General features: G+C 44.6%; 50 protein-coding genes and 3 tRNA genes (1 of these 53 running past the window's edge). 30 read left to right on the top strand and 23 right to left on the bottom strand.

Going from position 1 to position 57,671, the window contains the following annotated elements; genetic code table 11:
- The 3 genes from AC0J2X_RS13955 to AC0J2X_RS13945 all read left to right on the top strand — a co-directional run.
- Positions 1–2,395, top strand: the 3' portion of a protein-coding gene (locus AC0J2X_RS13955; RefSeq protein ID WP_049588794.1) for an efflux RND transporter permease subunit. The gene continues 653 nt to the left of window position 1, outside the view; only the last 2,395 of its 3,048 coding nucleotides appear in the window; its start codon lies beyond the left edge, outside the window; its stop codon occupies positions 2,393–2,395.
- Positions 2,396–2,637: 242 nt separating this feature from the next.
- A complete protein-coding gene (locus AC0J2X_RS13950) occupies positions 2,638–3,705 on the top strand; it encodes an MBL fold metallo-hydrolase (protein ID WP_239301645.1) in 1,068 nt (355 codons plus the stop codon).
- 194 nt (positions 3,706–3,899) lie between these two features.
- Positions 3,900–5,834 (top strand): EAL domain-containing protein, encoded by a 1,935-nt coding sequence (locus AC0J2X_RS13945; protein ID WP_472996129.1) that lies wholly within the window; start codon positions 3,900–3,902, stop codon positions 5,832–5,834.
- Positions 5,835–5,993: 159 nt separating this feature from the next.
- On the opposite strand, the gene AC0J2X_RS13940 is transcribed toward AC0J2X_RS13945, so the two are convergent.
- The 4 genes from AC0J2X_RS13940 to AC0J2X_RS13925 form a co-directional block, all read right to left on the bottom strand.
- The gene (locus tag AC0J2X_RS13940) at positions 5,994–7,712 is read right to left on the bottom strand and encodes a sensor domain-containing protein (RefSeq protein WP_472996128.1); all 1,719 of its coding nucleotides are present in this window, start codon (positions 7,710–7,712) and stop codon (positions 5,994–5,996) included.
- A 197-nt stretch (positions 7,713–7,909) separates the two neighbouring features.
- Positions 7,910–7,986: transfer RNA gene (locus tag AC0J2X_RS13935), tRNA-Val, on the bottom strand.
- Between the two features lie 158 nt (positions 7,987–8,144).
- Positions 8,145–9,221 carry a patatin-like phospholipase domain-containing protein gene (locus tag AC0J2X_RS13930; RefSeq protein WP_472996127.1) on the bottom strand — a complete coding sequence of 359 codons (1,077 nt, stop codon included), beginning with the start codon at positions 9,219–9,221 and terminating at the stop codon, positions 8,145–8,147.
- 196 nt (positions 9,222–9,417) lie between these two features.
- The gene (locus AC0J2X_RS13925) at positions 9,418–9,846 is read right to left on the bottom strand and encodes a MarR family winged helix-turn-helix transcriptional regulator (RefSeq protein ID WP_472996126.1); all 429 of its coding nucleotides are present in this window, start codon (positions 9,844–9,846) and stop codon (positions 9,418–9,420) included.
- A gap of 396 nt (positions 9,847–10,242) precedes the next feature.
- Here AC0J2X_RS13925 and hmgA point away from each other — a divergent pair, with 396 nt between their 5' ends.
- Both hmgA and hppD read left to right on the top strand, forming a co-directional pair.
- On the top strand, positions 10,243–11,538 hold the full coding sequence (gene hmgA, locus AC0J2X_RS13920) for a homogentisate 1,2-dioxygenase (RefSeq protein WP_472996125.1): 1,296 nt from the start codon (positions 10,243–10,245) through the stop codon (positions 11,536–11,538).
- A gap of 292 nt (positions 11,539–11,830) precedes the next feature.
- On the top strand, positions 11,831–12,904 hold the full coding sequence (hppD, locus tag AC0J2X_RS13915; protein ID WP_014949049.1) for a 4-hydroxyphenylpyruvate dioxygenase: 1,074 nt from the start codon (positions 11,831–11,833) through the stop codon (positions 12,902–12,904).
- A 37-nt stretch (positions 12,905–12,941) separates the two neighbouring features.
- On the opposite strand, the gene AC0J2X_RS13910 is transcribed toward hppD, so the two are convergent.
- Entirely contained in the window at positions 12,942–13,307 is a 366-nt protein-coding gene (locus AC0J2X_RS13910; RefSeq protein WP_014976174.1) for a VOC family protein, read from the bottom strand.
- A gap of 633 nt (positions 13,308–13,940) precedes the next feature.
- On the opposite strand from AC0J2X_RS13910, the gene AC0J2X_RS13905 reads away from it, so the two are divergent.
- The 7 genes from AC0J2X_RS13905 (at position 13,941) to AC0J2X_RS13875 (ending at position 18,940) form a co-directional block, all read left to right on the top strand.
- Positions 13,941–14,330 carry an ACT domain-containing protein gene (locus AC0J2X_RS13905; protein WP_472996124.1) on the top strand — a complete coding sequence of 130 codons (390 nt, stop codon included), beginning with the start codon at positions 13,941–13,943 and terminating at the stop codon, positions 14,328–14,330.
- Between the two features lie 4 nt (positions 14,331–14,334).
- Positions 14,335–14,835 (top strand): PTS sugar transporter subunit IIA, encoded by a 501-nt coding sequence (locus AC0J2X_RS13900; RefSeq protein WP_014949046.1) that lies wholly within the window; start codon positions 14,335–14,337, stop codon positions 14,833–14,835.
- 257 nt (positions 14,836–15,092) lie between these two features.
- Positions 15,093–15,440 carry an ArsC family reductase gene (locus AC0J2X_RS13895; RefSeq protein WP_014949045.1) on the top strand — a complete coding sequence of 116 codons (348 nt, stop codon included), beginning with the start codon at positions 15,093–15,095 and terminating at the stop codon, positions 15,438–15,440.
- On the top strand, positions 15,434–16,570 hold the full coding sequence (gene dapE / locus AC0J2X_RS13890) for a succinyl-diaminopimelate desuccinylase (protein ID WP_269348224.1): 1,137 nt from the start codon (positions 15,434–15,436) through the stop codon (positions 16,568–16,570). Before AC0J2X_RS13895 ends, dapE begins: the two co-directional genes overlap by 7 nt.
- Before the next feature lie 9 nt (positions 16,571–16,579).
- The gene (locus tag AC0J2X_RS13885) at positions 16,580–17,266 is read left to right on the top strand and encodes a M15 family metallopeptidase (protein ID WP_348671095.1); all 687 of its coding nucleotides are present in this window, start codon (positions 16,580–16,582) and stop codon (positions 17,264–17,266) included.
- A 14-nt stretch (positions 17,267–17,280) separates the two neighbouring features.
- Entirely contained in the window at positions 17,281–17,490 is a 210-nt protein-coding gene (locus tag AC0J2X_RS13880; protein ID WP_014949042.1) for a DUF2897 family protein, read from the top strand.
- Between the two features lie 190 nt (positions 17,491–17,680).
- Positions 17,681–18,940 (top strand): dicarboxylate/amino acid:cation symporter, encoded by a 1,260-nt coding sequence (locus AC0J2X_RS13875; RefSeq protein WP_081333974.1) that lies wholly within the window; start codon positions 17,681–17,683, stop codon positions 18,938–18,940.
- 155 nt (positions 18,941–19,095) lie between these two features.
- Here the strand turns inward: AC0J2X_RS13875 and AC0J2X_RS13870 are convergent, their stop codons facing one another.
- The 7 genes from AC0J2X_RS13870 to AC0J2X_RS13840 form a co-directional block, all read right to left on the bottom strand.
- Positions 19,096–19,422 (bottom strand): heavy metal-binding domain-containing protein, encoded by a 327-nt coding sequence (locus AC0J2X_RS13870; protein ID WP_014949040.1) that lies wholly within the window; start codon positions 19,420–19,422, stop codon positions 19,096–19,098.
- Between the two features lie 56 nt (positions 19,423–19,478).
- Entirely contained in the window at positions 19,479–19,889 is a 411-nt protein-coding gene (locus AC0J2X_RS13865; RefSeq protein ID WP_156086203.1) for an HIT domain-containing protein, read from the bottom strand.
- Positions 19,882–20,913 carry a succinylglutamate desuccinylase gene (gene astE, locus AC0J2X_RS13860; RefSeq protein WP_156086202.1) on the bottom strand — a complete coding sequence of 344 codons (1,032 nt, stop codon included), beginning with the start codon at positions 20,911–20,913 and terminating at the stop codon, positions 19,882–19,884. The genes AC0J2X_RS13865 and astE overlap by 8 nt, the downstream gene beginning before the upstream one ends.
- 145 nt (positions 20,914–21,058) lie before the next feature.
- Positions 21,059–22,363 (bottom strand): putative bifunctional diguanylate cyclase/phosphodiesterase, encoded by a 1,305-nt coding sequence (locus AC0J2X_RS13855; protein WP_156086201.1) that lies wholly within the window; start codon positions 22,361–22,363, stop codon positions 21,059–21,061.
- A gap of 297 nt (positions 22,364–22,660) precedes the next feature.
- Positions 22,661–25,138: a glycogen/starch/alpha-glucan phosphorylase gene (locus tag AC0J2X_RS13850; RefSeq protein ID WP_014949036.1), complete on the bottom strand. Its 2,478-nt coding sequence runs from the start codon at positions 25,136–25,138 to the stop codon at positions 22,661–22,663.
- A 218-nt stretch (positions 25,139–25,356) separates the two neighbouring features.
- On the bottom strand, positions 25,357–27,009 hold the full coding sequence (gene pgm, locus AC0J2X_RS13845) for a phosphoglucomutase (alpha-D-glucose-1,6-bisphosphate-dependent) (RefSeq protein ID WP_342325917.1): 1,653 nt from the start codon (positions 27,007–27,009) through the stop codon (positions 25,357–25,359).
- Positions 27,010–27,056: 47 nt separating this feature from the next.
- Positions 27,057–27,842: a SeqA protein gene (locus AC0J2X_RS13840; RefSeq protein WP_342325918.1), complete on the bottom strand. Its 786-nt coding sequence runs from the start codon at positions 27,840–27,842 to the stop codon at positions 27,057–27,059.
- A 500-nt stretch (positions 27,843–28,342) separates the two neighbouring features.
- Here AC0J2X_RS13840 and AC0J2X_RS13835 point away from each other — a divergent pair, with 500 nt between their 5' ends.
- The 6 genes from AC0J2X_RS13835 to cynS all read left to right on the top strand — a co-directional run bounded on the left by AC0J2X_RS13835 (position 28,343) and on the right by cynS (position 36,317).
- On the top strand, positions 28,343–29,290 hold the full coding sequence (locus tag AC0J2X_RS13835) for an AAA family ATPase (protein WP_101564052.1): 948 nt from the start codon (positions 28,343–28,345) through the stop codon (positions 29,288–29,290).
- Positions 29,291–29,326: 36 nt separating this feature from the next.
- The gene (locus tag AC0J2X_RS13830; protein ID WP_472996123.1) at positions 29,327–30,460 is read left to right on the top strand and encodes a DUF58 domain-containing protein; all 1,134 of its coding nucleotides are present in this window, start codon (positions 29,327–29,329) and stop codon (positions 30,458–30,460) included.
- Positions 30,457–32,523 carry a transglutaminase TgpA family protein gene (locus AC0J2X_RS13825; protein WP_472996122.1) on the top strand — a complete coding sequence of 689 codons (2,067 nt, stop codon included), beginning with the start codon at positions 30,457–30,459 and terminating at the stop codon, positions 32,521–32,523. Before AC0J2X_RS13830 ends, AC0J2X_RS13825 begins: the two co-directional genes overlap by 4 nt.
- A 440-nt stretch (positions 32,524–32,963) precedes the next feature.
- Positions 32,964–33,812 carry a formate/nitrite transporter family protein gene (locus AC0J2X_RS13820; RefSeq protein ID WP_472996121.1) on the top strand — a complete coding sequence of 283 codons (849 nt, stop codon included), beginning with the start codon at positions 32,964–32,966 and terminating at the stop codon, positions 33,810–33,812.
- 126 nt (positions 33,813–33,938) lie between these two features.
- Positions 33,939–35,849, top strand: coding sequence for a bifunctional protein-serine/threonine kinase/phosphatase (locus AC0J2X_RS13815; protein WP_472996120.1), 1,911 nt, complete (start codon positions 33,939–33,941; stop codon positions 35,847–35,849).
- Positions 35,850–35,867: 18 nt separating this feature from the next.
- Complete coding sequence (gene cynS / locus AC0J2X_RS13810) at positions 35,868–36,317, top strand: cyanase (RefSeq protein ID WP_472996119.1); 450 nt, start codon at positions 35,868–35,870, stop codon at positions 36,315–36,317.
- Positions 36,318–36,430: 113 nt separating this feature from the next.
- On the opposite strand, the gene fusA is transcribed toward cynS, so the two are convergent.
- The 5 genes from fusA to AC0J2X_RS13785 form a co-directional block, all read right to left on the bottom strand.
- On the bottom strand, positions 36,431–38,518 hold the full coding sequence (gene fusA, locus AC0J2X_RS13805; protein ID WP_039225640.1) for an elongation factor G: 2,088 nt from the start codon (positions 38,516–38,518) through the stop codon (positions 36,431–36,433).
- 183 nt (positions 38,519–38,701) lie between these two features.
- A complete protein-coding gene (gene rlmM / locus AC0J2X_RS13800; protein ID WP_110287901.1) occupies positions 38,702–39,799 on the bottom strand; it encodes a 23S rRNA (cytidine(2498)-2'-O)-methyltransferase RlmM in 1,098 nt (365 codons plus the stop codon).
- Complete coding sequence (locus tag AC0J2X_RS13795) at positions 39,792–40,259, bottom strand: DUF423 domain-containing protein (protein ID WP_472996118.1); 468 nt, start codon at positions 40,257–40,259, stop codon at positions 39,792–39,794. The genes rlmM and AC0J2X_RS13795 overlap by 8 nt, the downstream gene beginning before the upstream one ends.
- 35 nt (positions 40,260–40,294) lie before the next feature.
- Positions 40,295–40,987 (bottom strand): alpha/beta family hydrolase, encoded by a 693-nt coding sequence (locus AC0J2X_RS13790; RefSeq protein WP_472996117.1) that lies wholly within the window; start codon positions 40,985–40,987, stop codon positions 40,295–40,297.
- 1 nt (position 40,988) lies between these two features.
- Positions 40,989–41,891: a transcriptional regulator GcvA gene (locus AC0J2X_RS13785; RefSeq protein WP_014949024.1), complete on the bottom strand. Its 903-nt coding sequence runs from the start codon at positions 41,889–41,891 to the stop codon at positions 40,989–40,991.
- A 216-nt stretch (positions 41,892–42,107) separates the two neighbouring features.
- Between AC0J2X_RS13785 and AC0J2X_RS13780 the strand changes: the two genes are divergently transcribed.
- A complete protein-coding gene (locus AC0J2X_RS13780; RefSeq protein ID WP_014949023.1) occupies positions 42,108–42,386 on the top strand; it encodes a hypothetical protein in 279 nt (92 codons plus the stop codon).
- Between the two features lie 62 nt (positions 42,387–42,448).
- Here the strand turns inward: AC0J2X_RS13780 and kdsA are convergent, their stop codons facing one another.
- The 6 genes from kdsA to hemA form a co-directional block, all read right to left on the bottom strand.
- Entirely contained in the window at positions 42,449–43,303 is an 855-nt protein-coding gene (gene kdsA, locus AC0J2X_RS13775; protein WP_014949022.1) for a 3-deoxy-8-phosphooctulonate synthase, read from the bottom strand.
- A gap of 20 nt (positions 43,304–43,323) precedes the next feature.
- Positions 43,324–43,695, bottom strand: a complete 372-nt coding sequence (locus AC0J2X_RS13770) for a SirB2 family protein (RefSeq protein WP_014949021.1) — start codon at positions 43,693–43,695, stop codon at positions 43,324–43,326.
- Between the two features lie 232 nt (positions 43,696–43,927).
- Positions 43,928–45,490, bottom strand: a complete 1,563-nt coding sequence (locus AC0J2X_RS13765; protein WP_014949020.1) for a response regulator — start codon at positions 45,488–45,490, stop codon at positions 43,928–43,930.
- 153 nt (positions 45,491–45,643) lie between these two features.
- Positions 45,644–46,483: a peptide chain release factor N(5)-glutamine methyltransferase gene (gene prmC, locus AC0J2X_RS13760; RefSeq protein WP_472996116.1), complete on the bottom strand. Its 840-nt coding sequence runs from the start codon at positions 46,481–46,483 to the stop codon at positions 45,644–45,646.
- A gap of 36 nt (positions 46,484–46,519) precedes the next feature.
- Complete coding sequence (gene prfA, locus AC0J2X_RS13755) at positions 46,520–47,605, bottom strand: peptide chain release factor 1 (RefSeq protein WP_014949018.1); 1,086 nt, start codon at positions 47,603–47,605, stop codon at positions 46,520–46,522.
- Positions 47,606–47,620: 15 nt separating this feature from the next.
- Positions 47,621–48,895: a glutamyl-tRNA reductase gene (hemA, locus tag AC0J2X_RS13750; protein WP_014949017.1), complete on the bottom strand. Its 1,275-nt coding sequence runs from the start codon at positions 48,893–48,895 to the stop codon at positions 47,621–47,623.
- Positions 48,896–49,026: 131 nt separating this feature from the next.
- On the opposite strand from hemA, the gene lolB reads away from it, so the two are divergent.
- From lolB to AC0J2X_RS13695, 11 genes are all read left to right on the top strand, one after another.
- Entirely contained in the window at positions 49,027–49,653 is a 627-nt protein-coding gene (gene lolB / locus AC0J2X_RS13745) for a lipoprotein insertase outer membrane protein LolB (protein ID WP_069944051.1), read from the top strand.
- Positions 49,653–50,519 (top strand): 4-(cytidine 5'-diphospho)-2-C-methyl-D-erythritol kinase, encoded by an 867-nt coding sequence (ispE, locus tag AC0J2X_RS13740; RefSeq protein WP_014949015.1) that lies wholly within the window; start codon positions 49,653–49,655, stop codon positions 50,517–50,519. The genes lolB and ispE overlap by 1 nt, the downstream gene beginning before the upstream one ends.
- 33 nt (positions 50,520–50,552) lie before the next feature.
- Positions 50,553–50,628 (top strand) — tRNA-Gln (locus AC0J2X_RS13735).
- Positions 50,629–50,661: 33 nt separating this feature from the next.
- Positions 50,662–51,609: a ribose-phosphate pyrophosphokinase gene (locus tag AC0J2X_RS13730; protein WP_014949014.1), complete on the top strand. Its 948-nt coding sequence runs from the start codon at positions 50,662–50,664 to the stop codon at positions 51,607–51,609.
- A 255-nt stretch (positions 51,610–51,864) separates the two neighbouring features.
- Entirely contained in the window at positions 51,865–52,347 is a 483-nt protein-coding gene (locus AC0J2X_RS13725; protein ID WP_014949013.1) for a hypothetical protein, read from the top strand.
- A gap of 124 nt (positions 52,348–52,471) precedes the next feature.
- On the top strand, positions 52,472–53,473 hold the full coding sequence (gene ahr / locus AC0J2X_RS13720) for an NADPH-dependent aldehyde reductase Ahr (RefSeq protein WP_156078176.1): 1,002 nt from the start codon (positions 52,472–52,474) through the stop codon (positions 53,471–53,473).
- Between the two features lie 366 nt (positions 53,474–53,839).
- Complete coding sequence (locus AC0J2X_RS13715; RefSeq protein ID WP_014976150.1) at positions 53,840–54,472, top strand: 50S ribosomal protein L25/general stress protein Ctc; 633 nt, start codon at positions 53,840–53,842, stop codon at positions 54,470–54,472.
- Positions 54,473–54,477: 5 nt separating this feature from the next.
- Positions 54,478–55,059 (top strand): aminoacyl-tRNA hydrolase, encoded by a 582-nt coding sequence (gene pth / locus AC0J2X_RS13710; RefSeq protein WP_014949010.1) that lies wholly within the window; start codon positions 54,478–54,480, stop codon positions 55,057–55,059.
- A 41-nt stretch (positions 55,060–55,100) separates the two neighbouring features.
- On the top strand, positions 55,101–56,192 hold the full coding sequence (gene ychF / locus AC0J2X_RS13705; protein ID WP_156078175.1) for a redox-regulated ATPase YchF: 1,092 nt from the start codon (positions 55,101–55,103) through the stop codon (positions 56,190–56,192).
- 124 nt (positions 56,193–56,316) lie between these two features.
- Entirely contained in the window at positions 56,317–57,312 is a 996-nt protein-coding gene (locus AC0J2X_RS13700) for a peptidylprolyl isomerase (RefSeq protein WP_156078174.1), read from the top strand.
- A gap of 171 nt (positions 57,313–57,483) precedes the next feature.
- Positions 57,484–57,560: transfer RNA gene (locus AC0J2X_RS13695), tRNA-Met, on the top strand.
- The last annotated feature ends 111 nt before the right edge of the window (positions 57,561–57,671 follow it).

Here is a 57,671-nt window from a genome sequence, read left to right as displayed (position 1 = left end):
CAAGGTTCAGGGCAAGCGCCTGTCCATACAGCCTACTGGCGAATTTGATAACCTAGAGGCGTTAGGCCAGGTGGTAATTGGCTCACCTGCAAGCGGCCTTATTCGCTTAACAGATATCGCGACTATTGAGCGCAAGCTTAACGATACCCCTTCAATCCTTTATCACAGTTCTGGCACGCCGGCTCTGTCAATTGGTGTGTCGTTCGCGTCGGCGGTAAATGTAGTTGATGTAGGTAAACGACTTGATAGCAAAATTGCCGAGCTAGAGCAGCGTATGCCCCTAGGTATGACGCTGGATACCGTTTACAACCAGCCCACAGTGGTCGACGATTCTGTAACTGGCTTTCTTATCAACCTTGTTGAAGCCGTGGCCATCGTTATTTTCGTGCTGCTACTTTTCATGGGCTGGCGCAGTGGCGTTCTGATGGGGCTCATTCTTGTGCTTACCATTCTTGGCACTTTTATATTGATGTCGGTAAAAGGCATTGAGTTGCAAAAAATCTCCTTGGGTGCGCTTATTATTGCTCTTGGCATGTTGGTCGACAACGCCATCGTGGTAACCGAAGGCATGTTGATTGGTGTGAGAAAAGGACAAACCAAGCTTCAGGCGGCAAAAGACGTGGTGTCGCAAAATGGGTTGCCGCTGCTCGGCGCGACTGTGATTGCCATCACCGCTTTTGCGCCAATTGGTCTATCGCCAGATGCCACAGGTGAATTCGTCGGCTCCCTCTTCTGGGTACTGTGCTTTTCGCTTTTCTTAAGTTGGATCACCGCACTTACCATTACCCCCTTCTTTTTCGACTTACTGTTTAAAACTGAAAAAGAGCGCGGTGCTAATGACGAAGATGACGATCCATATAAGGGCATTATTTTTACGGTATACAAGCGTGTGCTTACTGCTGCTATCAATCATCGTTACGTGACAATTGTACTGGTACTTGTTGCATTAGTAGGCAGTATGGCGTCAGGTAAATTCGTAAAAAATGCATTTTTCCCAGATTCATCCACACCGCTGTTTTTCGTCGATTTATGGTTGCCTGAAGGTAGCGACATCTTAACCACCGAGCAGTCTATTCGTCGCTTAGAAGACAACGTGTTAGGCATGGAGAATATCGCCAACGTAACAAGCGTTATTGGCGGTGGAGCACAGCGCCTTACCCTCACCTATGCGCCAGAAGACAGATACGCCAGTTATGGTCAGCTTATCGTTGAAACTGATACGGTTGAGTCTCGTGATGCTCGTATGCGAGAAATTATCGAGCTGGTGCGAGAAGACTTCCCTAATGTGCAATACAAGGTAAAAGCACTTCAAGTAGGCCCTTCTGCAAAAGCGGCAATTGAAGCGAGAATTTACGGACCAGAGCCTGAAGTTTTGCGTGAGATTAGCAGCGACATTGAAGCCATATTTCAAGCAGAGAAAACCATGGACAGCGTTCGCTTGTCGTGGAGCAACAAAGTCCCATTTGTTGAACCTGTGTTTCTGGAAGAACAAGCCAGGCGTATCGGCGTAACGCGAGATGCCGTTCACACCGCATTTTTACTGAACAATGAAGGTGAAACTGTGGGCCTTTACCGCGAAGGTAGTGATTTAATACCTATCGTCATGCGCAACGATCCAAACCAGCGCTATGACATAGATAACCTCGCCTCACTCAACGTATGGAGCCAAGAACAAGGTAAATATATAAGCATGGCTGATGTTATCAGCAATGTGGATGTATCGCTTGATAACCCTATCATCAAACGCCGCAACCGGGTGCGGATGCTGGCGGTTTATGCAGAGCCCATGCCTTTATCCGGTGAGACAGCTGCGAGCGTGCAAGCTAAAGTTCGCCCTCTTGTAGAAGAGCTTCAACTGCCTGATGGCTACCACATTGAATGGGGCGGCGAATATGAGACATCAACAGACGCGCAAAGCGCTCTATTTGCAAGTATGCCTATTGGTATATTAGGTATGTTCATTATCACCGTTTTGCTGTTTGGCAAGCTTCGTCAGGCGTTGGCGATATGGGGCGTAATTCCCCTCACCACTATCGGCATTATTGGCGGCTTGGTGTTAGTTGGTGCCCCCTTTACATTCATGGCGCTGCTCGGCAGCTTAAGCCTTATTGGTATGGTGCTTAAAAACGGGATCGTATTAATGGAAGAAATAAACGTACAGGCAAAGGGTAACAGTGGCGCATTCGATGCCGTAGTAGCCGCGTCAGTATCTCGTGTACGTCCCGTTTCAATGGCAGCCATCACCACCATACTGGGTATGATCCCGCTGTTTTCTGATGCGTTCTTCGCGTCAATGGCAGTTGTTATTGTATTTGGTCTGACCGTTGCCACCGTACTTACACTGCTTATATTGCCTGTGCTGCACTGTACGTTCCACGGTATAAAGTCAGAATGAAAAGTACGCACAACAAATTCGATGAGTTGTGCGCTAGTTCGTGTAAGTAGCACAAAAACGGTGCGGACCTAATATTGTTAACAGCCAGCATGAGGAAAGTCTACTCATGCTGGCTGCATACTATCGCTTAGCTGCAAACTATCCTTCTCAACAAAAACTACACCCGCCAGTTTACTTTTAACAAAATTAGTTTATTATGGGTAAACTACACTGTGCAGTATACTTTTATTTAAGGTGAGAGCATGCCCGTTTTTAATCGCACACGCTTTCTTGTTGGAGTTTTATTTATGACATCTTTCTGTGGTTCTTCAAACACCCTTGCTGCAAGCGCGCCGCAACCTGAAAAATTCACTAATACTCATATTGAATATAAAACGACGTGGCGAGACATGTGGAAAGTCACCAAAGCGTATTTTCGTGACAATAGAGATGCTGCAACGCCAACGTTTGACATACCCGTGTCGGCACTTACACCACAAATGCTTGACGCAGTTGCAGAAGACAGCGTGATAAAGCTGGGCCACTCTACTACCCTATTGAAACTTGCCGAGCGTTATATACTGATCGACCCGGTCTTTAGTGAGCGTGCTTCTCCCGTCCAATGGATGGGACCCAAGCGTTTCCACCAAGCGCCAATTTCACTGGAAGACTTGCCTAAATTAGATGCCGTTATCATAAGTCACGATCATTACGACCATTTAGATAAGGGCAGTATTGAAATACTAAAAAACAAAGTCGACGTGTTTATTACACCGCTAAAAGTAGGCAATCATTTACGTGACTGGGGTGTGGATGCAAATAAAGTTGTTGAGCTAAATTGGTGGCAAAGTACAAAAGTGAGCGACATTGAAATAGTGGCCACACCGTCTCAGCATTTCTCAGGACGAGGTTTATTTGATAGAGACGAAACTCTTTGGGCAAGTTGGGTTATCAAGTCTGCAAATACCAATATCTTTTACAGCGGTGACTCGGGCTATTTTGACGGATTTAAAGCCATTGGTGAAAAGTACGGTCCGTTTGATTTATCGATGATTGAAACCGGTGCGTACAACGAGCTATGGTCTGACATTCACATGCTGCCTGAAGAGAGCTTGCAAGCTCATATTGATATTCAAGCTAGTGTCATGATGCCCGTGCACAACAGTACCTTTGATTTAGCACTACATAATTGGAATGAGCCTTTAATAAAAATCACAGACCTTGCTGGTGCTAAGGGTGTTCCCACCAGTATTCCTATCTTTGGCGAAGTTGTTCCGGTTAAGGGTGCAGGCGAAGCTCCGAACAAAACGTGGTGGTTAGACGAAAGGTGAGTAGCTAATAAACAGCGCTTGCTTCATTATTCTGGGCTTTAATTGCTCGCTTAACTCTATGTTTTGCAGTACATTTATTATTCGCCGCTTAGGCACTATTGGCGGGTATAACAAAAGCCTCAATCAAAGTGATAGCACTCGATTTGGTTGAGGCGAATAATAAATTTCTCAGTTAAAGGAGCTAACTGCTAGCAATGAAGCTGTCTAGTCAAATTAATTTGGGCGTTTTTGCCCTTATGCTTTTAGCATTTACGGTGTTGTCGAGTATTGAGCTAAGCGAAATAAAATCTCGCACTTCAGTGTCAATCGAGCAAGAAGCTGAAGAAGCACGGCTGCGTTACGAAACAACCGTCTTACAAACCTCTGCCTTGTCGTCTCAGTCGAAGCAATCAGTGATTGATGCCATGCTTCGTCAAATGGTATTGCAGCCGTTTTTATCTGCAGCCAAAGTCATTGATGTCGAAGGAAATGTGTTTGCGAAGTACGAGCGCTCGCCTAACACTATTGTTCCTAATTGGTACTTACAGCTGGACTCCGCACCTGCCGTTAACAAGAAAATTCCTTTTTCGAACAATGATGGTTATTTGTTAGTTACGTCAGACACGTCTTATATTTACACTGAAATCACCGCTATTCTCATCAAAAATGCTGTTATCTTTTGTGGGCTATTTTTCGCCCTCGCGCTATATATCGTCACGGTAACCAAATTTGCTAGGCGCCCCATTGCCAACACCATTAAGAAGCTTAATGAGATAAATAGCCACGACTTCACCCCCTCGCAGGTAAATGCGTTTACAACAGATTACCGCCAACTTACCAGCACAGTGAACACCCTAACCACGTCGTTAGCATCAAAATTTAATGACATTGCTCAGCAATCTGAGCGATTCAAAACAGAAGCCAATAAAGATACATTGACGAAGTTGTCGAACCGCAGTGCATTCGAGCGACACACTCGCGCGCTGTTGTCTGACACGTCTAATTTCCAGGAAAAAGAGCTTATTCTCATCAGGCTCGCTCAACTTACCACTATAAATACTAAGTTGGGCATGTTAGCTGGTGACAATTATGTAAAATCTATCGCGGACTTTCTTGTGCATGAGGCGAAGCACAATTGCAAAAGTGGCTTTGTATTTCGGTTATCAGGCGGAGATTTCGCCTTGATAAGTGAAATTATGGGGCGGGACGAACGGGATTTGATGTTAGAAAATATGTCGAAGCAGTTTGCAAACGCCACGCCACTTCGAGATGGAAGCAAAGCAACGTGGATCGGCGTAACGCGTTTTTCTAGCCAAATGTCGTTACAGCAGGTAATGGAAAGTGCTGACAGTGCGTTGATGGCGGCAATGAAAACGCAAAAAGGATGGCAGTTTTCTTCAGAAGTGTCTCAGGTTCATAGCAATACGAAATGGCGTGAGCGCCTCAATTACATCGTGTCGCAGCAATATGCCGATATTCTCATTCAACCCGTGATGAATGTAGAGCGAAACGCACCAGCATATTACGAAACGTTCGCTCGATTTAAAGACAAAGACACCAATGATGTTATACCCATGGCACAACTTATCCCCGCATCGGAGCGGCTGGACCTTATTCCTCAAGTCGACAAGTTGGTTGCAGGCATTGTGTTTAAAAAACTAACGGTAACGTCTCATCAGGTTGCTATAAATATTAGTAACGCCTCAATTGCCAACGGCGAGTTTAGAAAATGGTTAATTGAAGAGCTTCGAACCCGGGAAACGCTATGCCCAAGACTTATTTTTGAAGTCGAAGATGCAGCGCTTATTCACCATCGAGAAGTAGCCGAGAACTTTTGCCGTCAACTCATACAGCTGGGCTGTAGAATTACCATAGAGCACTTTGGCGATAACTTTGCCTCGCTTGCGGGTTTAAGGGCAATTCAGCCTCAATTCGTTAAGCTTTCGGGACGGCTAACCCAGGGAATTCATACCAACAAAGATAATCAGTTATTTGTCTCTAGCCTTATCAATATTGCGAAAGGCCTTAATATCCATGTTATTGCGGAAATGGTAGAAAACGAGGCTGAGTCTGTTGCACTGAGCAAACTAGACGTTGAACACCAACAAGGCTATTACTTTTCTAAACCCTCACTTTGGACAATGTACTAAGTGTAAGCTCGCTGGTCTGAGGCACTGAACGTCAGGATAGGTATTGACGCTTTATGTGAGCCCCCGCGCTTTATACGACTTAATTGTGCGTAGATTCAATGAAACGTTTAAGGCGGTGTTGTGAAAATCTCTTTCATATACACCTCCTTTTAACCGCATTTACTGTTCGTTAAGCAGCTTTATAATGGCGTCAGAGCTAATGGGTTTTGAATACAGAAAGCCTTGCACATATTCAACGTTAAGAGACTTACAGTAGTTCGATTGATTTTGAGTTTCCACGCCTTCAACAACAATGTTTAAATCGAGTTTGTGACCAACATTCACGATAGCCTCCATTAACGCGCTATCGTAGGCATTTTCCGGAGCACCTCTTAAAAATGAACGATCTATTTTTAAGTGGCTAACGGGAAACTGTTTTAAATAACTAAGCGAAGAATAACCCGTACCAAAGTCATCAATCGATATTTCAACGCCTTGGTCGCGTTGCGCTCTCAAATTCTCTAAAATCGTATTGTCAGACTTAATGAGCACATTCTCAGTAAGCTCTAACCCAATATCTTTAGGCATTAAACCGTGCCGCTCTCGACACTCCCTTAGGCGTTCGAAATAAGCATTCTGCTCTAACTCTTTTCCTGAAACATTGATATCAACGCGAATATTAATGCCCTGCTCTTTCCATAGCTGTGCCTGTTTGCACGCCTTTTCTAACACCCAATTTCCAATGTGAACAATTAACTCACTGCGCTCAGCGATGGGGATGAAGATATTGGGTGGAACAGCCTGACCCTCATCTTTAGGACGCCACCTTAACAGCGCTTCACACGATGCCACTTTTCCAGTGAGCAAATCGATTTGAGGTTGATACAAGAGTTCAAACTCATCGTTAACCAAAGACTCATGCAGATAAGCTGCGATACTTCGCTGTTGTCGAACTTTCTGACTTAAAGCGTGGGTGAAAAAATGAAAACGGTTTCGGCCTTCAGCTTTCGCCTGATACATTGCGACGTCTGCATTTTTCAGAAGATCATCAATCTCACTTCCGTCTTTAGGGTACATACTAATACCGATACTTGAAGTGATATGCACGTTTTCAGTGCTAAGTGCGAAGCTCTGCTTGAAACACTCAGTAAGTTTCTTAGCAATGTCAGCACTTTCATTTTCAGAAGTCACTTGTGTGGCGACAAAAACAAATTCGTCTCCACCAAACCGAGCCAGTAAGCCTTGTTCGCTTAGACAATCTGACAGCCGCTTAGAAACAGAACGCAGTAATTCATCACCCCAGGTATGCCCAAGCGTGTCATTAACTTCTTTGAACATATCTAAGTCAATGAAAAACAAAGCGAAGCCAGACTCATTGCGCGATGCATCTTCGATGGACGACGTCAAAAACTGCTCTAACAGGCGTCGATTAGGCAACTCGGTTAACAAATCTGTGGATGCCATTCGCTCAAGTTCTTGCCTGATGTTGTGCTGCTCACTCAGGTCAATATCCACACAATACATTTCGGGTGAATCTGTGCCTTCTTTCAGCATGACGTGAGATGAGAAAACATGGATAGGCTCGCCACTTTTCTTCTCAAGCACGAGTTCGTCTGAAGGAATTGCCTCACCGTAATCTATCCATCGCTGATGTAGCTTTATCACTTCACTTTTCATGAACGAGGGAATGATGAGATCTTCAAGTTTTTGACCTAGTGCTTCGCACTCACGAAAGCCATACATGTCTTCACTTGATTTATTCCAGTAGATAACTTTTCGGTGCTTGTCATAACCTTGCACCGATACCTTTGGCAAGGCACTAATAAGCTGAAGGAACCGCCTTTCAGCCGAACCATGTTGTTCAAATAACGGGGGCTCTTGGTATTTCTGTAAGCTCATCGTACTCCCGCGAGTGCTAAATTGTTAGATAGCAAAGATATAAAAATGGCCACCATTCTTTTAGTGTAGTCCAAATCACACAGACCACCCGACATTAAAAAGTTAAATTGCTCGTGAATATCGCTGAATAGAGAAAAGGGTAGCAGTGCGTGTTACGCAGAACTTGGGTAAATAAAAGATGAAATTAAATCGTAAGATGGTGCGTCTACCCTGATTCGAACAGGGGACCTCTACCATGTCAAGGTAGCGCTCTAACCAACTGAGCTATAGACGCATATAGAATTTTGTTGCACCTGATAGGTGGGCGAATGCCAAGCAACGGCGCGTATAATACTTAGCACGAGCGTTGCCTGCAAGGAAAACTTATCAAATGACGATTCAAGTGACTAATTTGACAGCAATTAGCCACTTTATTCAACAATTTCGATTAACTTAAATCATTTTAAATGGAAGCGGCTTGATAGCGTCTACTAAAGATCCGTCGTTAACAGCACGCATAAAATATTCACCCAACCTGTCAGTTTCTTTCAATACTGTTTGCCAATACTGGATGCGCGTTTTTGCATCGAGTACTTCAAAATCTTTCCTATCGGGGATTTTGCTATAAGGCAAATTAGCAACAAACGATGCAGAAGGCACAAGCATTACAACGTTATCGTAGCTTGAACGATGAGGCACTCTGCCCTTCAAGCCCTTGTCGAACCAGCCTGGAATGGGCTTGTCATAAAAATGAGGGTATAACACTAAGCCATCATCTGGTCCGAAGGACAAGTCGAAATGGTAGTCAATAATACCGCCATCTCGATACATTCCGGCTGGCGCACCTTCAATTTGCTGTACGCCCTCAATTACCACAGGAATAGAACCAGACGCTAGCAGCGCGGTATGAATATTTCCACGCGTTAATGCATGGTACTGAGTAGGCAGTTGATACGGGTCTTTTATCGCAAATTCAGTATTCGGGGTAGAGAACACATAGCGTGTATATAAACGTGAAAGGTGTCGTCGGTTCACTGTATTGGCCGCTGCACTCATCGCCAAGCCCGAAAGTTGCCTAAACTTACTTTCAAAACGAGTAGCACCTAAACATTTAGCAACGATCAGGTGCGCTTTAAAGCGGGAGTTAGACAGCACTTCTTGTTTACCTGCTTCATCCACCATTTCTTTCAGCAAGTCTTCGGCTTTAGCCGTAATTTCTCTAGGCGTAGGCTTGTCGCTGCTATAAGTTGTTGTTGAATAGGAAGCAGCCAAACGATTTATGGCAGCTAGGGGATCGTTTTGTACAGCGCAAATGGTACGAAACGCACCCGCTGATGAACCAATTACATGTATTTGATGCTCAACGTTGGCAAACCATTCGGGAAACAGTACGCGATCTAGACCAGCCAAAGAAAACCATTTCGGGCCGCCAGATGCCCCCAGAAAATAGCTAAATAACTCAGGCGTAAATCCGTTTTTCATTATGGATTCACGTGCTTTTTTACCTGCGTATATTTCTAAGGGTGCCACTCAATGTCCTCGCTGTGCGCCGAATAGAAGCGCTTGATGAATATTTAGGGGGTAGCAAGCCATGACTAATAAATCCAATAACTTCCCCATTTAATTAGTTTCGGGGGAATTTAACAGTTAAAGGCGCGAAAGTAACCTTTATAGCAATGCCCTCACATCTGCTCAGACCAGACTTTTCAACGACTTCACCCGAATCTTAAGGCGTTAGTGCATCTATCACTTTTACAAATATTCGATACTCATCTTCAGTGATATTTTCCAAACGCTTATTTTGCCAAGCCACAATTTTAGGCAACAGCGCCCAATAGATTCGTTCTCCTTCCACTGACAATGAAATTAATGTGGCCCGTTTATCTCGCTTGCTCACACGCTTAACGATAGCATCTCGCTTAACCAATCGCTCCAGCGCTCGCGAAACCTGCACTTTATCTAGTCGTGTTGCAATAGCAATTTCTTTTGCCGTTAGCAGTGATTTTGGCGTGCTTTCATTTCGGCCGCCTAATGTGGCTAAGATTCGCCACTCTGGTTTAGTAAGTTTATATTCTGCATATTCTTTTGAGAGCGATTCACTTAAATCGCTCGCAAGCATGGCTACCTTGTAGGCAAGCATATCTTCTAGCTGCATGTTTTAAGCCCTTATCACCGTATTACTCTTGCTATTTTTACTTCTGTGACCGCCTTAAAAGCCATGGTTGTTTTTCATTTACCTTAGGCGTTACTTATACCCACAGTGTCGCTACCATCGGTCGAGCGTTCAGGCGCGTTCAACATTAACCCAGGTAACTTTCACAGCTAACATCGTGCATTAAAAACACTCAATACGTGTAACCTTGTAATGGCCCTCAAATAAAAGGTGTAAAGCTAGCGTACCAAATGACGTTGGCTCCATTCCCTCTACTCGCCCATCGCCATTGATTTACATTTCATTTACCTCTAGCCTAAACCACATAGTTTCATTTGTAACTACTTTATTTAGCATTCATCTGTACAGCCACATCGATGGCCGCCTGTGGGAGGGTTTATGGATAATTTGTCGTATTTAACGGGTTTTAATAACGAGCACGAGACAGAGGCACTGCCGGGTGCCCTTCCTAAAGGCCAGTTCAGCCCACAAAAAGTAAATTATAAGCTTTACGCTGAACAGTTTAGCAGTACAGCATTTACTGCCCCACGAGCAGAAAACCGCCGCAGCTGGACCTATCGTTTACGCCCCTCTATTGCCATGGGCGACTTTGAAAAAATTGATAACGGCCTGGTAAAAACAGCACCTGAGTCTGATGTCCATTGCCCTCCGAATGTACTTAGGTGGGACCCTGTACCCTTCCCAGAAAAAGACGTTGATTTTGTAGACTCGCTTGTAACCATCGCCACTAACGGTGACGCTAAAGCCCAAGTAGGTATGGGCATTCACTGCTACAGTGCCAGTGCTAATATGCAAAATCGTGTTTTCTACTCATCAGACGGAGAAATGCTTATTGTCCCCCAGCTAGGCGACATGCTGATCACCACCGAGTTTGGTAGGCTCAACTTGTCTGTAGGTGAAATAGCCGTTATTCCTCGTGGCGTTCGTTTTTCGGTTAACCCTATTAATGGGCCAATTCGCGGATATATATGCGAAAACTACGGTCATCCTTTTGTGCTGCCAGAGCGCGGCCCGGTAGGCGCGAATGGCTATGCGAACCAGCGTGATTTTTGCTATCCCACGGCGTGGTTTGAAGATAATGAGACGCCTCACACTTTGGTAAACAAGTTCTGTGGAAATTTGTTCGAAGCAAAACTCGATCACTCTCCCTTTGATGTGGTGGCTTGGGTAGGTAACTCTGCCCCTTATAAATATGATTTGTCCCGTTTCAACGTTATGAACACCGTAAGTTTTGACCACCCGGATCCGTCTATATTTACCGTGCTTACCTCACCATCTGAGCTGGAAGGTACGGCGAACGTTGACTTCGTTATTTTCCCTCCAAGGTGGATGGTTGCTGAAAATACTTTTCGCCCACCGTATTACCACAGAAATATTATGAGCGAGTTTATGGGGCTAATTGAGGGGATGTACGACGCCAAAGAACACGGTTTTGTGCCCGGCGGCATGAGCCTTCACAACTGTATGACTCCCCATGGCCCAGAAGCTGAAGTATTTGAAAAAGCCTCGAACGCCGAGCTTTCACCGCAGCGTTATGAAAACACGCTGGCGTTTATGTTTGAATCTCGCTATGCCATTGCGCCAACGGAGTTCGCTTTAAACTGTGATATTCGTCAACGAGATTATTTGGCGTGCTGGAAAGGCCTTAAAAAGTACTACGATGGTGAAAAATAAGCGCCCTGGGATTTGTAACGTTACACGTACCGATAACTAAACAAGCAATTGTACTGATTTTTGAACACTACCGACAAGCATCACCTTTGCTTAATAGCATTTATTTTCAAACAGTTAGGGAAAGTTAGCTTTCCCTAACTCAGCATCTCATTCACGGGTGAAAACAAAACGTTACAGCTTTGCTTTCCATGCCCAAAATCCTTGAACTCGACACCTATTGCTTGCTTTTTCACTGCGCCCTTACAATCAGGTAACAATTATAAAATGTGATTTACGTTGAGGATGTATCGCTATGGCTGATTTGTTTGAAAACCCTATTGGTTTAGACGGGTTTGAATTTTTAGAGTTCACTGCGCCTAAAAAGGGCATGTTGGAACCCATTTTTGAAGCTATGGGCTTTACCCTTGTTGCTCGCCACAAATCAAAAGACGTGGAATTATGGCGTCAAGGCGACATCAATTTATTAAGTAACTACGAAAAGAAATGTCATGCAGCCTATTATGCCGAAGAACACGGTCCATCAGCGTGCGGTATGGCATTCCGCGTTAAAGATTCACAGCACGCATATAAAGAAGTGCTTGCCCGCGGTGCTCAGCCTATGGATACCCATACCGGTCCAATGGAACTGAAACTTCCTGCTATTAAAGGTATTGGCGGTGCGATGCTTTACCTTATAGACCGTTATGAAGGCGAAAATACCATTTACGACATCGACTTCAATTGGATTGAAGGCGTTGATCGCCATCCTGAAGGATGTGGCTTCCATACGCTCGATCACCTCACCCATAATGTGTACCGCGGCCGCATGAATTTCTGGGCAGGGTTCTACGAAAAGCTATTCAACTTTAAAGAAATTCGCTATTTCGATATTAAAGGTGAATACACGGGTCTATTATCGAAAGCAATGACGGCGCCAGACGGTAAAATTCGCATACCGCTAAATGAAGAGGCGGTTGGCGGTGGTGGCCAGATTGAAGAGTTCTTAATGAAGTACAATGGTGAAGGTATTCAGCATATCGCTTTCGCTTGTGACGACCTAGTGGCGTGTTTAGACAAGCTTAAAGCGAAAGGCATGAAGTTTATGACGCCTCCACCAAATACCTACTACGATATGCTTGAAGAGCGTCTTCCTGGGCACGGCGAAAACGTAGATGAGCTACAAAAGCGCGGTATTCTATTGGACGGCACAACGGAAAATGGTGAGCCTCGCCTACTGCTTCAGATATTTTCTGAAACCGTTTTCGGCCCAGTGTTCTTTGAATTTATCCAACGCAAACAAGACGAAGGTTTCGGCGAGGGTAACTTCAAGGCACTATTTGAGTCGATTGAACGCGATCAGGTAAATCGCGGCGTACTAAACAAGTAAGTAGATAGCTAACGCAATACTAGGGCAGCAAGTCTCATCACTTGCTGCCTTTTTCATAAAGCGCGCACGCAGCGCCGCTTGGGTCAATAATGACACAAAAGCTGTCTTTGCCGTGATGACGTATATCACCCGCCTGTTTTCCACCTTTGGAAGTAACTTCTTTCAACGCGGCATCTAGATTTTCTACGGTAAAGTAATTAATCCATCCGCTTGGGTACTGCGCGTTTACACCCTGCTTATGACAAATGCCGCCCACAGGTGTGCCGTCGGCCTTCATCATGACATAATCATTGTAGCCACCCATATCTATGGGCTCTTTCTTCCATCCCATCACCGCTTCATAAAAGCTGACAAGTTCGTCTGCGTTTTCTACCGTAATATCGCACCATGAAGAATCTGACATTGTCTCTCCCTCTGTTTTTTGTTTAGGGCTGTTATTTTGTTAGGGCTCTATTTATGGTTGAGGCATTTTTTCTAGTCAGCGCTCTTGTTCTGGTTAGAGATCAAATACCCAGTAAGCTACATAACTGATAAGCGCAATGCCCCATTGCTTCAATAAACAAAACCCAAGACTAAATTAACTACTAACAGTAGTACCTTACTGAATATTTGTTAACTAATAGATCATTTTAATGTACTGATGTTTTAAAGGTAAAAAGGCTAGAGTCTATTGACCTTTGCTGTACATCAAAGATCAACATGTCCAAAAGCGTTCGATCATTTGAATCTCGCGTTTTAGTAATACGCAAATTTCTGAAAAAAGCCATGGTTGTCAAGCTAAGAAATTGCAAAATTACAAAACATTTTTTATTTTAGTTGTAGACATGGCCTGTGGAAAATGCTTGTGAAATTGAGAATGTTATCCACTGAACATTGTTTGTACAGTTTATTTATCCCTTTAAATACATACACTTACAACAAAGCCCCAAACTACTCAACAAACTTATCCACAGATTAAGTGGATAACACGTAGCACTTAATCACAGTTAGTGGTTTAATGTGAATATCTTCGAAGTTATCTTTTTTTCGGTTTCTCATGCCCAAACAAACACTTTTAGTCAGAGAATCTTTGTTTACCATTCACAGCTTGGATCCTGAAACCAATATCCCCGCATCTGTGCTTAATAGCCCTATTTTTTTCTTAGGTAAAACAGAAGATGAACTATCTATTGTTGTGCCTGACTCGGTAGACGTACCGTCACTAGATAGTGATGAAGGTTGGCGTGCACTTGAACTGTTAGGGCCTTTGCACTTGTCCATGGTAGGGATCATGGCCCAAATCGGCCAAGTGTTAGCATCAGCAAAAGTGGCTATATTTGTGGTATCAACCTTCGACACTGACTTCTTTTTAGTAAAAGACAATAAACTAAAAGATGCCATTAGTGCGCTTAAGAAAGCTGGCTATTCGGTAAGTGAGGACGTTTAATACCGTGAATGCTAAGCAACTACAATACGCACCAGACAGTTTTACCAAGCAGTTTGTAACTTTAAGCCCGTTTTCAGGGCAAGTGGTTTCACTCTCACACATTGACGATCCCTATTATAAAAGTGGCCTTATGGGGCCTGGTGCAGCAATAAGCTCAACATCAAATACTGTCTTATCGCCTTTCGCTGGTAAAGTATTGAGCGTTTCTCCGCTAGATTACGCTATCGACATACAGTCTAGCGCGGGCCTCAAATGCAAGATTAAATATGGTGGCGATACTAGTCATTTGCATGGCGCACAATTCGCCTGTTCTCTGAAGCGGGGCGATGAAATAAGACTTAAACAAGTACTTTTTACCGTGAATGCTGCATGGCTAAAGCAGCGCGGTGTTAGCAATACCTGTTCAATGACGTTGCTTAATGCAAATGCGCTTATCGGCGTGGTGCCTACGCATCAAAAGTTTGTCGAAGCGGGCGAAGATACGTTGTTGACACTTTACCTCTAGGGCCTGTTGACCTAATTGTAAAACAGGCTCTCAGCCCTGAATGATTTACTATTAAAAATCATCGCAAGTGAGTTTATCAACGTATCAACAGCTTGTATGATGGAGCACATTGAAAAACAAAAATGTACAGGCGCACTGTTTTCGGGCTATTGCGGTTTTCTATTTTCTCTAGCTCTTCGAAACAGCGCCACATAATGGCACTGTTCTAACCAGCGTCTTTCATTTACAAACAACAAAGTAGTACGGAATAAATCACCATGAGCACAATCCTTTATGGGATCCCAAACTGTGACACCATTAAAAAAGCAAAAAAATGGTTAGCAGACAACGATATCGCTTTCACATTTCACGATTACCGCAAGGACGGGATAGATAACGACTTTCTTGTACGCGCCGAGTCTGAGCTTGGCTGGGAAGCAATGCTCAACAAACGCGGCACGACCTTTCGCCAGCTAGAAGAGCAAGAGAAAGCGAATCTAGATAAAGATAAAGCACTGGCCCTGCTAGAGCTTCATCCTGCCATGGTTAAACGCCCTATCCTTGTTCATGACAACGCGTTTTATATTGGCTTCAAACCCGCGCAGTATGAGGAAATATTTTGCTAAACGACTCTGTTATTGAAATTGCGAAAGAATTAATAAACCGCCGTTCTGTAACGCCAGAAGACGCAGGTTGCCAAGAAGCCATGGGCGAGTTTTTAGGTGCTTTAGGGTTTAATAATGAAACCATGGTATTTGAAGACACGACGAACCTTTGGTCTCGCAGAGGTAAAGAAGGCCCGGTATTTTGTTTCGCAGGCCACACTGATGTAGTGCCTAGTGGCCCTGAGTCAGCATGGAAAACACCGCCATTTACCGCGACAGAAGTTGACGGCTATCTGCATGGGCGGGGCGCAGCTGACATGAAAGGCAGTCTTGCCGCTATGCTAGTAGCCACCCGCGAGTTTGTGAACAAATACCCTGATCACAAGGGAAGTATTGCGTACCTTATTACTAGCGACGAAGAAGGCCCTTTTATAAACGGTACCACCCGCGTTATTGATACCCTTGAAGCCCGCAATGAAAAAATTGATTGGTGTATTGTTGGCGAACCCTCTTCAACCGACGAAGTAGGCGATATTGTTAAGAATGGCCGTAGAGGTTCATTAACGGGTGATTTAGTAGTAAAAGGTGTCCAAGGCCATGTCGCCTACCCTCATTTAGCTAAAAACCCTGTTCACAGTGCAATGGCCGCCCTTGACGAACTAGCTAAATCTCATTGGGATAACGGCAACGACTTTTTCCCTCCCACCAGCTTCCAGATATCAAACATTCACGCGGGTACGGGTGCGGGCAATGTGATCCCGGGCGAGATGCACGTTTGCTTCAACTTCCGTTTTTCAACGGAAGTAACCGACCAAGTTCTCATTGAGAGAGTCACGGCAATTTTGGAAGCCCACGAACTGGAGTACGAGATTAAATGGACGTTTAACGGTCAACCCTTTTTGACCGATACGGGTGCCTTGTTAGAGGCCACTCAAGGTGCAATAGCGGCGGTTAAAGGAACACCTACCGTGCTGTCTACTGCTGGCGGTACATCAGATGGTCGCTTTATCGCGCCAACAGGTGCACAAGTGATAGAGCTAGGCCCGGTGAATGCCACTATCCACAAAATTGACGAGTGCGTGAAAATGTCTGATCTTGAACAGCTTGCTGATATGTACTTCGGTATCTTAGAACGCTTGCTGGCTAAATAGCCGCTATTGATGGTTATGAATCAAGTGCCAGAAAAAGCGTGGTTAGGCCAGCACAACGACTATCTCGTTGATGCTGGCAACGGCCATAGACTGCATCGCGACGTGATATCGCCGTTTCTTGCCATGCAAGATGCTGCGCAAAAAGACGGTATAGACTTACAGTTGGTCAGTAGCTTTCGTGATTTTGACAGACAAACTGCCATTTTTAACCGCAAATGGGCAGGTCAAGCACAGCTTCTTGATACCAACGGTGATGAACTGCCATTCGAGGCACTAAGCGATAATGAAAAGCTTCATGCTATTTTGACATGGTCAGCACTTCCCGGCGGCAGTCGCCACCACTGGGGCACTGACATCGATGTGTACGACAGAGCTGCCGTGCATAACTGGGGGGGCAAGTTTAATCTTGTCGAAAGCGAATACCTTTCTGGCGGACCGTGCCATGCCCTTTCATGTTGGCTAGCTGACAATATGGAACAGTTTGGCTTTTATCGTCCTTTTTCTGTTAATAGGGGTGGCGTCGCAGTAGAGCCATGGCATTTAAGCTTTCGAAACACAGCGTGTGCTTTCGAAAATGCCAGGCACTTAGATGGCTTTACGAAAGCCATCGAACAAAGCGATATAGAAGGCAAAACATGTATTTTGCCACAGCTACCTAGCTTGTATAATCGCTACGTATTGAACAAAGGGCTGTAGCCTACGGAATTTTTATGAGTACTACCTGGGTCATTATCATTATTGTTTTAGTGTTGGGCGTTGTGATTGGGAATATCACGCTGCTTAAATACAGTGCTAGATTTAAATTTCCGACACCTTCTAAACCTTATGATGATAGTGACGACGATTCAAACAAGGACAGTGAAAGCGCGAATACATCCGTTAAAGACCAAGATAAAGACAGCAACACCCCAATGAAATAACCCTATTCTGATAGAGTCTGTCGCGGCATTTTAATCGAAGCCTAAGTAAAGCTTTTATAATTAGAGGCTTTTATAATCAAAAGCTTGTACCCATTGTTTGTGCCGACGCAGGCACATCAGTATTAGGGCTCTCAATTATTCATTCACAAATCACTTTTCGCATTTAAACACACTCTAAGAGGTTCTAGACGTGTCTAAAAAACAATCCTTACTGGGCAATATCGGCGTACAAGTTGTCATTGCCATGATTATTGGTACCGCAGTTGGTGCCTTTATGGGTGAAAGCGCTGAAATGTTCGCACCACTGGGTGCCATTTTTATCAATTTAATTAAAATGCTGGTAATTCCACTGGTGGCAGTGGCGCTTATCTCTGGCGCTGCGGGGCTTGGCAACAGCACTAATGCAGGAAAAGTGGGGCTATCTACCCTTGCTTATTTTGCGTTAACGTCAGCACTTGCCGTAACACTGGCCCTCATTATGGGTGAAGTGTTTAAGCCAGGAATAGGTATCGACGTTTCAGCGGTGGAAGGTATGTTCTCTGGTGAATACGCCTCTAAAGGTGAGTTACCTTCATTTTGGGCTACCGTTACGGGTATGATCCCCACTAACGTATTTGCCTCGTTAACCAACGCGAACATTCTTCAAATTCTGGTGTTTTGCTTATTCTTTGGCCTCGCCCTTTCCAAACAACCTAAAAAGAACCGCGAGCCTATTTTAAATGGCGTGAACACTATCGTTGATGCCATGGTGTGGATGATCAACTGTGTGATGAAAATCGCGCCTATCGGCGTATTTGGTTTAATGGCAGAGGCCGTAGGAACATTTGGTTTTGCCGCGCTCATGGTGGTATTCAAACTCTTCTTGGTGTTTACTGCGGCAATTTTAGTGTTTGGTTTTGTGGTTTACCCCCTTTTGGTCCAGCTTTTTACAAAAACGTCGGCTAAATCATTTCTCGTCGCCATGAAAAAGCCTCAGGCGGTTGCTCTTTCAACCGCGTCATCCATGGCGACACTGCCGGTTACTATGAATACAGTAGAGAATGAGCTAGGTGTAAGAAACGCAACGGCATCTTTTGTACTGCCGTTAGGCGCCACCATCAACATGAGCGGAAATGCCATTTATTATGGCTTGGTAGCGGTGTTTTTTGCGCAGCTTTTCAATATAGATTTATCAATGGGTGCATATGTTGCCATCATCCTAACGTCTACCCTTGGCGCGGTTGGTCAAGCGGGCGTTCCTGGGCCATCATTCTTGGTCGTTGCGGTGTTGCTTGCTGCCGGCATTCCCATTGAAGGTTTACCCCTGCTATTTGCCTTGGACAGAATTTTCGACATGATCCGCACAGCGCTAAATATTACGGGTGATGCAGCATGCGCAGTGATCGTAGATACGATTGCCATTGATGCTGATGCTGTTGAAGAGCAAGCAATAGAAAATACGGCCAAATAAAGCCTAGTCTTACAGATAGAAAAGGGCAGCAAAGCTTTTTGAAACGCTTACGCTGCCCTTTTTTAATTGGATTGTGTCGCTTTTTGCTTATCGCTATTTTAATCGGCACTTAATTGATAAACGTTAATTCACCAAAGCATACGCCCTTCATAATCTTATAAAGGGGTTGTTTTCACTGCGGTACCGCTAATGCTCACCATAAGCATACTGCCTTTATCGCCAATCACTTGATAGTCTAAATCGATGCCAACCACAGCATTTGCGCCCATGCTTCTGGCTTCATGCTCAAGCTCAGTAAACGCTAACTTACGTGCGGTGGTTAACTCTTCTTCATACGACCCAGAACGGCCGCCAACGATATCGCGAATAGAGGCGAAAAGATCTTTAAATACGTTTGCGCCCATCACGGCCTCGCCCACAACAATACCGTAATAAGCTTCAATTTTATGCCCTTCAAGCGTTGGGGTAGTTGAAACTATCATGCATAACTCCTTTTAATGTGAACTGTTTATTTTGCGCTATTAAGGGCGTGCGCCCTCTAGCTGTTGTTTTCGAACCACTGCTTAACAGACTTAACAAGTGCCTGAGCATCGTTTGTGTTATACGCCACTGCTGGCTGGTTGCCCCACACAGGTTTTGGCCACGCACAATCATTTTCAAAACGTGCGACGTGATGAACATGAAGCTGCCTTACCACATTGCCTAGTGCTGCCACGTTAAGTTTAAGCGGTGAAAACAAGGACTGCATGGCTTTTGATGCCAATGCAGACTCTTTAAGTAAAGTAATCTGCTCTTCTTCTGACAAATCGATAATTTCCGCAATATCATTTTTCATCGGCACTAAAATAAGCCACGGAAACTGACTATCGTTCATTAACAGTACACGACACAGCGAGAGATCACAGACAAAAAATGTATCATTGTGTAAACGGCTATCAAGATTAAACATCTAGCTTATCCAACGTAGTAGGCACAACGGTTAATAAGGCGCGTTGTCCAATGGCCACTTTTGCATTCGGGAAAACAATGGCTTCGCCGTCCTGCTCTGCTATGTACTCTTTACCCGGTTCAGAAGCCAATACCGTGCCTTTAGGGTAGTCAGTGAAGTTTGGCGTATCGTCATCGAAATGAAGCGTAAACTGTTCTTCGTTTCGGTTTATAACTTGGTTCACGCGATAAATATCAAGGTCATCCATATCAACCGTAGGCGCGTACTCGGTTTGAGTAATTAACTGCGTTATCGCTTGTTTCGCATCTTCAAATCGACGCATATCGTTTTGCCCGAATGGACGCACCTTGCCAAGTTCAACCGTAAACGCGTGCGCGTTGTATTGATATGACGAGAAATAGCTAAAGGTGGTTGTCGAGCTTTCCGACAGTAATATGGTTTTCACACCACACGCGGCAAGAAATGCCAGCTGCCCTTTGCTGTGTATTCTGTCATGAAGATAAGGATATACCGCAAACTTTTCATTTTTAGAGGCGCGAATTGCTGTGTGTAGGTCGTAGTGATATCGGGTGCCCTCACCCGCTTCGAAGAAAGACGCCACAGCATCTTCGAGCTGTTTAGCACGAACGCGCTCTGCGTTCACTAAACCTTCGCCCTTCGAGTGTGCACCGCTAAACAAGCGGTTCATGTTCTCTTCAACGAAACGCTCTGCAATATCCATCGCTGGCAGGTTGCCAAATAAGAACAAAACATCATGTGCCAGCGTTATGTTCCCTGTAAGGATCCCCTTAACCAAATCATCACAGATTTCGATAGGTGCGGTTTCATTACCGTGCACACCACACGATAAAACAATGCGTTTATTAGGCTTAGAGGTTGGCTGTACTGAAAAACTGATAATGCCAGGTGCGGTAATATGGACGAGCGTACCATTAGCTAATGTAAATTGATGAGAGCGTTCAAATAATGCGGAATTACGGCGAGAAAGTGTTAAAAATTGGCCGCTTTCGATAAGTTCTTGCATAAGTGTGAGCTTTGTCTACGTTGTCTAATCTCGAATGCTTCCAGTGTACCCAGACAGGCCTTCAAAATCACGTTATCTCACTGTTTAATTCCCAGTAGCTGTAAGCATTGAACAACGGAACTACAGATTGCCGCACTTTCAGATACTACGCTTGAGCGCGTCTAGGCGAGTTGCCGATAATTATCTCTTGTTGGGTAAGCTGTACGAAATCATCGAATGGAATGGCGCGAGAGAACAGGTATCCCTGCCCTTGTGTCACCCCTATTTCTCTGAGTATGTGAAGCTGCTCTACGGTTTCTACGCCCTCGGCGACTACACAGCACTCTTTTGCATGCCCTATCACTTTCGCCGCTTCGATAATGGCGCGATTAACAGGGTGAGCTTCAAGTTCCATCACAAAGGACTTATCGATTTTCAGCGCATCCAAATCCAGATCTCGAATATAAGCAAGATTTGAATACCCTTTACCAAAATCATCTACAGAAATAGATACGCCTAAGCTTCGCAGCTCATCTAACTGCTTTTTCACCATTAATGAATTAGACAGCGCCACGTCCTCGGTAAGCTCCAACTCGATTAACGAAAGCGGCATTGAATACGTACGACTCAGCATCGTCAGTGTTGGGACTAACTGGTTGTCGTACAACTGTGTGGGAGAAATATTCACAGACAGCATTAAAGACCGCTTCATTAGGTCCAATTCCGAGAGCGCCCTAAAGGCTTGCTCAAGCGTCCAGTAGCCCAGTTCGCTCATCATATTATACGACTCGGCCGCTTCGATTAGCGGACCTGGAAATAAGACGCCATCAAGAGGGTGATTCCAGCGAAGTAAGCACTCAGCCCCCACTACTTCTAGCGTTGTCAGATCGACTTTTGGTTGATAGTAAAGCTCGAGTTCATTTTGTGCTAATGCACGTTTTAAATCTGCTTTTAGCGCCAAACTTCTGCCCGTGTCGGTTTTGTCTGACTTAGTCAACGCGAAGTAATTTTCGTATTTGTTTTCTTTTGCTTGTTTTAAAGCCGTTTCCGCTCGGGAAACAAAGGAAGTGATATCAAAGTCATTCTTAATACTGCACACCACACCTACGTTAAAGTCTGCAATAAAAGCCGTACCATCATAATGCATAGGCGTTTTGAAATGCTCGACTAAGCGTTCGAACATTTGTCGCATTACGGTTTCATTACTTTCATTAGGAAAAACGATGCCAAAAACATCACCACTGATACGGCCAATCGATACCGCAGTTCCAAATAGGAGTTGGATGCGGTTGGCTATTTCAAGTAAAAAGCGATCGCCTACATGAATGCCCAGACTGGTTGTCACATCAGAAAAACGCACTACATCGACCAGCATCAATGAAATAGAAGCACTGCGAGACGCTTGCTTCGAAATGCTATCGATAAACGCATAGCGATTGGGAATGGTTGCCAGTGATGTGTGTTGGCTCATGATGTTTTCCTTGAGCTTTACGCTTCGAGGTACTAAAAACAACTAGTTATATAAAACCATGGCGCTACGAAAGGCGCAACGACAGTAACGTATTATTTTGTATACCGTCTTATACTTTTGTACAACATTAGCCTAATATTGGACAAAAAACATGGCTGTAGTACTTATTTCTGGTGACGTTAAGAACAAACTGTGCCGTATTTTGAACCCGATACGAAACAATGAAGAAGTATTTAGAGGGTAATAAAAAACCCGGCGAGTGTACCACTGCCGGGCTATTTCTTTACGGTTCTGCGATTAGCTTTCAATCTTACACGGTGAAAGTTTCCAAACGCGTTCTACGTAGTCACGAATTGAACGATCTGAGGTAAATTTACCCATCTTCGCTGTATTGATGATGGCCATTTCTGCCCAACGCTCTTTGTCGCGGTATGCAGCATCAACTGCAATTTGTGCATCAGAATAAGCACGGAAATCTGCAAGCACCATGTACGGGTCACCGTTATCAAGTAAGCTTTGCTTAATTGACACCAATGCACCTGGTTTACCTGGCGTAAAGTAATCCGTTTCTAACCAATCCAGCACAGCTTTAATTTCTGGATCTTTATAGTAGTAGTCATGTGGGTTATAGCCATTCGCTTTAAGCTCGTTCACTTCTTCTACTGTAAGTCCGAAGATAAAGATGTTGTCATCGCCCACTTCTTCAGCAATTTCAACGTTTGCACCATCAAGTGTACCAATAGTTACCGCACCGTTCAGCGCAAGCTTCATATTACCGGTTCCTGATGCCTCTTTACCTGCCGTACTGATTTGCTCAGATACGTCTGCCGCTGGAATCATTTTTTCAGCGAGTGATACACGGTAGTTTGGTAAGAATGCTACTTTAATCTTGTTATTTACGCGCGGATCGTTGTTGATCTTATCCGCTACCTTGTTAATAGCGAAGATAATATCTTTCGCAAGCTTGTAGCCCGGTGCCGCTTTAGCACCAAACACAAATACACGCGGGTGCATATCGTAATCAGGGTTTTCTAGAATACGACGGTACAGCGCCATAATATTCAGAAGCGCTAAGTGTTGACGCTTATACTCGTGCAAACGCTTAATCTGCACATCGAAAATGGCGTTAACGTCTACTTCTATATCAAGTGACTTGCGAATTTCCTCTGCTAGCAACTCTTTGTTCTCAAGCTTCACTTTCATGAACTGCTTCTGAAACGTTTTATTGCTCGCAAATTTAGCTAACCCTTGCAGTTTGTCTAAGTCGCGCGGCCAGTCTTCACCAATCTTTTTATCGATTAGCTTAGACAGCGCTGGGTTACACGCTTTCAACCAGCGGCGTGGTGTAATACCGTTGGTTACGTTAGTTAGCTTACCTGGATACAGTTCATCGAACTCTGGGAACAGAGACGACTTAACAAGACGAGAGTGCATTTCTGCCACACCGTTAACGGCAAATGAACCGATTACCGACAGGTGGCCCATACGAACCATCTTCTCGTTACCTTCTTCAATGATTGAAAGCTTAGCTTTCATGGCATTGTCGCCAGGCCACTTCTTATCAACCTCTGCCATAAAGCGGTGGTTAATTTCATAAATGATTTCTAGATGACGAGGAAGGATCTTCTCAATCATGCGCGCAGGCCACTTTTCAAGTGCCTCTGGCAGCAAGGTGTGGTTGGTATATGCAAATACTTTTGTACAAATCCCCCACGCTTCATCCCAGCCAAGCTCTGCGCGGTCAACAAGAATGCGCATTAGCTCTGGTATAGAAATAGCTGGGTGCGTGTCGTTTAGCTGAATAACAACCTGATCGGCGAAACGGCTCCAATCGTCACCATGAGCACGCTTGTAACGACGGATAATGTCTTTAAGCGAGCACGAGCAGAAGAAGTACTGCTGAATAAGGCGAAGCTCTTTACCCGCTTCGGTCTCATCGTTTGGATAAAGTACTTTTGAAATAGTTTCAGCTGATACATTTTCACGTTGTGCATCAACATAACCACCCGCATTGAACACGTCCCAATTGAAGTAGTCAGACGCTTCTGACTGCCACAACCGCAATACGTTTACGGTTTTACCTTCGTAGCCTACAACCGGAATGTCCCACGGCACACCTTTAACAATTGAGCCAGGGTGCCATTCTTTTAGCACTCGTCCGTTGTCGCCGTATTTAGTCTCTACATAGCCGTAAAGCGATACTTCTTGAATAGATTCTGGACGGCAAATTTCCCATGGATTACCGTAGTCACGCCAGCTATCTGGACGCTCGATTTGCGCACCGCTTTTAATTTCTTGGCGGAACAAACCGTGCTCGTAATGAATACCATAACCTATTGCAGGTAATTCCATTGTCGCCAGTGAGTCGATGAAGCAAGCCGCTAGTCGGCCAAGGCCACCATTACCTAGCGCCATATCAGGCTCTTCTTCAAGAATGTCTGAAATTTCAACACCTAGCTCTTTCAACGCGCCACTAGCCACATCGAATAAGCCAAAGTTTTGCAGGTTGTTTGAAAGCAAACGGCCCATTAGGAATTCAGCAGAAAAGTAATGAACGGCGCGGGTGTCGTTCAGGTAATGACTTTTCTGGGTTTTGCGCAACCCTTCAAGTACTTGTTCTTGAATTGCAGCGCACGTTGCTTTCCACCAAGCGTGATTGTTTGCTTTGTTTTCGTCGGTGCCTAGCGTGCAGTGTAAGTGTTTAATAACCGCTGCTTTGAATGCAGCCTTATCGATCACTGGAGAGGGTTGCGTCTTGGTCGCTTTTGCGTTCATTTTGCGTCTCACTCTTAAGTAGAAGCGGTGTTTACACACCGAAAACGTAATTTAATTACAGAATAACTTCAGAATATGACAGCAATATAGCAGCGCTTAAACGATTATGTTGTAATAATTTTGTTAAAATAACAAAAAATCGCATGAATTCGTATGCACTCATGCGATTTTTAACAATTAATTTACAAAAAGGAATTTAAAGTGATTTATTTTTGCACTTATTTAATTATTTTTCCGACTAAGGCTTCGGCTTCAGCAATTAGATCCTGTAAGTGGCTTTCACCGTTAAAGCTTTCCGCATAGATTTTATAAATTTGTTCGGTGCCAGAAGGACGCGCTGCGAACCAGCCATTTTCTGTCGATACTTTAACGCCACCAATTGCCGCGTTATTACCTGGCGCATGGGTTTGAACGGCAGTGATAGGCTCGCCCGCCAACGTATCGCTAGTGACGACAGATGCATCCATCGCCGAAAGCTTTTGCTTTTGTTCAAGGGTTGCTGCCACGTCAACACGGCTGTAAACCGGCGCTGCAAATTTTTCCGTTAGCGCTTTGTAGTGCTCGCCAGGATCTTTGCCTGTGATGGCTAGGATTTCAGCTGCCAGCAAACAAAGAATAAAGCCGTCTTTGTCTGTCGCCCACGTGCTTCCATTGCGTTCAAGGAAAATTCCACCAGCACTTTCTTCACCCGCAAAACCAATAGTGCTGTTTGATAAACCATCAACAAACCATTTAAAGCCTACCGGCATTTCAGCCAAAGGTTTACCTAAACTGTTGGCTACGCGGTCAATCATACTGCTAGACACCAGTGTTTTACCGATATTTAGATCGCTAGGCCATTCTGGACGGTGGGTATAAAGGTAGTTAATAGCCACGGCCAAATAATGGTTTGGGTTCATTAGGCCCGCGCTTTTGCACACAATACCGTGACGATCGAAGTCAGGATCATTGCCCCAAGCTAAGTCAAAGTTATCTTTCAGCTCGATAAGCCCTGCCATCGCATAGGCAGACGAACAATCCATGCGAAGCTTACCGTCTTTGTCGCGGCGCATAAAACCAAACTGTGGGTCAACCGCGTCGTTAACAACGGTAATGTCCAAGCCATATTTATCTGCAATTCGCGACCAATAACCTATGCCTGCACCACCTAATGGGTCAGTACCTAACTTCAAGTTAGCTTTTGCAATCGCTTCCATGTCGATAACGCTTGCAAGGTCTTCAATGTAAGGTTCCATGAAGTCTTCTTCACGAACCAATTTGCGCGCGGTAGCTTGACGAATATCAATGCGCTTAACGTTTTTATTGCCATCGGCAATTAGTTCATTCGCGCGTTCTTGAATTTGTTTGGTTACATTACTATCGGCAGGCCCACCGTGAGGCGGGTTGTACTTAAATCCACCGTCTGAAGGAGGGTTATGAGAAGGCGTAATGACGATACCATCTGCCTTGTCGGTGTTACCTGCGCGATTGTAGCGAATAATAGTACGTGAAATAACAGGTGTCGGCGTATAGCCCATGCTTTCATTGTCTGCGCGCTGCACCACAACATTGACACCGTTTGCACACAAAACTTCGATAGCGGTAATCATGGCAGGCTCAGATAACGCGTGGGTATCTTTACCAACGAACAGCGGACCGTCGATACCTTCTTGTTTACGATACTCTACCAATGCTTGGCAAATTGCACTGATGTGGGTATCGGTAAACGTAGCGTTGGAAGCTGTACCTCTGTGACCTGACGTGCCAAAAGAGACCGCTTGACCCGGGTCATTCATATCCGGTTTATAGCTGTAATACTGGCTCACTAACTGCGCTACGTTAATGAGTTGCTCTTTTGCTGCATGCTGTCCAGCCTGCGGATGTAATGCCATGAAAAAAATCCTTATTTAGAAGTTTCGTTGTTCTATACCTTGGCTTGCTATTTACCTTCTGAAGAGAAACGCGCAATCACGGTTTCAATAACATCGGGTTGATAGCCTAAGTTACGCAAAACTTGTTCCAGCATATTCGTTTTCTTGGCAGTATTGTTATTTGTTACCACCCAGAACGGGCTATCAGGGATAGCTTTAGGATTAGTACTGCTGCCGTTTTCCAACAATGCCGCCTTACTTGTCGCAAAGTACGTACGGTTTTTACCTTTTATACTTTCAACACGAGTAAAGTTTTCTGCATTAAGCTTGTGCGCTGCACTTAAAACAAACAGGAATTGATCAACGCGCTTGGTAAATGTGCCTAATGCATCTTTTGACACCGCTTCAAGAATGTCTCTTTTCGAGTGAGCTTCTGTTGCTGGCGTTACTGAAGAAACTTCCGAAACCTTTTTAGCTGCCCTTGAGTTCGCAGGCGCTTTTGCTGCCGTTGCTTTAGCTGAAGCTTTCTTCGCTGCAGCCTTTGGCTCAGCTTTAACTGCTGAACTGGCTGTCGCTTTAGTAGGCGCTTTGGTTTGTACTTTAGTCGCTTCTTGAGTTTCAACTTCGGGTGTTGACTCACTTGCGTTATCTGCGGTTTCTACAACGTCTGTACTTTTTAGTTCGCTTGTTTTTACAGATGTAGATGAAGCCCCACCATGCTGGACACCATGGGACACGGCACCGTCTTCAGGCAAAAGTAAACGTCTTAAAATTTGTGATGCACTCTCACCAATATGCTTCGTTTGGCTGGCGATGAAGGCATATAAATCGTCATCTATTTCAATGCTTTTCATAACTACTTCCTTTTTAAGAGGCACCATTATAGACAACACAGATAAACTACGCAGCACTTAATAACAGATGTTTTGCGGGAATCTATGCTAATAAGATAAGAAAGTGACGTTTTACTGCTTCCCGTTCCGTCGTATTTACTGTCGATATAGTCCATGTAAGCCGTTTTTACTTTTTCAAAAATAGACGTCGCCTTAACAACATTAAGAACATAGAAGAAACAACGCAACGAACCATCAAGTCGCTGATATACCTGCGTATAAAATTTAACAGGTAATTCAATAGAAAGCCTTTCACTATCGTTGCTATTATTAAGAAGTAGTGACCTTCGAAACACCGCATTGTCGGCACTCGTTACCGTTCGCTAAACATGTAAGCTAGAACATGAACTCAGACATGAACTTAAACATCATTGCGCAACATCCTTAGAAAAGCCTTAATCGCTTTCTCACTGTTTAATACGTAGTGTGACAGAGTAACTTTAAACTTAAGTGACAATCATATGCGCCAAGATATCATTAACGTACAGCGGGCTCTTAGTCAGAAAATTATTGGTAAAGATCACCAATTAAAACTCGCAATAACTTGTTTACTTGCCAATGGCCACTTATTAATTGAAGACTTACCAGGAATGGGTAAAACCACCCTTTCTCATGCGCTTTCCCAAGTTTTTGGCCTACAATATTCTCGCATTCAATTTACTTCTGACTTACTCCCATCAGATATGTTGGGCGTAAACATTTTTCATAGTAATGAACAAGACGAGGCAAAGCGCTTTTCGTTTAGACACGGCCCTATTTTTAGCCAAGTGGTGTTAGCGGACGAGCTAAACAGAGCCAGCCCCAAAACACAAAGCGCCCTGTTAGAAGCGATGGAAGAGCGACAAGTAAGTATAGATGGTGTAACCCACGCGCTACCCTCTCCATTTTTTGTTATTGCTACACAAAACCCAAGCTATCAATCGGGCACTTATCCCTTGCCAGAGTCCCAACTCGACCGTTTCTTTATGCGTATCTCTTTGGGCTATCCAGCGTGGGAAGCAGAAAAAGCCATGCTATTGCAACAGGATGCATCAGCACCGCTTGCACAAATACTAAATGAGGAGAATTTGCGCGAGATGCAACGAGAGGTAGCCACTATTCATACCAGCGATGCCATTATTCATTACATTCTAAGATTGGTGAGTGAAAGTCGAGAAAGTAATGATTACCCTAACCCCCTATCGCCACGAGCGAGTAGAGCGATACTACAAGGTGCCAAAGCTTGGGCGTTTGTTTCCGGAAAATCATATGTTACTCCCGAAGATGTACAGGCCGTCTTCGTGGCCATTACCGCTCATAGGCTAACATTGTCTTCACATCAGTTGGCACAAGGGCAGCAAACCCATGCTTTTGACGGTGAAAAACTGAGCCAGAAATTACTCGATAGTATTGACCCACTGGCAGCCTAGCATTCATGAATTTTCGGAGCGCTAAAGGTGCGTAGAATGCCAGCTTCACTTTCGAATTACCTACAACGTAGGCTATTAAAGTGGTTAGACAGGCGAGTTCCGGCTTCTCACGAACATCACCTCAACTTAAACAGTATTTTTATATTGCCGAGCGGATTCGGTTGGTCTTTTATTATTCTATCGCTGTGTTTGTTTTTACTTGGCACTAACTACCAAAACAACTTGATGTTGCTGCTTAGCTATTTGTGCTTAAGCATTATGCTATTAACGCTGTTTTACACTCATCAAAACTTTGCGCGTTTAGCGCTTAAAGCGACGCCCCCCAGTCCATTTCACTGTAACTTACAGGGTGAATTGCAGCTTCAGGTTATCCCTCACGCGGCAGCGCCAACGAAAACGTGCAATGGTGTATTAGCAATAAAGTGGCTAAATACAGCGCGCCCCATTGAAACCGCTGTTCATGCAAGCAATCAAGACACCTCAGTGGATCAGCAGACGTACAGCTTTTCTTTAAACGACAATGAAGTTACGGATACAAGACAAACGCAAACCCTCAGCGTGCCTCTTCCAATACCAGTACGGGGGCGATTTGCACTGGGCAGACTAACCATTGCATGCGATTTTCCGTTGGGATTATACAAATGCTGGACCCACCTCGATTTTGACCAACAGGTTACTGTCTATGCAAAACCTCAAGAAGGTCCGGTCACTGTTAATAAGGTAGCGAGTTCTAATGAGTCGGATAGCGTCAGTCAGGTTAACGACCTTACAAGTAACGAGGACTTCTACGCATTAAACGATTACGAAGTTGGACAGCCGCTTAATCGCGTATCGTGGAAGCATGTGGCGAAAAACGGAAATTGGGTTTCGAAATCCTTTACCTCCTTGCAATGCGACAGTTTTGTACTTTCAGTTCCCTCAAACATAGATGTGGAAACTGCCGTGTCGGCGCTTACCTATGCAACATTGTCTTGGACAGGCGCAGACCGGGTATTTGGAATACAGTACAAAGGGCTTAACATTGCCCCTGCTCACGGGGTAAAACATAGGCACGAATGTCTTAGTGCACTTGCTTGTTTGAATTCGCATTCATCACAAGCTTCTTCAACCTCAAATAAAACGGTCTCAATATCTTCCATAAAGAATGAAAGAGCGAGGTCAACGAAATGAACTCCGCTATTTTAAGCCGTTTATCACAATTAACCGTTGTTAAAAGCGTGTTTAGCCAACCAACGTCCGTGGCTGTGCTTATGCTCTGCATAGCATTCTCTTTTATTCTTTTCACTCTCACCGCGCCGCTTATGACATGGGTAATTATGCTAGGTGGATGTGCTGTGATAGTGAGGGCCGCAGGCCTTAGTGCGTTAAATAGTTTGCCCACATCACGCACGGTTAATCTACTAGCGATATTGGCAGTGTTCGCATTATCGTGGTTTGGCTTCTCAGTAGGATTGCTTGATAGCATGATCAACCTATTGACCGTCGCGTGCGCGCTCAAAATCATGCTGGTTGAGAAAAAACGAGATTTTCACTTAATTGTATGTACCTGTTTGTTCTTGATCGGCTGCGGATTTATCTCGTCTCTAAGCGTATTTGCGTGGATTGGCTATACAGGAATACTGGCCCTGCTGCTATTCGCGACTGCCATTTATCACGGTGCAGGAATACCCAAATCAAAAAGCATTAAATTCGTGACCGTGCTTATTGTCCAAGCTTTCCCTATCGCGCTGCTACTGTTTTTACTGCTTCCCCAACTCCCTCCGCTTTGGCAGATGCCCACGTCAAAGTCGACTGAAACCGGGCTTTCTGACACGGTGACGCCTGGTGATATTGCGTCACTTGCAAGTTCATCTGAATTGGCTTTCAGCGCCACATTTGAAAACGCAGAAGCAGTCCCTGTTGCACCGTCCAGGTATTGGCGCGCTATGACCTTAGAACATTTTGACGGGAAAACCTGGTCTATTAGCGACAAGCGCAAACAGGCAGAGCAGCAGTTAGCTTACATGGGCAAGCCAATACCCTTGTCAGCTCTGGCCGAGGAAAATACGCCTCAAGTGATAAGTTATGAATTGATCGTGGAACCCACACAGCAAACGTGGCTGTTTGCGTTAGCGCCTTCGACACCCAACAACCGCGAGAACAGTATTTTCGTAAGAAGTCTTTTTGATTTTACGTTAAGGGCGAATAGCCCAATATCCAGTAAAAAAGCGTTTTATCTGCGCTACTATCCAACTGCTCAAATCACTAGCGGAATAGGAAATTTTGAATCGCAACTAAACCTTCAGGTTTCCATGAATGGCAACCCTCAAGCCAGGGCATGGGGACAGACACTTGCCAAACAATACTCAAGCGCACAGCAAATAGTTAGCGCAATAATGCGTGAATTTAATCAAGGGGGCTTCCGCTACACCCTATCGCCGAACGCCATGCCTACCGACCCCATCGATCGTTTTTTATTTGAAGAACGCTCAGGTTTTTGTGCCCATTACGCAGGCGCCATGGTTTATGTGCTTCGCGCCGCAGGGGTACCGGCAAGAATGGTGACAGGCTACCAGGGCGGAAGCGCACTTAATGACAATGTGCTTCAAATTAGGCAGTACGATGCACATGCGTGGGTGGAAGCATTTATTGATGGTATATGGATTCGACACGACCCAACGAGTATGGTGGCACCGTCACGCTTAACCTTCGGGCTTGAACGTGCGCTGGAAGAGCTTGGGGAGTCTCGTAAAGCCAGTATTTTGGGCGACCTTAGCAACGCTGCTATTTTTGCAACATTACAAAGCTGGTTTCAACAGCTCGATTACTCGTGGAGTAAATGGGTACTGGGCTTTGACAATACTGCGCAAACCAACATGCTTGAAGAATTACTAGGCTCGCTAACGCCGCAAAAAATGCGAGTTGTATTTCTTTCCGCCATTGGCCTAATTGGGCTTATTTTAGCACTTTATTTTTTACCCAAAACGCATCGCAACACACTGTCGCCCTCACACAGAGTTTTACTAAACGCAATAAAATGCGTTGAAGCTAAAACAGGAAAAGAAAGAGGGAATAAAACCTTGTCCGCCTTTATGAGTGAAGTTAACCCTTTGATAAACGAAGATGCTACCAAGGCACTAACACTTCTGTGTGAACTATTTGAACATGAAAAATACGCACACCGAACACAAGAGACAAAAGTTTATCCAACCATGAAGCGTCAGTTAAAAATGTTAAAACAGGCATTAAAGTAGGAAATGGTTAAACCGGTTGCACCTTAAACACTCACACTCCCCCCTTTTTAGTGCAGACTAATTAATAGTGCCTTGGCGCAAGCGTCTATCAACACAGCCATGAATTTATACAAAGCATTGTTTTTAAAAGCAATAAATAACGCATTTACATACATTTTGGTTATTGGCACTTTTTTAGCTTTGTACAAATGGATAACAAAAGTACGAAGACGCTTATACAAGTATTATTTGCCAACGGGCTTTAGAGTACAAAGGCGTACACATAACCGACGGTTTATTTGTTAGCTACCACAATGCATGAGTTTCGGACAAAGGCGTCCCCAGTTCTTTCTTACGAGAGCGCTGCGGACGCCTTTTTTTGATCTTCTGGAACGCATTGAAACAGTAAACGCCAACACACAGATGACAACTTATTAATAACGACAACGTGAGGTGAAACCATGGCTTATCTTCTCCCCGCTGAGTTTGCAACCAAGATGGTAGATGCAGGCGAAGCCAAAATTTATATGTCTACACGAGATACTCTAATTCGCGCTTATATGGCAGGTGCAATATTGGCCCTTGCCGCTGTTTTTGCCGTTACCATTGCCGTTCAAACCGGCGTGTTTCTTCTTGGCGCAGTGTTATTCCCAGTGGGCTTTTGTATGCTCTACCTTATGGGGTTTGACCTATTAACCGGCGTGTTTGTACTTACCCCACTCGCTTGGCTTGCACAGCGACCTGGCGTCACGCCAAAACAAATTCTACGAAATTGGGGATTAGTATTTTTAGGTAACTTTGGCGGCGCATTAACCGTGGCCTTTATGATGTCGTTTATTTTTACCATGGGATATAACGTGGATGGCGGTGCCATCGCGACTAAGGTAGCCAGCATTGGCGAAGCTCGTACATTGGGCTACGCAGAACACGGCGTTGCAGGCTGGTTCACCATTTTTATTCGCGGCATGTTGTGTAACTGGATGGTGTCGCTAGGCGTAGTGGGTGCAATGATTTCAACTCACGTTAGCGGAAAAGTACTAGCCATGTGGATGCCAATCATGCTGTTCTTCTTTATGGGTTTTGAGCACTCAGTAGTAAACATGTTCCTTTTCCCATTTGGCCTTATTATGGGCGGCGACTTCTCGGTTATGGACTACTTCATTTGGAACGAGATCCCAACTGCACTTGGAAATCTTGTTGGTGGCCTCGCCTTTACTGGACTAACCCTGTACACCACCCACGTTAAGACGCTACCCAAACGTACTATCCCTGTTGATAAAGCCGCTGCATCGCAATCACTGCCTATTTAATTAAGGCGCTTATCTTAAAGCCATCATGCCTTGTCCCTACAAGACACGTCATGATGGCGTTATCCGTTTCCTTGGAAATAACTAATTGGGCTCATAATTAAATATGCAGGTAAGAAGCAATTAAACATGAATGAGCGAGCCGCGTTAAACGCCCCAATTAACCCACCAGCTAACACGCTCAGTGTAAGTTCATTTTCTACAGCCGGCGTTAAAGCGATAAACCAAGATGCATACGCTTTTCATGTTTCTGATAACCCAGATCAAAGCAGCGTTTTTGTTATCGCCGACGGTGTAAGTAGCAGTACGGTTAGCCAAGTTGCTAGCGACTTTGCTACCAGTCAGTTTATTAAACTGTTTAATATGGCGCCGGAACAATGGTCGGTTAAGACGCGCGCTGAAACCATTATTAAAGAGATAAACGCGCTGCTTTACACACGTACGCAAAGAAGTCCCTTCTGCTATACACCAGAAAAAGGTTATGTGTGCACGTTAACAGTGGCGGTGGTAACAGGCAATCACATGGATGTATTTCATGTGGGGGATTGTCAAATTCAGGCTATTTCTAAGAACGCACAGTCGCCTGTCTTACTCACAAAACCTCATCGTCAAGTATCGGAAAGTGAGCCTTCGCAGAGTTATCTTACTAAAGCATTAGGCGTTCAAGCACATATAGATATCGACCACACAACACTCACCCTCAACTCATCGAGCACGTTTTCGATAAGTAGCGACGGGGTTTATGAGTTTGTTTCGCTACCCACCATTCTTATGAAAATCAGTGAGGCCGATACGCTTTCTGAAAACCAAGCTGCGTTGGTAGTACATGAGGCATTTACTAGAGGAAGCGATGACAACCTCACCTTACTTCTCGTAAAGGTTCTTGTAGCTAGCCATGATGGCCTAGACGATCACAGACACCCACTGTATACAGGCGTTTCAACTTCACCTCATTCATCTGAACTTAACAGGCCGTTGGGCGACCAACTTATAACCAATTCTGAGGTTTCTGATGCTGCGATTCATTACTCAAATCAGCAGTCTGATGAACATGTATGCGAAGAGCCTGCTGCCGCAAACTTTAAGACGGGTGATGATGTTGATGGACTGAAGCTAGAACGACAGCTTTATACGTCGGCCCGAAGCCATGTTTTTATTGCCACCAATTCGTCTTGTGAAGCTACGCACACAAACAGCCCTGTGGTTGTAAAAACACCGGCTACCGACTTTACCCTATCACCAGAAATGGTAAATGGTTTTTTAATAGAAAGCTGGTTTGCGAGACGGATTAATTCGGCACACGTTATTAAAAGCCCAACGTTTACTGATTTGGGTTTACCGTACCCTCCTTCTGCTTTTTACAGCGTAAGTGAATATATTCAAGGTCAAACGCTAGCTCAATGGGCTGTTGATAATCCTACGCCGCCATTAGAGCAAGTTAGGAATATAATCGAGCAGGTTGGTAAAGGTTTACAGGCAATGCACCGTCAGGGCATTGTTCATAGGGATATACGCCCCGACAATATTATTATTAGCGAACAAGGGCACTGTACAATTATAGATTTGGGTTCAGCAGCCTTAGCCGATGCCCCAAGCCTCTTTAGTGACACACCTATTCCTGGCGCTGCACTTTTTTCCGCACCTGAATACTTTTTAGGAAATGTTGGCACAGAGCGCTCTGATCTGTTCTCCTTAGCCGTACTCACCTACTATCTCTTGTGCGGGCGTTACCCCTATGGCACAAAGCTCGCTCACTGTCGCACGTTGGCCGAGCAGAAAAAGTTAAAATACCAAACCGCATTGGCTCCTAATCGGCCAATACCTAATTGGGTTGATAGCGCCCTTAAACGTGCTTTGCATGTGAACCCTGACAAGCGATTTTCTTCACTATCTGAGTTTCTTTTTTCGCTTCGCTACCCAAATCCATCACAACATACGGCGTACGAGCCGTTAGTAAAACGACACCCTCTTTTTGTGTACAAGGTGCTAATACTGGCACTTATTTTCAGCAATCTAGTTACGCTCATTTTGTTTAACTAACCCTTTAAGGAAATGCAAATGATTACATCGAGAACCCAAGTTACCGACATGATCCAGTCAGCCAAAATTTTAAAAGGCATAAAGTGGAGTCAGATTGCCGAAGTTGTTGGTCAGTCAAAAGAATGGAGTACAGCAGCTTGCTTAGGACAAATGGCCATGACAAAGCAGCAAGCTGAAGCCGTGGGTGAGTTACTTGAGCTTTCCGACGAAGCCATTGCTTGGCTTCAAATCGTGCCTTACAAAGGCTCGTTACCCACAGAAGTCCCTACCGACCCGCTTATTTACCGCTGGTATGAATTGGTGAGTGTGTATGGCACTACATTAAAGGAATTAATTCATGAAGAGTTTGGCGACGGCATCATGAGTGCCATTGATTTTTCTATGGATTTACAGCGCGAAAACGATCCTAAAGGTGACCGTGTCAGCGTAGTTATGTCAGGTAAGTTTCTGCCATATAAGATGTACTAAACGTATTTCAGGATGGGACACTCGACATAAAAAAAGCCGGTCATGCGACCGGCTTTTTAGTATTTCTTGAAGCGTAAGCTAACCCAAGGTCAGCTTACGTTCGCAAAGGCTAATTACTTAGCAGCTTTACGCGCTTTCGCTTCTTCAATTACTTTGTCAGCTACGTTCTGAGGACATGCTGAGTAGTGGCTGAATTCCATAGAGAACTGACCACGACCAGATGTAATAGTACGTAGGTGACCGATGTAACCAAACATCTCAGATAGAGGTACGTCAGCCTTGATGCGAACGCCAGTAGCGCCAGCTTCTTGGTCTTTGATCATACCACGACGACGGTTAAGGTCACCGATTACGTCACCAACGTTGTCTTCTGGGCTGAACACGTCAACTTTCATCACAGGCTCAAGAATTTGAGGACCTGCTTTTGGCATTGACTGACGGAATGCACCTTTAGCTGCAATTTCGAACGCGATTGCTGATGAGTCAACTGCGTGGAAACCACCGTCGAATAGCTCAACTTCAACGTCTAGTACTGGGTAGCCCGCTAGAGGACCTACTTCCATCATACCTGCAAAACCTTTTTCGATTGCAGGGAAGAATTCTTTAGGAACGTTACCGCCCACAACAGTAGATGTGAACTTGAAGCCAGAGTTAGTTTCGCCCGGACGGATGCGGTAATCAATCTTACCGAATTGACCAGAACCACCAGACTGCTTCTTGTGCGTGTAGCTGTCTTCAACTGCTTGTGTGATAGTTTCACGGTAAGCAACTTGAGGTTGACCAACTTCTAGCTCAACGCCGTAAGTACGCTTCAAGATGTCTACTTTGATATCTAGGTGAAGCTCACCCATACCTTTAAGGATGGTTTCGCCAGAATCTTCGTCAGTTTCAACTTGGAAAGATGGGTCTTCTGCTACTAGTTTACCGATAGCGATAGACATCTTTTCGTTAGCGCCTTTGTCTTTTGGCTTAACAGCAATCGAGATTACTGGCTCAGGGAAGATCATTGGCTCTAGTGTACATGGGTGCTTAGGATCACATAGTGTGTGACCAGTTTGTACGTTCTTCATACCAACAACAGCTAGGATGTCACCTGCTTGTGCTGAAGTAAGTTCAGTACGTTCATCAGCGTGCATCTCAACCATACGGCCGATACGCTCAGTTTTACCCGTTGCGCTGTTAAGAATAGTGTCGCCTTTGTTTAGCTTACCAGAGTAGATACGGATAAACGTAAGGGCACCGAAACGGTCGTCCATGATTTTGAACGCAAGTGCACGGAACGGCTCGTCAACAGATACTGTTGCAACTTCACCAGTAGGCTCACCCGTTTCTTCGTCAGTTAGATCTTGTGGATCAACTTCTGTTGGAGACGGAAGGAAGTCTACAACCGCGTCAAGAACTAGCTGAATACCTTTGTTCTTAAATGCAGAACCACAGTATGTTGGGAAGAACGCTAGGTCACGAGTACCTTTACGGATACAACGCTTGATGTCTTCTAGAGACGGCTCTTCACCATCCATGTAAGCCATCATTAGGTCGTCATCTTGCTCAACAGCAGTTTCGATTAGTTGCTCACGGTACTCGTTAGCCTTATCAACCATATCTGCTGGGATATCTACAACTTCGTAGTTTTCAGGAAGACCTGAATCGTCCCAGATGTACGCTTTCATGTCTAGAAGGTTAACAACACCTTTAAACTCGTCTTCGATACCGATTGGAAGCGTCATTACTAGTGGGTTAGCAGCAAGTACTTTCTTAACTTGGCCAACTACACGGTAAAAGTCTGCACCCATACGGTCTAGTTTGTTTACGAAGATTACACGCGCAACTTCTGATTCGTTAGCATAACGCCAGTTAGTTTCTGACTGAGGCTCAACACCGCCAGAACCACAGAATACACCGATACCGCCGTCTAGTACTTTAAGTGAACGATATACTTCAACTGTAAAGTCAACGTGTCCCGGAGTATCGATGATGTTCATGCGATGATCTTTCCAGAAACAGGTTGTTGCCGCTGACTGGATGGTAATACCACGCTCAGCTTCCTGCTCCATGAAGTCAGTTGTTGATTCACCATCGTGAACCTCACCAGTTTTATGGATTTTACCAGTAAGCTTCAAGATACGTTCTGTTGTGGTAGTTTTACCCGCGTCTACGTGGGCGAAAATACCAATGTTTCTGTAATGAGATAAGTCTGACATTAGTTCACTTTCATTGGTTCAGAGTAAAAAAACGGCCGGATTATAAAGGATTTCTATACCAGATTTACACCTTTTTTAGCATAAACCTTAAATTCGTTTGCTAAAATCCGCGCCACCATTAATTCTTTTCTTTAAGTATCAATAACTTATTAATTAATGACACTTTTTTGAAAAATAACAAAATCACACCTCATCTTTTGAAGTGCGAACAATTGTTACTGTAACTTCATCTCTGTCGTGGTAGAGATGCCTCACCTTCACCGCAAATGCATCTTCCAAGGCATTTAATCGGCCTCTTAGCAACGTCATGGCTTCAACTACAGTTTCATAACGTTGTTTCATAGGTAACTTTAAATTGAATATTGCGTGCGTTGCCCAGTGCTTAACTAACCAATCACCCATCAATTTAGCTACCCTATCGGGTTGCTCTATCATATCACATACCAGCAAATCTACACGACCAAATTGTGGTCGATAGGTAAACCCGTCTGCCGCGTGATGTTCAACCAAGCCCGTGCTCATTAAACTATCGGCTACAAGTCCATTGTCGATAGCTTCAACATACATTCCGCGCTTCACCAGCTGATATGTCCAACCGCCCGGGCATGCACCTAGGTCTACGGCACGTCCACCGCTTCGAAGCACCTTAGCCTGCTGTTTGTCGCTCAGCATATTCACTAAGGCATCTTCAAGTTTAAGCGTCGAGCGACTCGGCGCATCACTTGGGAACTTTAACCGGCAAATACCCAAGTGATCGCCACTAGCATGACTGGGTAATGTATAGCCAATATGGCAAATCTCAAATGACTCAAAGAAAATATGTAGCTTTGGTTTACCTAAGTTTTCCTTTGCGGTGAGCCATCCCGCCTTTCTTAGGGCTTGGCGAAGAGGAACAGTAAACTTTCGGCAGAACTTTGCGAGGGTTTTACCTTCTTCTGTATCTGGGTATTCGACGTCTATGGCGCCAAAAATTTGAAATGGTTTTTCTACCTCTTTTAGGGCTTCAAGCACTTGCCCTACTCTGTCTTCTTTTTCTATATCGGTAAGAGTGGCAAAAACTGCCACCAGCTGACGAGGAAAAATACTGTCGTGAACAGCAAACTGGGTAATGGTTTGCTCAAGCTGCGTGGCATCATATAAATGATAAAGTACAAAGCCACTGTTCTTCTTAGATACTGGGTAGCCATAACATTGGGCTTCACCATATCGAGATGTAAGCTCGTTAGCCGTATCGTTTTCATAACCAGGTCGGCAATAACCTAAAATACTGGTGTTAGACATTACCTGCCCCCGGCGCGTGGTGAGTTGTGTTCTGCTCTTCTTTTTGTTGCTTGTTTAAATCATGACCTTTTATCAGTCCAACCACTAACAACACCCACCCAGTAATAAAGAACAGGCCTCCCAGAGGGGTTATCGGGCCAAACCACTTTATGCCGCTTATTCCTAGCGCGTATAAGCTTCCACTAAACAACACCGTACCGGTAACTAAACAAAACGCTACCCGATTAGCCCACGTCGATGAGACAACGCCTGACAGCGCAGGCAAAATCAGCAAGGCTAATGCGTGATACATTTGATAACGCACGCCAATTTCAAACGTGTTGAGCTGCTGTGCAGTTAAGACGCTTTTTAAACCATGTGCGCCAAACGCACCTAGCACGACAGAAAGGCCCGCTAGCAATGCGCCAATAATAAGATAAGGTTTAGCAACGGTGGCAAACCTAAGTTTTTCAGTTTTCATTAAATTAGTCTTTCGCTCTGATTTCTAATTAACCATTAATTATTTAAATGGGCTTCAATAAAAGAAGCGGTAAGCGTGGCAGCGGTAACAATATGTTCTTCCTGCGTTTTGCCACTTGCTTTGCGAGGCTTAAAACTGTGATCGCCGTCGTCTAAATAGGCGCATTCAATGTCTGTAGATAATACGCTGCGCTTTTTGTAATCCTCTACTTCGCTCTTTGTACCAAAGGTATCTCGTTCACCCTGAATAATAAGCAAAGGCTTAGACGCCGTTTGCAGATGTTCGGTTCGTGTTTTTTCTGGCTTACCAGGAGGGTGAAACGGATAGCCCAGCGCTATCGCGCCTTTTACATTGCTCACCGCTTCGTACACCATGGTCGCCATACGCCCGCCCATCGACTTTCCACCGATGAACACAGGCAAGTTATGCAAGGCTTTGTTATCTTTGCTGCAGGTTTCAATCACCGCAGTAAAATGTGACATAAGTTTATCGGCTTTATCGGGAGGCCTACGCTTACCGGTAGCTTTTATGGTTTGCATATAGGGAAAGTTAAAAAGAACGGTTGATATACCTCTAGCAACAAGTTCCTTCGCAATGTCTTGCATGAACTCATGTTTCTTACCGGCACCGGCTCCATGGCCTAGTATCAAACACGCTAAGGGCTTATCGGCTTCATGCAATTCAATGTCAAAACTAGGCTGTTCAGCAATGGTGTTCAACTTAGTCATATTACAACAAGTCCTCTTGTTCAGCTTCGACCAGCGCTAAGATCCAGTCTCTAAATGCCGCAATTTTACCGAGTTCAGCCTGTGATTCCTCACACACGAGATAAAACGCATCGCGACTCTCCACTCGTTCTTCAAACGGCATAACTAGCCTTCCCGCTTCAATTTCCGGTCTTGCAAGTACCGTGTTACCCAACGCAATGCCTTGACCGAGTGCAGCGGCTTGCAAAACTAGCATGGAGTGACTGAAAACCGGTCCTTGGTTAACGTTTACGCCAACCACACCTACATGCTTCAACCAATTTTTCCATGCAGTACGGCTTAAGTCGTGAAGCAACACGTGGTGCCTTAAGTCAGACAGGCTGGATAAAGGTTTGGGGCCTTGAAAAAGCATTGGAGAGCAAAGCGGAGTTAGAAACTCTCGATGTAGCTGGTCGGCTTGAAGACCAGCCCAACGACCTTTACCGTAATATATCGCAACGTCTACATCGTCTTCTAAGAAGCCTTCATCGAAATCAACTGCCTTGATGCGTACGTCGATGTCTGGATGCGCCAAGCTAAACTTATGAATACGGGGTACCAGCCATTGGCTCGCAAAGCTGGGCGGCATCGCTACCGTGATAGCACCTTTACTGCCCTTCGCAAGTAGCCTTTCTGTCGCATCTTGTAAGTTTTTGAAGATATCTTTTAGCTCAAGAAAATAAGCTTGACCTTCTTCGGTTAGAAGCAGGGTTCTATTTCTTCGAAGAAATAGCTTCATCGATAAGAAATCTTCAAGCGCTTTTATCTGGTGGCTAACGGCAGCTTGCGTAACAAACAGCTCATCGGCAGCCTTAGTAAAGCTCAAATGGCGAGCAGCCGCTTCAAACGATTTCAAGGCGTTGAGAGGGGGTAAACGTCGATGCATATATCGTTTTTAATCCAGTGTGACCGAAGCATGACAAATTCATTAGTTTTTCTAATGACAACCCATACTTTTACTCGTTTTATTTTTCACCACCCACTGACTATAATTTACCCGAAATTAAAAAAGAACATTTAATTTCAGCATTTTATGATGAACATTTGTTAAACATTTTAACATTCATCAACAATTATTTAATTATTTTTATTAGGTGTGAAAATGAAAAAATTACTTTTAGCTAGTGTTTCTGTAATGGCTTTTGTAAGCGCTGCTGCAAATGCTAACGCACAACCAGAAAAGATCAATCTACAATCGTTAATCAACACAGCAATGACCAGCGTAAAAATGGCCGAAGTACTGCCAGAAAACGATGCGCACATTGTTGTGAAAAAGCAGTCTAAAGCGATTTTAGCTGAAGAGACGCAAGTTCAGCTTCACAAGAACTTATTAGCAATGACAAAAGGTGAAGAGCGCGTAAACGTTTCTGAAGCGGAATAAGCAACTCACACACCTGATACGCATGCCGGTGCTTGCACCGGCATACGCCATCAAATACTAGCTTAGGTATTACTTGTATCTAACGCGTCAAAACCTTTCACCAATTCATCTAGTGCTTTCATCTGCTGCAAGTAAGGCTCTAATTTTGCCAACGGCAGTGCGCAAGGCCCATCACATAGTGCTTCATCAGGGTTAGGATGCGCTTCTATAAATAGCCCTGCCAAACCCAATGCCATACCGCTTCTGGCCAACTGTGCAGCTTGCGCTCTACGACCATCTGCAGACGTCGCACGGCCACCCGGCATTTGAAGTGCGTGAGTCGCATCAAATATTACTGGGGCATATTCTTTCATTGCGTCCATGCCAAGCATATCCACAACTAAATTGTTATATCCAAAGCAGCTACCACGCTCACAAAGAATAACCTTATCGTTCCCCGCTTCGCCTAGTTTTCCTATGATGTGACGCATTTCATGCGGTGCTAAGAATTGAGGCTTTTTCACATTGATAACGCTACCGGTTTTTGCCATTGCAACCACAAGGTCGGTTTGGCGCGCCAAGAAAGCAGGCAGTTGAATAACATCCACCACTTCAGCTACGGGAGCTGCTTGGTGCGGTTCGTGCACATCAGTGATAAGCGGAACGTTAAAGGTCGACTTAATTTCTTCAAAAATACGCAACCCTTCTTCCATGCCAGGCCCACGGTAAGAAGTCACAGATGAACGGTTCGCTTTATCAAACGAGGCTTTAAAAACGTATGGAATATTTAGCTTTTGCGTAACTTCAACGTAATGCTCTGCGATACGCATAGCGAGATCGCGAGACTCAAGTACGTTCATTCCACCGAACAGAACAAACGGCAAGTGGTTGGCAACGTCAACGTTACCTACATTAATAATCTGTTGAGATTCAGACATTATCTATTTCCAATTAAATCTTAAAAAAGAGGTTGTTTGGTTACAGCAACCATAGCCGTTGCCATAAGCACAACAAGCGCTGCTACGAAAAAGCTCCATTTGCCTAACGCTGTTTTGGCTTTTTTCAATGCAAACAATCCAAACACTATGTACAGCACCACGCCCACAACTTTAAATGTGAGCCATGCATTAACTAAAGGATATTGAGACAAAATAATGCATAGCCAAATTGCGCTGGCTAATAGCACGGTATCAATGATATGAGGGAGAATTTTAACCCATTTTTTGCTAAGTGCTGTAGCGTCGAATTGACTCCATATAAAGCGAAAGACAAAAAATAATATGCTCAAGCCAACGGCGGTCATGTGAAGGTGTTTAGCCATCATGTACATAATGTGTTCCTGTTCTTATTAGATAGTAAGGCTGCTTCTGGTTACTTTAACACAGGTGTTAATTGAGCCGATTTAGTTTTACAGCAATGCAAAATTCAACAGACTCAGAATACGAGTAGCAGACTCAAAAAAACAGGTGCATGTAGCACCTGCCTTCGTTTTAATTATGGCGCCTGTCTAGAGGCTGTTATTGTAACGTATTACAGTACGTAAATAACGGAGAAATAAATCATTATGCGTCAGGGAATTGAGCTTGAATTGCCATAAAGGCCGGAAGGTCATTTAGCATACACTGAACTAAATCAGGGTCGAAGTGCTTGCCACTTTCCTCTTTCAATACGGCTTCAACCTTATCAATTGTCCACGCTGGCTTATACGGCCTTGCGTTTAACAGTGCATCAAACACATCAACTAACGTGGCAATACGGCTTTTTATATCAATTTCTTCGCCTTTAAGCCCGTCTGGATATCCCTTTCCATCCCAGCGTTCGTGATGTTGCTTTGCTAACATTGCTGCAAGTTGGATAGTGGGCCGGCTTGAATCTCGCAAGATCTGGTAACCAAATTCAGCATGCTGACGTATTTTAAATACTTCCTCTTCGGTTAACGGCGTCGTTTTGTGCAAAATAGATTTAGGCACTATAGACGTCCCAATATCATGGAGTGGCACGGCAAGGCGTAATGCGTGGATGTCTTGCTCGTTCAGCCCAACCTTTTCTGCCAACAGTTGCGCCATTTCAACCATTCTTGTGAGATTATTTGATGCATTTGACTCATGCTCTAACGCTCGACCTAAACGCTCAATTATTTCTTTCTGCGTCGCTTCAACATCAACGGTCTTAAGTACATTGTCAAAAGCAAGCTGAACACTGTCTGAAAAGCGTTTTACCAGATGACGATCACTTTCCCCTATTCGTCTCGGTAATCCTGACAAGTACAAGAGTGCGCCATTGTGGCTTTTACTGTTGCAATAAGCCACAACGTGATCTTCTGCATAAACAATTTGCTTATCGCGCATGGCTCTTGCGCACAGGGCATATTCTTGTGCGCTAATCGCGTCTTTTAAAGGCACACCTTCCTTACTGGCGTACTCACCGTTGCCAGCAAAAACATATAGTTCGTCGTCACCCAGTTTGTTGTTGCTGGTATTAATAGTACGCGATGTGGTTGCCACCGCTGTAGTAATGTAGGCTGCATCCTTTGAACAGCCCAGAATAGACGCCAACTGTTGAATGATGCCCTGCATGAACTTTTCGAGGGAACGGGAGGAAAATAAATCCACAGACGCATCTATAATTTTTTCAAGGCCGCGTCTATTTTCTTCGATAACGATAATATCTCGATATGAGCGGAGCGCTGCAATGATAACAGTAAAGAGTTTTTGCGCGGTCAGTTCGGTTTTCGACTTGTAGTCGTTGATGTCGTAATTAATGATGACATCTTTTTCAGGGGCTTGGCCAGGTTGTCCAGTACGCAAAATAATACGCGTGAAATGATTGTCTAATTCGTTACGAACATACTCCGCCACTTTAAGACCGGCGTCATCAGTCTCCATAACAACATCAAGTAACACAACGGCGATATCATCATGGGTTTTGAAAATGGCCTTCGCTTCCTCTCCGCTATAGGCACTAACAAACTCAAGGGTTTTGCCATTTAAACTAAAGTCATTTAGCGCCAGCTTGGTAACGGCGTGTACTTCGGGTTCATCATCAACAATGAGTACTTTCCAGCTACCCAGATCATCTACTTCATTTTCATCGTCATCTTCTGCGAAAAGAAAGTCATCATTCATCTGGTACGTCCTGTAGTGTAAGAGATTGTTTAACTTAGTGCTTTTTGAGGTCTTACAACCGCTTAATAGATACTAATGTAAAACAAAATATTAGCAAGTTTGCAATTAAATTTTGATAACTACAGGAAAGATAATTTCTTTGAAAGTTGAAAACTACTGCCACTGTCCTAGCGTTACACGGTCATTGTCGCCGTAGTCTTTAACAGTTTTGACGTCTACAAATCCCGCATCTACGAGCAAAGCGTTTACCGCAGCCCCTTGGTCAAAGCCGTGTTCGAATGCAAGTAAGGCACCTTTATTGAGATATTGCGGCGCGTTATTAATAATCTGTGTGATGTCGTCTAGACCATCACTGCCCGAGGTTAATGCTGTTTTAGGTTCAAAACGCACGTCGCCCTCATTAAGGTATGGACTGGATTCTTCTATATAAGGTGGGTTTGAAACAATAATGTCGAAGGTTTGACCTGCCAGCGCACTAAACCAATCACTTTGAACAAAATGCGCATTGGCTATGCTATTAGCTTGGGCATTACGGGTAGCAAGGTTCACCGCCCCCGCTTGAAAGTCTACGCCAGTAACGGATGCTTCTGGCAGTTCGCTCGCTAATGCCAACGCAATGGCGCCAGTACCGGTTCCCAAATCACAGATTGATAAGGATGCAGAGGATTGCTGATTTGCCCAATTAAGCACTTGCTCAACCAGCACTTCGGTATCCGATCGTGGAATTAACGTATCTGGCGAGGTAAACAGTGACAGGGTCCAGAAATCACGCTTGCCGATAATATACGCCACGGGCTCACCCCGTTTACGCTTGGCCACATCCGCTTCAAATTGCGCTTTCTGGTCGGCATCCAAGGTTTTATCAGGCCATGTGAATAGATAAGTTTGTGACTTACCTAGAATGTTCGCCAACATGACTTTTGCATCAACAGAGGGTGACTCCCCACCCTCTAGTTGTTCAGCAGCCCATGTTAAGACGTTGTCTATGCGCATTGTTTTTCTATAAACAGTTTGTGTAACAAGACAGCGTTATTCGTCAGACAGAGAGGCCAGTAGATCGGCCTGATGCTCTTGCAAAATTGGGTCGATAAGCTGCTTAAGGTCACCTTCCACCACTTCGTCTAAACGATAAATAGTCAGGTTGATACGGTGGTCGGTTACACGTCCCTGCGGGAAGTTATAAGTACGAATTCGCTCAGAGCGGTCACCGCTACCGACTAGGCTCTTACGAGTAGAAGCCTCTTCTGCTGCACGCTTTTCTTCTTCAATCTGATTTAAGCGCGCTTGAAGTACCGACATCGCTTTCGCACGGTTTTTGTGCTGTGAACGCTCGTCCTGACATTCCACTACCAAGCCTGTTGGCAAGTGAGTAATACGAATCGCCGAGTCAGTTTTGTTAACGTGCTGACCACCCGCACCTGATGCACGGAAGGTATCGATACGAAGCTCTGCAGGATTAATTTCAATTGCCTGCGACTCTGGAATTTCTGGCAATACCGCCACGGTACATGCCGAGGTATGGATACGGCCTTGTGATTCGGTTTCTGGTACACGCTGTACGCGGTGACCGCCCGACTCGAATTTCAATACGCCGTACACGCCATCGCCGCTAACATTCGCAATGACTTCTTTATAACCGCCGTGCTCACCTTCATTGGCGTTAACCAACTCTACACGCCAGCCACGACTTTCGGCATAACGGCTGTACATGCGGAACAAGTCACCTGCAAATATTGCCGCTTCGTCACCACCCGCACCAGCGCGAATTTCCAAGAAACAGTTGTTATCATCGTTAGGATCTTTTGGCAGGAGTAGCACCTGAAGTTCAGTTTCAAGGCGTTCAATTTCCGCCTTGGCATCTTTCATCTCTTCCTGCGCCATCTCGCGCATTTCGGCGTCGTCTTCATTCAGCATTTCCTGCGCTGAAGCCAAGTTTTCTTGTGCTTGCTGATAAGCATTAAAGCCTGCCACTACATCTTCTAGCTGACTGAACTCTTTTGACAAGTTGCGAAACTTATCCTGATCGCCGATAACTCCAGGGTCGCCTAACAACGCCTGAACTTCTTCGAAACGCTCGACTAAGTGTTCGAGTTTCCTAACTACCGACTCTTTCATATGCTTCTTATTACCTTATTTATTATCGTCTGACGAAAAGTCAGATAAATCTAATGCCTGTCCCATCCATCGGCTCAATGCCGGGTCATCGTGCATGGCAGCCTCGCGTAACGCTAAGGTTGTTGGGTGCAATAGCGTATTGGTTAATTTATACGCCATTTCTTCTAATACCGTTTCGGCATTTTTACCTTCCGCTAATTGCGCTTTGGCTTTTTCCACAATATCGTCACGCTGTGCCATACCTTTTTGGCGATACTGTCTTACTAAATCTATCGATTGCTGCGACTGCTTCCACGTCATGTAGTCGCCAGCTTGTTTGTCGATGAGCTTTTCCGCTTCTTTTGCTGCTTGCTCGCGGTTTTCTAAATTCTTCTGAACAATATGCTGCAAATCATCAACGGTATAAAGATAGGCATCGCCTAGCTCGTTAACCTCTGATTCGATATCTCGTGGTACTGCAAGGTCAACCAAAAACATCGGCATGTTTTTGCGCTGCTTAAGGGCTTTCTCAACCATGCCCTTGCCTATTAAAGGCAGTTGGCTTGCGGTAGAGCTTATCACTATATCGAAGTCTTTTAAGTGCTCTGGCACTTGCGATAAGGTAAACACACTCGCATCTAATGTTTCGGCTAAGGCTTCTGCTCGCGCTACGGTTCTATTCGCCACCGCCAAACAGCTCACGCCCTGCTCTTTCAAATGCTGAGCCACAAGTTCAATGGTTTCGCCAGCTCCTACTAATAACACTGAACGTTTTGGTAGTTCAGCGAATATATGCTTGGCCAACTGAACGGCTGCATAAGCCACGCTTACCGCGTTTGCACCTATATCTGTTTCACTGCGAACTCGCTTCGCCACCGAAAACGTATGTTGAAACAGCTTATCAAATTCGCTGCTCACCATACCTGAGTGTTTTGCATCACCAAACGCCTGCTTCACCTGACCTAAGATTTGAGGTTCTCCCAAAATCAGTGAATCAAGTCCGCTGGCTACACGCATAATGTGCTTTACCGCTTCATCCTGCGCGAGCACATAGCTGTTATTGGCAATCTCTTCTACATCCAAGTGATGGAAGTCACTTAACCATTGTAGAAGCTTTTGGCCGGTGTCGTCTTGAGTATTGACGTATAGCTCAGTGCGGTTACAGGTCGATACAATGACAGACTCATCTACCCCTTCCAGCTTTTTTAAACTCGCAAGCGCTTCCACCAGAGAATCTGGTGTAAAGGCCACTTTTTCGCGAAGTGCTACTGGTGCTGTTTTGTGGTTAATACCGAGGGCGAGTAAAGTCATTAAAATCTGTGCTGGCAACGTCGGAGCGGCATTGTACGAAAAACCCAAAATGATTGAAAGTGTTGGTGAAACTGTGTTCCCATAATGTCACAATTAAATGTGTTTTATTTTTATACAGGTAACGCGCCTTAATGATTCGCTTTATTTCCCTACTGTTGTTTCTCTGCTTCGTACTGAGCGCATGCACAACCGCTCCCAAAGGCCCAGAAAACGCGGTAAACCTCACGGCTCAACTTGAAAAAGTCGCTGAAGTACATCAGTGGCAAATGCGCGGAAAAATTGCATTTCGCCAAGGAAAAGAAGCGGCCAGCCTTAATTTAGTCTGGAAAAACGATTCCGGTGATTTTGATTTTCGATTAACCAATTTTTTAGGGGTAAGTCTGGTTAACCTTAACGTTACCCAGCAGCAGTCGGTATTAGAGGCTGACGGTGAAACGTATGTAGATGCTTTACCAGAACCACTTATTTATCAGATTACGGGAATGGTCATTCCGGTGGAATCACTGTTGTCTTGGGTAAAAGGCTTACCGCTAGACGGTGATAAATTCACCCTAACTGAAAAAGGGTTGGTTAATACCCTAGAGAGCTATTGCCAAGGTTGCCGCAATTGGCAAGTTGCTTACGGTAACTACGGTAGTGTTGAGCTAGATGATGGCACATCTGTATGGTTGCCTCACAGCATAACGCTTACCCAGAATGAAACGCCGGACATGCCTAATACTCAGCTTAAAATTAAAATTTATCAGTGGACTCTGTAGTGAACTCATCTGTTTCAGAACATAAAGATTGGTGGCCTTCCCCCGCTAAACTGAATCTTTTCTTGCATATACTTGGCCGCTACGACAACGGCTATCACCAGCTTCAAAGCCTGTTTCAAATGCTGGATTACGGCGATGCACTCGCCTTTGACATAAGTACAGACGACACAGCCATTCGCATGGAAACACCTCTTGATGGTGTGCCAGACGATGACAATTTAATTGTAAAAGCAGCGCGACTGCTGGCAACAAAAACAAAATGTGATAAAGGTGCCGTTATTTCGTTAGACAAGCGCCTTCCTATGGGGGGCGGAATTGGCGGGGGTTCATCGAATGCGGCAACCACGTTAGTGGCGCTTAATCACCTTTGGAACACAGGGCTAAGTGAAGATGAACTGGCTGAGCTTGGGTTATCTTTAGGCGCTGATGTACCTATTTTTGTGCGAGGTCTAACTGCATTTGCAGGAGGCGTTGGAGAAGAGATAACGCCAGCTCCCCAAAAAGAACAGTATTTTTTAGTAGCTAATCCCAACGTGCATGTCAGTACAGCCGAAGTTTTTACTTCGCCGGATTTGCCCAGAAATACACCTGCGATACGTTGGGAAGACTATAAATTTGAAAAAACTTGGAATGATTGTCAGCAATTAGTCGCGAATCGCTATCCTGAAGTTGCAAAATTATTACAGTGGTTGGTACACTACGCACCGTCGCGAATGACGGGCACAGGTGCATGCGTGTTTGCCACTTTTTCTGACTACACTTTAGCCGAACAAGTTAGGGCTCAAATGCCTGAAACTTGGCAGAGTTTTGTCGCAAAAGGTGTGAATCGCTCACCACTATTAGACAAATTAGAACAACAAAGATAGCGTGTACGCCACATCGGACAAGAACTTAAAAATTGGGGTATAGCCAAGTTGGTAAGGCAGCGGGTTTTGATCCCGCCATTCGTAGGTTCGAGTCCTGCTACCCCAGCCAAACCTCTTTTATCAACGCACTGAGGAACCACTTGTGCCAGATATGAAGCTCTTTGCAGGTAATGCCGTACCAGAACTTGCCCAGAAAGTTGCCGATCGCCTCTACACCAAACTTGGAAATGCCAAAGTTGGCCGTTTCAGTGACGGTGAAATCAGCGTAGAAATTCATGAAAACGTCCGTGGCTCGGACGTTTTTATTATCCAGTCTACGTGTGCGCCTACTAACGATAACCTTATGGAACTTATTGTGATGATCGACGCACTACGTCGCGCATCAGCTGGTCGTATTACAGCAGTAATTCCTTACTTTGGTTATGCACGCCAAGACCGTCGTGTTCGTTCAGCTAGGGTGCCTATTACTGCGAAAGTAGTGGCTGACTTCCTGTCTAACGTTGGTGTTGACCGCGTACTTACTATCGACCTACACGCCGAACAGATTCAAGGTTTCTTTGATGTTCCGGTGGATAACGCATTCGGTACTCCTATCCTTCTTGCTGACATGGTAAGACGTGATTTTGCCGACCCTGTAGTCGTTTCTCCTGACATTGGCGGTGTTGTACGTGCACGTGCTACTGCGAAACTACTTAACGACACCGACCTTGCCATTATCGATAAGCGTCGCCCTAAAGCGAACGTGGCTCAGGTAATGAACATCATTGGTGACGTAAAAGACAGAGACTGCATCATTGTCGATGACATGATTGATACAGGCGGTACGCTTGCAAAAGCAGCCGAAGCACTTAAAGCACATGGCGCGCGTCGTGTTTATGCTTACGCAACTCACGCTATCTTTTCAGGTAACGCTGCAAACAACCTTAAAGAGTCTGTTATTGACGAAATTATCGTTACCGACTCTATCCCATTAAGTGCAGAGATGAAGCAAATTGGAAAAGTAAAACAGCTTACTTTATCTGAGATGCTTGCAGAAACTATTCGTCGTATCAGCAACGAAGAGTCTATTTCAGCAATGTTTGAATACTAAAATTTAAATATTGTTACTCCTACCAAAGAGCTGGCCCATGTAAGTGGCGCCGGCTCTTTTTTTACCTTTCTTTTTTCTTTGAAAGCGAACATCGCCTTAAAAATAAGAACAGTACATCAAGCCAAACACATTCCGTTTACGCCTTAAATATACTTTATTGCCGTTTTCCGACTCGTTAATGTGACTTTCTTTTCATCAATTTTAGGTTTAACGTTAAGAATTGTTGCGCGTTAAAACTACTATGAAGGACATAAAATGAAAACAAAAACACTATGCCTTGTTGCAGTAATTACTGCCCTTTTAAATACAACGGGCTGCTCTGGAGATGACGACTCAGTGAAACAAGCAGATCTTGAGAAACAAGGAACTGAAATGAAAGACAAATCTTCCACAGTTCAAGCTAATGATAAGAGTTCTATGCCCAAGGAACTGGTAGCCGAACCAGTTACTCAGGCTGAAGCCGTAGAAGATAATGCAAAAGGTGAAGTCACCATGAAGGGCAGTATTATTTATAAAGATCTCGAAGGCGGTTTTTATGCTTTTATTGCTGAAAACGGCGATCGCTATACGCTACATGGTTTAGATGAAACTTATCAAAAGAACGGCCTTGTTGTGGAAGTTAAAGGTACGCCTAAACCTGATATGATGACCTTTACGCAATTCGGTACGGTACTTCAAGTATCAAGCGTTAAAGTACTCGATACCAGTAAAGTCATTGATAACCTGCAAACACAATGATCGTGAATGTAGCTATGCGTGTAGCAAATTACTTATAAAGGTAATTAAGCTAGCGATTTAGCAATTATAGAATTTTTGCTTACGCGTTAATGTTGCGTAGCAACACTTAAAAGGACGGTTATTGATGATAAATGCATATGCCGCTAAAGAAGCGGGTGGAAAACTAGAAAAGTTTCAATACGACCCCGGTAAGCTTGGCTCACATGACGTTGAAATAGACGTTGAAAGCTGTGGTATCTGCCACAGCGACCTAAGCATGCTCGATAATGAATGGGGCATGACAGAATATCCCTTTGTGCCTGGTCACGAGGTTGTCGGCACAATTAGCCAAATAGGTGAACATGTAACGTCACTTAAGGTGGGACAGCGTGTCGGTTTAGGCTGGCATTCAGGCTACTGCAATAGTTGTAGAACCTGCGAAGAAGGCGATCATAACCTGTGTGCCGATGCTACGATGACCATAGGTGGTCGTCACGGTGGATTTGCAGATAAAGTCCGCGCCCAAGCACGTGCCGTTATTCCCCTTCCCGATGCTATCGATAGCACAAAGGCAGGCCCTCTTTTTTGCGGAGGTATTACCGTCTTCAACCCATTAGTCCAGTTTGGTATTAGTCCTACCAGTGAAGTGGGTGTAGTTGGTATTGGCGGCCTGGGTCATCTTGCCCTGCAATTTTTAAATGCGTGGGGATGTAAGGTAGTTGCGTTCACTTCAAGCGAATCTAAAAAGAAGGAAGCGCTAGAGCTAGGTGCATCAGATACAATTAATAGCCGTGATGAAGACGAAATTAAAAAAGCGCGCGGTCGGTTTGACTTAATTATTTCAACCGTAAATGTGAAGCTAGACTGGAATTTGTACCTATCTACATTGGCACCGAAAGGCCGACTTCACTTTGTAGGCGCCACCCTTGAACCCCTAGATATTGGTGCATTTAACCTAATTGGTGGTCAAAAAAGCGTGTCGGGTTCGCCAGTAGGAAGCCCCGCGACCATTAAGACCATGCTAGATTTCGCAGCACATCACAATATTGAACCAGTGACCGAAACCTTCAAGTTTGAAGACGTAAATGAGGCAATTGCGCGACTAAGAGACGGTAAAGCCCATTACAGAGTGGTGCTGACGAAGTAAACGCTTGTGTAAAAAGTTGCTATGTTCCTAAGGCCTGTTGATCTTATTGAGCCTTTGGAAAGAGACAATTAGCGGTCAAGTTAGTCTTAACAAAATGCTTTTTTCTATAAATATGATAGAAGCGCGCCAAGGTGCGCTTCTTTTATTGTGAGTAACGCAAATACTTGCATTTGCTTAGCTGGATATTTTATCTGCCTTTGTAATTGTATGTTTTGGTAGGTGGTGTTAGAATTCGCCGCCCTTGAATTTTGGGCTGGTGTTTTATTGCGCATAGAAAATTACTTTTTAACGTAATTCACATCATTTTACCGTGGGTTTTGGTCGCAAAAATCCACATTATTAGACTTATATTTTTGGAGACAGACAATGTCTGAAGCAAATTTCAAACTAGACGCTTCTGTTCGTACAGACCTAGGGAAAGGTGCGAGCCGCCGCCTACGTCGCGAAGATAAGCTTCCTGGTATCATCTACGGTGGTGAAGAAGCACCAGTTTCTATCACACTAGATCATAACAAAGTAAACAACTCTGCTGACTTTGAAGCGTTTTATTCTCACGTTCTTGAGATTAACCTTGACGGTAAAGTTGTTGAAGTTCTAGTTAAAGATATGCAACGTCACCCGTTCAAGCCAAAGATCACACACATTGACTTCCAACGTGTAATCGCTGGTCAAGACGTTCACACTAACGTACCACTTCACTTCGTAAATGAAGAGAAATCTGCTGCTGTTAAAGCTGGCGGTATTGCTGAGCACCACGTAACTGAAATCGAAGTTACTTGTCTACCTAAGAACCTTCCTGAGTTCATCGAAGTAGATATGGCTGGTGTTGAAATGGGTCAAACGCTACACCTTTCTGACCTAACTCTTCCAGCTGGCGTTTCTTCAGTAGAACTTGCGAAGAACGACGAAGCTCACGACCTAGCGGTTGTAACTGTTAAGCCTGCTCCTAAAGCGGCTGACGCAGAAGAAGACGGCGAAGAAGCAGCTTCTGAGGAATAATCCTCTTGGCTGATATCCGCCTTATCGTGGGTCTGGGTAATCCAGGCCCCGAATATGAAAATACCCGACACAATGCCGGTGAATGGTTTCTCAACCAACTAGCCGACACCTACAACGCCCCGCTAAAACCAGAAACCAAATTCTTCGGTAAAACTGCTCGCATTACAGTTGCAGGCAAAGATATCCGTTTGCTCTACCCCACTACCTTTATGAATAAAAGTGGACAAGCCGTAGCAGCACTGGCTAACTTTTACCGCATAGAACCAGAACAAATATTAGTAGCGTTTGACGAATTAGATTTACCCCCAGGTGTTGCAAAATACAAAGTGGGCGGAAGCTCTAGTCAAAATGGCGTACGTGACATTGTGGCTAAAATGGGTAACAACAAGAATTTTTTGCGTTTGCGCATAGGTATTGGTCATCCAGGTCATAAAAGCCGCGTTACCGGCCATGTTCTTGGAAAACCACCAGCAGAAGAAAAAGCAGCCATTGAAAGTGCCATCGATGAAGCGGTACGCTGTACAGAAATTTTGCTGAAAGAAGACCTTAAGCAAGCACAAAACAGGTTACACTCGCACAAAGGGTAAACCTAGCCAGTTATCACTTTTCCAAACTAAGGATCCATACCATGGGTTTTAAATGCGGTATTGTTGGCCTACCAAACGTAGGTAAATCAACACTTTTCAATGCATTAACTAAAGCAGGTATTGAAGCGGCAAACTTCCCGTTTTGTACTATCGAGCCAAACACAGGTGTTGTTCCTGTGCCAGATCTTCGTTTGGACAAGTTGGCTGAAATCGTAAAACCTCAGCGCGTTATTCCTACTACCATGGAATTTGTAGATATTGCTGGCTTGGTTGAAGGTGCCTCTAAAGGTGAAGGTTTAGGAAACAAATTCCTTGCTAACATCCGTGAGACTGACGCTATTGGTCACGTAGTACGCTGTTTTGATGATGAGAACATTGTTCACGTTGCAGGTCGCGTTAGCCCTAAAGACGATATCGATGTTATCAACACCGAGCTTGCACTTGCCGACTTAGAAACAACAGAAAAAGCACTTCACCGTGTTGCTAAGCGCGCAAAAGGTGGCGATGCTGATGCCAAGTACGAAATGAAAGTGCTTGAGAAGATTAAGCCGCACCTAGACGAAGGCTTGTTACTACGTTCACTTGAGCTGACTAAAGAAGAGCTTGCGGCAATCAGCTACATGCACATGCTTACCCTTAAGCCAACCATGTACATTGCAAACGTGAATGAAGACGGTTTTGAAAACAACCCATATCTTGATCAGGTTAAAGAAATTGCAGCAGGCGAAAATGCCACTGTAGTTGCAGTGTGTGCGGCAATCGAGTCTGATATTGCTGAGCTTGAAGACGACGAACGCGAAGAGTTTATGCAAGACATGGGTCTAGAAGAGCCAGGTCTTAACCGCGTAATTCGTGCGGGTTACAGTCTTCTTACGCTACAAACCTATTTTACTGCAGGCGTAAAAGAAGTACGTGCGTGGACCTTCCCTGAAGGCTCAACTGCACCACAAGCGGCAGGTAAAATTCACACCGACTTCGAAAAAGGCTTCATTCGCGCTGAAATCGTAGGCTACGATCACTTCGTTGAGTTCAATGGCGAGCAAGGTGCGAAAGACGCAGGCAAATGGCGTTTAGAAGGTAAAGACTATATTGTTAAAGACGGTGACGTTATTCACTTCCGCTTTAACGTGTAATTTCTATTGTAGAAATTAGCACTGTTTACTAAAGCCACCGCAAGGTGGCTTTTTTGTTTCTAGCGAATAATTGTGAAGCGCACATAGGCCTGATATAACTAGTAAAAAACTAACGGCTTTTGTAATGACTATTAATCAGCTTTGCGCTTCACGCCCTTTAACTTGCAGCAAATCACAGCACGCCAAACGATTTTCAGTATTAAGAACCTCAATTAAAGTGTTGTGCTTGTTAAGCCTGGCTAATTTTTCTTTTGCCAGTGCCCCCCAAACTAACCCTGTAAATTCACAAATCAATAGCGACGCTGTTGAAAAGACGCCAGCAATAGCGAGTAACACCGCCAGTTGGTATCAAGTACGTCACAGTAATACTGTGACGTTTAAAACAGCGTATGGTGATGTGGTTATTGCGCTTCACCCTGCCCTTGCGCCGAAACATGTGGCCAGATTTAAAAGTTTAATAGACGCAGGCTTTTATAACGAACAAGCATTTTATCGTGTAGTAGACGGGTTTGTGGCACAAGCAGGCAGTAACGATACTCACGATGCCTCAAAATTTCCGCCGACACTGCTTAAGCCAATCAACGCTGAATTTACCCAACCGCTCAATAGCAATGTCAATGTAGTTGAGAGCAAAGATATGTTTGCGCCTAACACCGGCTTTTTAGATGGCTTTCCAGTAGGCATTGATCAAAGCCGTAAAGAAATGTGGGGGCTCCACTGCCCAGGTGTTGTGGCTTTTGCTCGCAATAGCGAGAAAGATACGGCCAGTACGGAATTTTATATTGTGATTGGGCAAGCACCACGACACTTAGACAGAAATATGTCGGTCGTGGGTCGCGTACTGCAAGGAATGGATGTGCTTCAAAAGTTGCCGCGAGGAAATATGGACAGAGGTGGCGTTCTAGATGATATAACGCAAGAAAGCAAAATTAAGCAGGCTTTTGTGCATGCAAACAACGCGGCACCTTATTTCTTACAAACGCCGCATCACGAAGAATATAAAAAACGAACGAATACAGGAAAAAACTTAGATAACCCGTTTTTTCATGACAATACCTATGGTCCGCGCCCAATTGACGTGTGTTATTACCAAACAAAAACCAGTAACAAAGCGTGGTAAATAGCTAGCTTATTTCGTGCAAGTTGTTCAATTTCACAGCTTTTTGCGCGTATTTCGCCCTAATGCGCACACTTAATGAGCATTTAAAAAAAGTTAGTAAAAAAGGGGTTGACGGTTGCCAGTCATATACGCATAATACGCGCCACTTCCTGAGAGGGAAGAGAATAGCAAGGCTACGTAGCTCAGTTGGTTAGAGCACATCACTCATAATGATGGGGTCGCAAGTTCGAATCTCGCCGTAGCCACCAATTCTCACTTATCTCTTTTAGGAAAGTCTAGCTGCGCGGAAGTGGTGGAATTGGTAGACACGCTGGATTTAGGTTCCAGTGCTTCACGGCGTGAGAGTTCAAGTCTCTCCT

This window comes from Alteromonas sp. R7, assembly GCF_055755235.1.
Note: the sequence above shows the minus strand (reverse complement) of the source record. Positions and strands in the feature narration are given on the sequence as shown.

Coding starts and splice junctions, on each gene's coding strand:
- hemA (WP_014949017.1), bottom strand. CDS start 48,895: ATGACTTTACTCGCCCTCGGTATTAACCACAAAACAGCACCAGTAGCA.
- AC0J2X_RS13780 (WP_014949023.1), top strand. CDS start 42,108: ATGAAAAAATTACTTTTAGCTAGTGTTTCTGTAATGGCTTTTGTAAGC.
- hppD (WP_014949049.1), top strand. CDS start 11,831: ATGGCTGATTTGTTTGAAAACCCTATTGGTTTAGACGGGTTTGAATTT.
- AC0J2X_RS13910 (WP_014976174.1), bottom strand. CDS start 13,307: ATGTCAGATTCTTCATGGTGCGATATTACGGTAGAAAACGCAGACGAA.
- astE (WP_156086202.1), bottom strand. CDS start 20,913: ATGCAAGAACTTATCGAAAGCGGCCAATTTTTAACACTTTCTCGCCGT.
- AC0J2X_RS13905 (WP_472996124.1), top strand. CDS start 13,941: ATGCCCAAACAAACACTTTTAGTCAGAGAATCTTTGTTTACCATTCAC.
- prfA (WP_014949018.1), bottom strand. CDS start 47,605: ATGAAAGAGTCGGTAGTTAGGAAACTCGAACACTTAGTCGAGCGTTTC.
- fusA (WP_039225640.1), bottom strand. CDS start 38,518: ATGTCAGACTTATCTCATTACAGAAACATTGGTATTTTCGCCCACGTA.
- AC0J2X_RS13790 (WP_472996117.1), bottom strand. CDS start 40,987: ATGACTAAGTTGAACACCATTGCTGAACAGCCTAGTTTTGACATTGAA.
- AC0J2X_RS13785 (WP_014949024.1), bottom strand. CDS start 41,891: ATGCATCGACGTTTACCCCCTCTCAACGCCTTGAAATCGTTTGAAGCG.
- ychF (WP_156078175.1), top strand. CDS start 55,101: ATGGGTTTTAAATGCGGTATTGTTGGCCTACCAAACGTAGGTAAATCA.
- AC0J2X_RS13880 (WP_014949042.1), top strand. CDS start 17,281: ATGAGTACTACCTGGGTCATTATCATTATTGTTTTAGTGTTGGGCGTT.
- AC0J2X_RS13840 (WP_342325918.1), bottom strand. CDS start 27,842: ATGAAAAGCATTGAAATAGATGACGATTTATATGCCTTCATCGCCAGC.
- AC0J2X_RS13765 (WP_014949020.1), bottom strand. CDS start 45,490: ATGAATGATGACTTTCTTTTCGCAGAAGATGACGATGAAAATGAAGTA.
- AC0J2X_RS13815 (WP_472996120.1), top strand. CDS start 33,939: ATGAATGAGCGAGCCGCGTTAAACGCCCCAATTAACCCACCAGCTAAC.
- AC0J2X_RS13830 (WP_472996123.1), top strand. CDS start 29,327: ATGCCAGCTTCACTTTCGAATTACCTACAACGTAGGCTATTAAAGTGG.
- AC0J2X_RS13700 (WP_156078174.1), top strand. CDS start 56,317: ATGACTATTAATCAGCTTTGCGCTTCACGCCCTTTAACTTGCAGCAAA.
- ahr (WP_156078176.1), top strand. CDS start 52,472: ATGATAAATGCATATGCCGCTAAAGAAGCGGGTGGAAAACTAGAAAAG.
- AC0J2X_RS13825 (WP_472996122.1), top strand. CDS start 30,457: ATGAACTCCGCTATTTTAAGCCGTTTATCACAATTAACCGTTGTTAAA.
- rlmM (WP_110287901.1), bottom strand. CDS start 39,799: ATGTCTAACACCAGTATTTTAGGTTATTGCCGACCTGGTTATGAAAAC.
- prmC (WP_472996116.1), bottom strand. CDS start 46,483: ATGCGCATAGACAACGTCTTAACATGGGCTGCTGAACAACTAGAGGGT.
- pgm (WP_342325917.1), bottom strand. CDS start 27,009: ATGGCATTACATCCGCAGGCTGGACAGCATGCAGCAAAAGAGCAACTC.
- AC0J2X_RS13865 (WP_156086203.1), bottom strand. CDS start 19,889: ATGTTTAATCTTGATAGCCGTTTACACAATGATACATTTTTTGTCTGT.
- AC0J2X_RS13940 (WP_472996128.1), bottom strand. CDS start 7,712: ATGAGCTTACAGAAATACCAAGAGCCCCCGTTATTTGAACAACATGGT.
- cynS (WP_472996119.1), top strand. CDS start 35,868: ATGATTACATCGAGAACCCAAGTTACCGACATGATCCAGTCAGCCAAA.
- AC0J2X_RS13850 (WP_014949036.1), bottom strand. CDS start 25,138: ATGAACGCAAAAGCGACCAAGACGCAACCCTCTCCAGTGATCGATAAG.
- AC0J2X_RS13945 (WP_472996129.1), top strand. CDS start 3,900: ATGAAGCTGTCTAGTCAAATTAATTTGGGCGTTTTTGCCCTTATGCTT.
- lolB (WP_069944051.1), top strand. CDS start 49,027: ATGATTCGCTTTATTTCCCTACTGTTGTTTCTCTGCTTCGTACTGAGC.
- AC0J2X_RS13835 (WP_101564052.1), top strand. CDS start 28,343: ATGCGCCAAGATATCATTAACGTACAGCGGGCTCTTAGTCAGAAAATT.
- kdsA (WP_014949022.1), bottom strand. CDS start 43,303: ATGTCTGAATCTCAACAGATTATTAATGTAGGTAACGTTGACGTTGCC.
- AC0J2X_RS13895 (WP_014949045.1), top strand. CDS start 15,093: ATGAGCACAATCCTTTATGGGATCCCAAACTGTGACACCATTAAAAAA.
- AC0J2X_RS13885 (WP_348671095.1), top strand. CDS start 16,580: ATGGTTATGAATCAAGTGCCAGAAAAAGCGTGGTTAGGCCAGCACAAC.
- AC0J2X_RS13770 (WP_014949021.1), bottom strand. CDS start 43,695: ATGTACATGATGGCTAAACACCTTCACATGACCGCCGTTGGCTTGAGC.
- AC0J2X_RS13855 (WP_156086201.1), bottom strand. CDS start 22,363: ATGAGCCAACACACATCACTGGCAACCATTCCCAATCGCTATGCGTTT.
- AC0J2X_RS13870 (WP_014949040.1), bottom strand. CDS start 19,422: ATGATAGTTTCAACTACCCCAACGCTTGAAGGGCATAAAATTGAAGCT.
- AC0J2X_RS13950 (WP_239301645.1), top strand. CDS start 2,638: ATGCCCGTTTTTAATCGCACACGCTTTCTTGTTGGAGTTTTATTTATG.
- AC0J2X_RS13725 (WP_014949013.1), top strand. CDS start 51,865: ATGAAAACAAAAACACTATGCCTTGTTGCAGTAATTACTGCCCTTTTA.
- AC0J2X_RS13715 (WP_014976150.1), top strand. CDS start 53,840: ATGTCTGAAGCAAATTTCAAACTAGACGCTTCTGTTCGTACAGACCTA.
- AC0J2X_RS13820 (WP_472996121.1), top strand. CDS start 32,964: ATGGCTTATCTTCTCCCCGCTGAGTTTGCAACCAAGATGGTAGATGCA.
- AC0J2X_RS13925 (WP_472996126.1), bottom strand. CDS start 9,846: ATGCAGCTAGAAGATATGCTTGCCTACAAGGTAGCCATGCTTGCGAGC.
- AC0J2X_RS13795 (WP_472996118.1), bottom strand. CDS start 40,259: ATGAAAACTGAAAAACTTAGGTTTGCCACCGTTGCTAAACCTTATCTT.
- hmgA (WP_472996125.1), top strand. CDS start 10,243: ATGGATAATTTGTCGTATTTAACGGGTTTTAATAACGAGCACGAGACA.